The organism is Roseateles sp. P5_E4 (assembly GCF_054049255.1).
The window spans coordinates 108,936-164,274 of sequence record NZ_JBFUMS010000014.1; the positions used below are offsets into that span (position 1 = coordinate 108,936).

Genomic DNA, 55,339 nt, shown 5'->3' on the forward strand with positions numbered 1-55,339 from the left:
CGCGTCATCTTCATGCACCAGGGCCGCGTGCACGAGATCGGCCCGCCGGCCGCGCTCTTCGGGGCGCCGCAGACGCCGGAGCTCAAGCAGTTTCTGTCCTCATTGCACGACTAGGGCATCGAGCAGCGCGGCGGCGCCGGGCGTGAGTTCGCCGAAGCACAGCAGTAACTGGCGCACGGCCCAGGCATCACTCAGCCGGCGGACACGGACACGTGGACCAGCCAGCCGTGCCGCGGTCAGCGCCGGCACGACAGCCACACCGACGCCATCGGCGACGAGGCGCAGCATGGCGTCGAAGCCCTGCACCTGCACGCGGTGGTGCAGGCCACGGCCATGCTGCAGCGCGCGGGCCTGCAGGAAGCGGCTCAGGCCCGCCTCTGCCGGCAGCCCGACGAAAGGTTGGGCCAGCAACTCGGTGAAGGCGATGGCCCGTGCCCGGCCCTTCACCCATGCGGCGGGCAGCACGGCGACGAGCTCGTCCCGGCGAAAGGGGCGCGTCGCCAATCCTTCGGTATTGACGTAGTCGGCCACGATGCCGAGGTCCGCGCGCTCCTGGCGCATGGCGAACAGCACGTCTTGGCTGTCCAGTTCCCGCAGCTCCACGTCGATGTCCGCGTGGGCCGCGAGAAAGGGGCCGAGCAGCGGCGGCAGATGCTCGCTGATCGCCGCGGTATTGCACAGCAGCCGCACTGTGCTGCGCACGCCGTGGGCATGCGCGGCCATGCCGGCGTGCAAGGCCTCCATCTCGCGCTGCAGCCGACCCGCATGGCGCAGCAGCGTGCGGCCGGCGTCGGTCAGCGTGACGCCGGTCTTGGCGCGCTGCATCAGCACGGCGCCCACGACCCGCTCCAGCGCCTGCAGCCGTGTGCTCGCGGCCGCCAGGGACAGGTGCACGGCCCGTGCACCGGCCGTGATGGTGCGGCCTTCAGCCACGGCAGCGAACAGGCGCAGGTCGAAGGGGTCGATGCGGTAGTGGGGGTTGCGTGCGGTCATGGCTCATCCTTCGGCAATGCCTGAGGATAGGCGCGGCATTGCGCGATGGACGCAGGCCACCGCCGCCCGGACCATGCCGGCATGGATGACATCGACTGGCTTTCCGCCGGCCTGCTGGGCTGGGTGGCATTGACTTTTCTGCTCGCCGGCCTCGTCAAGGGCGTGTCGGGCATGGGCCTGCCCACGCTGGCGATGGCATTGCTGAGCCTGCACCTGCCGGCGGCACCGGCCGCCGCGCTGATGCTGCTGCCGGCGCTGTTGACCAATGTCGCCCAGTGCATGGGCTCGCACGCGGCCGGGCTGTGGCGGCGGCTCTGGCCGCTGTGGACCGGCTTGGTGCTGGGCACGTTGCTCGCCCCGGTGCCCAGCCTCGGCACGGGCCATGGCGGCGCGCGGCTGGCGCTGGGCGCCGTGCTGGTGGCCTATGGCGTGTTTGGCCTGTGCCGGCCGCGGCTGCCGGATCCGGGACGACATGCCGGCTGGCTGGGCGCGCTGGCCGGTTTGCTCGGCGGTGCGGTCAGCGCGGCCACCGGCGTCTTCGTGCTGCCCATGGTGCCTTTTCTGCAATCCCTGCAGTTGCGACGGGGCGCCTTGATCCAGGCTCTGGGCATCAGTTTCATGCTGGCCTCCCTCGCCCTGGCTGCACGGCTGGGCGGCCTGGATGCGGCAGCGCCGCCCGACCCCTGGGCCAGCGGCGTGGCGTTGGGCGCGGCGTTTGCCGGCATGGCGCTCGGCGCGCGCCTGCGCGAGCGCCTGCCGACCCTGATGTTCCAGAGGGCGCTGTACGCCATCTTCCTGCTGCTGGGCTTGCTGATGTTGCGGCGCTAGGAACGGCGATTGCCGCGGGACGGGCCGTCAACGCTGACGCATGAAAGGACCCCCATGAGCAAATCCCCTGGGCATCGGGACCATCCCGAACACACGGTTGCCGAAACCCGTCTCGCCCACCGGGTCACGGCACGCATCGACGGCCAGGTCGTCGCCGAATCGGATGACGTCATCCGTGTCGACGAGACCGGCGCGCCGCCGCGCTTGTACTTCCCGCGCGACAGCGTCAAGGTCGACAAGCTGGAACGAAGCGAAACCCAGACCCACTGCCCCTTCAAGGGCGATGCCGCCTACTACAGCGTCACCCAGAACGGTCGCAGCCTCAAGGACGCGATCTGGTCCTACGAGGCGCCCTATGACGAGCACGCCGCACTGAAGGGCCGCATGGCCTTCTATGACGAGAAGCATGCCGGCATCACCTTCAGAGAAGCTGGCTAAGCTTCGGTGCCATGAGCACATCAAACCCCACGCCGCCGGCCGCAGCCCTCATCGACGAACGCATCGAGAGACTGGGCGGCTGGCGCAGCGAGATGCTGGCCGCGCTGCGGGCGCTGATCCACGAGGCCGACCCCGACATCGTCGAGGAGTGGAAATGGAGCAATCCGGTCTGGTCGCATGACGGCATCGTCTGCACCGGCGAGGCCTACAAGAGCGCCGTGAAGATGACCTTTCCCAAGGGCGCTTCGCTGGCCGACCCGAAAGGTCTCTTCAACTCCAGCCTGGAAGGCAATGTGCGTCGCGCCATCGACTTCAAGGAAGGCGACAAGATCGACAAGGCGGCGCTGAAAGCCTTGATCAAGGCGGCTGTGAAAGCCAACCAGACGAAGGTCTAAGCCTTCATCGCGCTTTTGTAGATCGACTGGCGCGGCTGGGCCATCAACCGTCGCAGCATCGGCTCGAAGAACGCCAGCGGCAGCGCCTGGGCGTGCGGGTCGAAAGCCGGGTTGTCGTAGCGCTCGACGAACTCGGCCGTGCGCCCGAAATGCGGGTGGCCGCGGAACTGCTCGCGCATGTCGCGATCCAGGCCGATGTGGTGGAAGAAGTTGTGGCCCTGGAAGATGCCGTGCTGCTGCACCATCCACAGGTTCTCTTCCGTCACGAAGGGCTTGAGGATGGCGGCGGCGATGTCGGGGTGGTTGAACGAGCCCAGCGTGTCGCCGATGTCGTGCAGCAGCGCGCAGCAAACGTACTCCTCGTCGCGCCCGTCGCGATGGGCCAGCGTGGCGGTCTGCAGGCAGTGCGTCAGCCGGTCGACCGGGAAGCCGCCGAAGTCGCCGTCCAGCAGGCGCAGATGCTCGAGCACGCGGTCAGGCAGGCTGCGGGCCATCTTCATCGCCTCGGGCACGATGAGACCCCAGTCTTCGCGGCTGCTTTCGTCCATGCGGGTGAAGGTGGCGCGTGCGGTCATGACGGCTCCAAGCGGTGCGGCGATTCTGCGCGGCCGGCGCGGTGAGGGGCTGTCACCTGCGGCACTGTGCGGCAACCGCTATCCCGCCGCCACGATCACATGGGCCTGGATCTTGCCCGCCACCACGCCTTCGCCGTGGCGGCTGGAGATCGCCTCGGTGGCACGGTCGATGGCGAGCTGGAGCAGGCCGGCGTCGCGTGCCTCGATCTCGTTGCGCAGCGGTGTTCCCTGGCAATAGGCCGTGGCGGCGGCGCGAGCCGAGGATGCGTGACTCAGCTTCGCGCGCGTCTCGATCGTGATCTCGGTGAAGCCCGCGCGACTCAGGTCCGCGCGGATCAGCGCAACGTCGTGATAGCCGTGCGGTGTGCGGGCGAGAAAGCGCGGCGGGTCGTGCGCAAACACCGTGGCGACGGCGTGAGTGACCTCGTCGGCAAAGGCGTTCTCCTCGATGCGGTCCCAGACGGTGAAGACAAAGCGCCCGCCGGGGCTGAGCACGCGCCGTGCCTCCGCGTAGCCGGCGGCGCGATCAGGAAAGAACATCGCACCGAACTGGCAGCAGACGACGTCGAAGGCGCCGTCGTCGAAGGGCAGGGCCAGTGCATCCGCCTGCCGCCATTCGATGCGGCTGTCGGCGCCTTGCTGGCTGGCGGCGTAGTCGAGCATGGGCTGGTTCAGGTCGGTCACCACGTAGCGCGCGGCGGCGCCGAGTCTCGGCGCCAGCGCGCGGGTGACCGCACCGCTGCCGGCGGCCGTTTCGAGCACGGTGCGCGGCGAGCCGGCCGCGACCAGCGCCGCCGTGTCGGCGGCATAGCCGTCGAAGATCAGCGGGACCATCAAGGTGTCGTAGAGCCTCGGGATCGAGCCCGCGAACAGCTTGTCGCTCGTCTTGTCGCTGTCAGCCATGAGGTTCCCTTCGATGTTGCCGTCAAAGCGCCGCCGGCGTGGTGTCGCCAAAGCGCGTGGCGGGAAGTGCCAGACTGATGACGGCGCCCCCACCGGCGCGGTTGGCCGCCCAGACGCGGCCATCGTGAGCCTCGGCGATGCGCCGGCAGATCGCCAGGCCCAGGCCCGTGCCGCCGGCGGCGTTCTTGGTGGCGCTGGACTGCACGAAGGCCTCGAAGATGCTCTCCAGCTCGTCCGGCGGAATGCCGGGGCCGCGGTCGGCGACGTCGACGCGCACTTCGTCGGCCGCATCGTCCTGCCAGGCGGTCACCTCGATGTGGCCGCCCACGGGCGAGAAGCGGATGGCATTGGCGAGCAGGTTGCGCAGCAGTTGCTGCAGGCGTCGCGGGTCGGCCAGCACGACGAGGTCCTCGTCGCCCAGGGCCATGGCCAGGCTGAGCTGACGTGCGGCCAGCAGGGGCTCGAGTTCGCGGCCGACCTCGACGGCCAGTGGCCTCAGGTCCAGGCGCTCGGGATGCAGCGGTTCTGCGCCGCGCTCGATCTTGCTGAGGTCGAGCAGGTCGTTGACGAGGCTGAGCATGCGCTGGCCGGCGTGGTGCACGTCGCCGAAGAGCTCGGCCAGGCGGGGCTCGGCACGCGCGCGCCGCGCGCCGATCTCGGAGAAGCCGAGGATGGACTGCAGCGGTGTGCGCAGCTCGTGGCTGACGTTGGCGATGAAGTCGGACTTGGCCCGCGAAGCGTGCAGGGCGGCGTCGCGGGCGGCGCGCGTGGCGCGCTCGGCCTCGCGGAATTCGCTGATGTCCATGAAGCAGACGACGATGCCCATGGGTCGGCCGTGGGCGTCGGGAAAGGTGGACTTGCTGATGTAGAGGTCGCGCCGGCGGCCATCGCCGCCTTGCCAGACGGCCTCGTAGTTCATTTCGCCGCCGCGCGCCAGCAGCTCGGCGTCGCGGCTGTCGTGCAGGGCGGCCTCCTCGGGGCGCAGATAGCTGGCGGCCTTGCGGCCCAGCACCTCGCTGCGGCGCCGGCCGGTGAACTGCTCCCAGGCGCGGTTGACGTCGAGGTAGCGGTTGTCGCTGTCCAGCACCGACGTGGGCAGCGGGCTGCTGGACAGCAGCGAGCGCGCCAGGCCGAGCTGGGCGCGCAGTTCGGCCTGGGCGCGCATCAGGCCGCTGACGTCGGCCGCGCTGCCCACCCATTCGAGGACACCGGCCTGGCGGCGCAGCGGCACCAGGTGGATCTCGAAGCTGCGCGCCTTGCCGTCGGCCGCGATCCAGTCGGCGCGCAGTTCGTGCGGCCGGGCTTCGTGAACGTCGCCGGCCGCGAACAGTGTGGCCACGGCCGGCGAGCCGCCGAACAGCTCCTGCAGCGGCCGGCCCAGCACCTGGGCGACGGGATGGCCGCTGAGGCGGGCATAGCCTTCGTTGATGAAGGTCACCTGGCCGGCTGCGTTGGTGCGGAACAGCAGGTCCTGCACGCTGCCGAAGATGGCGCTGAGCTCGCGCTCACGCTCGGCGACCTGCCGCTGGGCCTCGTCGAGATCCAGCATGGAGCGCTCGCGCGCGTGCAGGGCCGCCGCGCCCACGGCCGACAGCACGAGCAACGCTGCGGCGATGCCGATGGCGGGCAGGCCGAGGTCCCATGCGGTGGACAGCCACTGGGTGCGCAACTCGTCCTGGGGTAGTTCAACGACGACGACGAGGGGGCGGGTGCGCAGCGCGCGAAAGGCACCGAGCTGGTCGGCATCGCGCAGGCCCGGGCCGTCCCAGCGGCCGTATTCGCTGCCGGTGCGCACGCGCGCCAGCGGGCCGGTGGGCAGTTGCAGCGAGGCCAGACGTTCACCTGCCAGGTGGTCGGCACCGGCGGTCACGGCGAGCAGCCGACCGTCCAGGTCGACGAGTGCCGCCGCGGCGCGAGCGTCGTTCAGCGTCAGTTCCTGGAAGTTGGCCAGTGCGTCGGGGTTGAGCAGGGCGGCGAGCAGGGCCGGCCGCCCGCCGGGGGGCCTGATGCCGCGCAGCAGCGGGATGAAGCCCACCCCCGGCGGCACGACGGTGGCCGTGCTGCCTGGTGCGACTCCGGCGAGGCTGGCCAGGCTGCGCGCGGCGACGAAGCCGCCGAGCGAGTCCTGGCCCAGGGCCGGCAGCGGGCCAAGCCTGGCCGTGGCGATCTGCGCACCGCGGTCGGCGGGGTCGGCGGCGGCCAGCACGTGGCCGGCCTCGTCGAGCAGGGCGACGCCGCGCAGGAAACCCAGGCTGGCCTGGGTCTGGCCGAGCAGGGCCTGCAGCACCTCGGGTGGGGCACCGCGCTCGGCCACGTCGGCCAGGCCGGCCAGGGCCAGCTGGGCGGCGTCCAGACTGCGGCTGGCGTGGTCCTCGAGCACGCGCGCGAGCAGCGCCTGGCGGGCGGCGGCCTCGGTCGTCTGCTCGCGCTTCTCGCGCCAGATGCTGTAGCCCGCGCCGGCGAGCAGCGTGGCCGCGAGCAGGACGCCGGCGCTGGCTGTGATGATGCTTGGGCGCCAGCGACTCCGGTGGGGCATGTCAGAGCTCCCCTGCGGGCCGAGCGCCTGGCCTGCCATGGGCCAGAGGCCCATGTCCTTCCGTAGGCACAAGCAGTCCGCAGGGACTGCTTGTGTCCGACTCCAGTTCCCAAGCCGGCCCGCGCAGGCGAAGTGCTTGGCGGTCGATCCGCCAAGCATCGCCGCCCCCTCGGGGGGCAGGCCAAGGTACGCCTTGGACCGGGGGCCTCATTTCTCGCGCACGATGGCGCTCAAGCCGTGGCGCTTGGCGGCGGCCTGCAGCCGGCCGTCGCGCTGGATACGCCCGACGAATTCATCCACAGCCGTCAGCCAGGCGGCGTCGCCGGGCTTGACGGCATAGGCATAGGGCAGCACGAAGAAGGGCGTGGGCGGCGCGACGAGGCGGGCCCAGTCGGCGTTGTCCAGCAGGCGGCGGCTGTAGGGGTAATCGGTCATGAAGGCATCCACGCGGCCGGCCTCGAGTTCGCGCTCGCGGGTGTCGGGTGGCCGCACGACGACGAGGTTAGCCTGTTTGAGGGCACCCGCCATGACGGGTTCCATGAAGGTGCCGGCCTGCACGGCGATGCGCACGCCGGGGCGGTCCAGGTCTTGCCAGCTCTTCACGACGCGGCTGCTGCGCGTCGTCACGGCGTAGATGTCGCTTTCCAGATAGGGCCGGCTGAAGCGCAGTGCTTGAGCGCGTTGTGGCGTCATGCCGACGGCGAACATCGCAACGTCGCAGCGGTCGCGCAGCAGGTCGTCGATGAGGGTCGCGAAAGAGGAGTCGACATAGACGGGCTTGACCTTGAGGTCGGCGGCGAAGGCGGCCGACAGGTCGATGTCGATGCCCGACAGCTGGCCGGTGCGCGGGTTGCGCAGCGAGATGCCGTAGTAGTCGGGCCAGATGCACACCCGCAACTCGCCGCTGTCCTGCACGCGCTGCGAAGGGGTTGTGTTGTTGGGGGCCGCTGAAACCGGTGCGGCGGCGACGGTGGCCAAAAAGCCGAGAAGGCCGAGCAGCGCGGCAGCCAGCCGCGTCATGCCCTCTCTCCGGCGCGCGTCGCGTTGACGCGGTCGCGCAGCGCGATCAGTTCGGGGGCATGGGCCAGAAAGGCGGCGACGATGGCCGGGTCGAAGGCGCTGCCGGCCTGCTCGGCCAGCATCGCCAGCGCGCGGTCGTCGGCGCGGGCCGGGCGGTAGCTGCGGGGCAGGGTCAGTGCGTCGAAATAGTCCACGACGGCAACGATACGCCCAGACAGCGGAATGGTCTCGCCACTGAGGCCTTCGGGATAACCGCTGCCGTCCCAGCGCTCGCGGTGGTACAGGGCGATTTCGGCCGCCAGGGCGAAAAGGGGCAGGCTTGAGCCGCTGAGCAGGGCCGCGCCACGGTGCGGCAGGGTGCGCCGGCGGTGGTGCTCTTCCTCGGCCGTCAGCGGCCAGGGCGGTACGGCGCTGGCAGGGCTGGCGTCGAGCTCGCCGATGTCGTGCAGGGGTGCGGCCAGGCGCAGTTGGCGGGCGCTGTCGGCGTCCATGCCCACATGCAGGGCCAGGGCTTGCGCCAGATGCCCGAGCCGCACGCGATGGGCGCTGCGGTCAAGGTCATGGCCCTCGTCGAGGGCAGGATGGGGCAGCGCCAGCGGGGGTGTGGATGGGGCGAAGGCGGCGGTAAACAACATGGCTAGCTCCGTATCGGTGCCGCATTCTCCGATGCGATCATTTTTATCAAATATTCCAGCTCGGCGATTGCCGGCAAATTCGGCAAAATATCGCAAGTGAACCGTACCCCCTCCACGCCCGACACCTGTTCGACCACCGAAGCCGCCCAACAGCTGGGCATGGCTGTGCGCTCCGTGCAGCTGATGGTCGACCGTGGCGAATTGCAGGCCTGGAAAACGCCAGGCGGCCACCGCCGCATCCTGCGCAGTTCGCTGGAGGCCTGGCTCGCCGCCCGCGCCGGCCGTGCGACGACAGCGCTGCCAGGCACTGGCGCCCGAGCGAACGGGCGCCCCTTGACCTTGCTGCTCATCGAGGATTCGGTGCACTTCCAGAACCTCATCAGCCTGGTCGTCAAGCGCGAGCTGCCCGAGGCCGAGCTGCACGTCGCCTCCGACGGCATCGCCGGCCTGGCCATGGCCGGCCGCCTGGAACCGGACGTGCTGCTCATCGACATCCTGCTGCCGGGCATCGACGGCGCGGCGCTGATCACCAGCCTGCGCTCTCACCCACAGTTCGCGCGCAGCCGCCTCATCGTTGTGACCGCGCTGGACGAGGCGCAGCGTGCGCCGTATGCCTTTGCGCTGGAGGGCGTGCCGCTGGTGCACAAGACGGCCCTGGTCACCGAGCTGCCACCGCTGCTGGCCGAGGCCGCAGCGGCCCAGCCGACCTGAGCGCGCGCATACCTATGCCCGCGCGCTTGCTGCTGATCGAGGATGACGTCTCGATTGCCCGCTTCGTCGAATTGGCTCTCGAGGAGCTGCCGGACCATGACCCGGCGGCGCCGGCGGTCGAGCTGAGCGTCGTACGCCGCCTGGCCGATGCCCGCGACGCGCTGGCTGGCGGCGGCTGGCAGCTCGTCGTCAGCGACCTGATGCTGCCCGACGGCTCCGCCGAAACCCTGCTCGCAGAGGGCCTGGCCCAGGCTGCCGGTGCGCCACCGTGGGTGATTTTCAGCGCTGGCGTTCACCCCGACCATCATGCGGCGCTGGCCGCCCGCGGCGTCGTGCGCACGTTGCGCAAACCCGTGCCGCTGACCGAGTTGCTGGACACGGTCAGCGAGCTGCTGCGGGGGCGCGCCCTGGCCACCGCACCGGTCGCGGCCTTGGCCACGGGCGTTGACCCGGTGCTGCAGCATTTCGGCGGCGATCGGGCCCTGTACGAGAGTTTTCGCGCCGGCTGCCTGGACCGCTTTGCGGATGATCTCGCGCAGGGCAATGCGGCCGTCGCCAGCGGCGATGCACCCGCACTGCGCCGCGTCGCTCATGGCCTGAAGGCCGTGCTGGAGCTGCTGGGCCATCCCGCCCTGGCCGCCCAGGCCCGCGCGCTGGAGATGGCGGCGGCGGACGGGGCGCCAGGCAGGCCCTTGCCCGACGGCTGGCTGCCGCTGTCGCGGGCGCTGGCCGAACTGCGTCGTCGCGCCTAGGCGATTTTCGCCGCGGCCGCCTTGCAATATTTGGCAAATCCAGCGCGACGCCACCCGTTCAGGGGCGGGTGCATTGATCATTCGTATTAATAGATTTGATAATCAGCGCAAAATCCCGAGTCATGTTCCTATGCCTGTCCCCTGCCGATGCCGTGTTGCCCGATCCAGGCGCTTGCAGCCTGCCATCTGCTTTTGAAGGGGCGGGCATGACGACAAGCCAGGTTCTCTACGTCGAGGACGATCCCGTCAACGTGATGCTGATGCAAGGCATCCTGGAGCTGCGCCCCGGCTGTAGCCTGCTGGTGGCGCGCAGCGGCGCGGATGCCCGACGCCTGGTGGCGCAGGATCGCGTCGATTTGCTGTTGTGCGATCTGCGCCTGCCCGATATTGGTGGCGACGAATTGCTGACCCAGCTGCGCGCTGCCGGCCTGCCCGACGGTGTGCCGGCCCTGCTGGTGACGGCCGAGTCCGAGTTCGTCGCTTCCCAGCTGGCGCGCCGCCATGGCTTTGACGGCTACTGGAACAAGCCTCTTGACCTAGCCGCCACGCTGCGCAGCCTTGAGCATTGGCTTCGCGGCCAATGAATTTGCGGGCCGAGCGCCGGATCGTCCCCTAGCCGGCCAGCCTCGGGCGAGAGGGGCTCCTCGCTACAAATCTTTGCGCATCGGCCATACGAGCTTGCGTGAATCGGGCGATTCTCTGGTTCAAGAAACCGGAGAGGTCCCCATGAAAAACCGCCGCTTTGTGCTGAGCAGTGCCGCCGCCCTGGCTGGCGGCGTCATGCTGGCAGCGCGCCGCAGCCAGGCGGCTGTTGCGGTTGCAGCTCCGGCCCTGAGCGCCGATGAGCGCGCCCTGCACGCGCTCAACCGCCTGGGCTACGGCCCGCGCCCGGCTGACGCCGCCGCCATCGCCGCGCAAGGCGCCGACAAATGGCTGGAGCGCTTCCTCAGCGAGCAACTGGAACCGCGCCGCCTGCCGCAGCCTGAAGGCCTGAGCGCCCGCCTGGCCAGCCTGGAGGTGCTCCAACTCGGCCAGGCCGAGCTGCTGGGTCGCTACCGCGAGGCGGTGAAGGCCGCCCGCGAGGCCCGGCGTGAGCAGGCCCAGGGCATGAAGACCGATGCCGATGCGATCAATGCCGTGCGCGACAAGATCCGCCCCCTCGTCGGCCAGGCCGCGACGGCCCGTCTGTCGCGTGCGCTGCTGAGCCCGGCCCAGCTCGAAGAGGTGCTGACCGAGTTCTGGTTCAACCACTTCAACGTCTTTGCGGGCAAGAACGCGGTCGGCGTGCTCGTGGCCGATTACGAGCAGCGCGCCATCCGGCCCCATGTGCTCGGGCGCTTCCGCGACATGCTCGGCGCAACCGCCAAGCACCCGGCCATGCTGATCTACCTCGACAACGCCCAGAGCGTCGTCGCCGGCTATGAGCCGCCGCAGCGCGCGCGCCGCTTCCTGGCCGAGCGGCCGGAGCTGAAGGCCCGGGTGCCCAGCGGCCTCAACGAGAACTACGCCCGCGAGCTGATGGAACTGCACACGCTGGGCGTGGACGGTGGCTACGCGCAGCGTGACGTGACCGAGTTGGCGCGCATGTTGACCAGCTGGGGCCTGGACACGCGCAAGGCGCTGGTCGGCGGCACGGGCGACCTGTTCGCCTTCGAGCCGCGCAAGCATGACAACGGCAGCAAGACCTGGCTGGGCCATAGCGTCAAGGGCGCCGGCCAGGCCGAGGGCGAGCACGCGCTGGACGTGCTGGCCACCCATCCCGCCACGGCCCGCCATCTGGCCACCAAGTTCGCCCAGGCCTTTGTGGCCGACGACCCGCCGGCCAGCCTGGTGCAAAAGCTCGCCGACAACTTCAAGGCCACGGGCGGCGACCTGCGCGAGTTCGCGCGCACCTTGATCCGCGCCGATGAGTTCTGGAGCCGCGAGGCCTACCAGGCCAAGTTCAAGACGCCCTACCAATACCTGCTGTCCAGCCTGCGCGCGCTGGACCTGCAGCCGGCCGACCCGCGCAATCTGCTCGCCGCGCTGGCGCAGGCGGGCCAGCCTCTTTACGGCGCACAAACGCCCGATGGCTACAAGAACACTGCGGCCGCCTGGCGCAACCCCGAGGCGCTGACGCAGCGCGTGCAACTGGCGACGACGCTGGGCCAGCGCAGTGGCATCAGCGCCGAGAAGCTGACCAGCACCCTGGGTGCGTCGGTCAGTGAACCCACGCGCCGCACGTTGGCGACCGAGCCTGTGGGCCAGCAGGTTGCCCTGCTGCTCGCCAGCCCCGATTTCATGAAGAGGTGACCGCCATGTTGCGTCGTCAATTGCTGCACTTCGGTGCCTTCACCCTCGGCGGCCTGCCTGTGTCTCTGGTGCACGCCCAGGGGGGCACCCAGAAGAAGCTCGTCGTCGTCATGCTGCGCGGCGCGGTGGACGGCCTGTCGGTCGTCGTGCCCTATGGCGAGCGCGAGTACGCCACCAGCCGCCCGCAGATTGCGCTCGCGGCACCGGGCGCGGAGGATGGCCTCATCAAGCTTGATTCGCTGTTCGGCCTGCATCCATCCTTGAGCCCGCTGAAGCGCCACTGGGACGGCGGCCAGCTCGCCTTCGTGCATGCCAGCGGCTCGCCCGACCCGACGCGCTCGCATTTCGACGCCCAGGACTACCTCGAGTCCGGTACGCCGGGTCGCAAGTCCACGCCCGATGGCTGGATGAACCGGCTGCTGACGGCCCTGCCGGGTGAGCCGGCGCCAACGCGCGCGATCAGCCAGGGCAGCACGCCGCCGCGCATCTTTGCCGGCACGGCCAGCGTCGCCAGCCTCGGCCTGGGGCCCAATGCGATGCAGCGCCGCGCCATCGACGACCCGCAGATGCAGGCAGGCCTCGCCAAGCTCTATGCCAACGACGCCCAGCTCAGCGGCACGCTGCGCGACACCACCCAGGGCCGCGGCGAGATGAGCCGCAGCATGGCGGCGGGCGAGGGAAAGTCCATGGATCCGAGCGCCGACGCCGGTGCGCCGTCCGCGCGCAGCTTCGCCGCTGATGCGCGGCGCCTGGGTACCTTGATCCGCAAGGACGCCCACACCCAGCTTGCCTTCACGGCGGTGGGCGGCTGGGACACCCATGTCAACCAAGGCGCCGCCCGCGGCCAGCTCGCCAACCGCCTGGCCAGCCTGGGCGAGGGCCTGGATGCGCTGAGCGTGGGCCTGGGCGACACCTACAGGGACACCGTCATCGTCGTCGTCAGCGAGTTCGGCCGCACGTTGCGCCAGAACGGCAACGGCGGCACCGACCATGGCCGCGGCAACGTCATCTGGCTGCTCGGCGGCCCGGTCGCCGGCGGGCAGATGCTGGGCGAATGGCCGGGCCTGGACGCCAGCGCCCTGGCCGACGGACGTGACCTGGCCGTGCGCACTGACTTCCGCCAGGTGCTGACGCCGTTGCTGCAGCGCCATCTCGGCCTGTCGGAAACCGCACTGGCAACAGTGTTTCCCCAAGCCCCGCAAACTTGGCGTTATGCGGACAAGCTGCTGCGTGCCTGAGGCGCCGGCAGCCGCGTTCTAACGGATGGGAGAACGACATGATGCGAAGTGCTTCCTCGTTGTTCGGGCTGTGCCTGTGGGGCGCGGTGCTGGCCTACTGCTTCCTTGTCGCGGTCGGCGCCTGAAAGCCGCCCGCCCCCCACGAACGAAGTCATCCCGCCGCGGCGCGGGGCGTTGAGGCTGGCAGCATCCCGCCACCTTCAGCGTCTCGCCCCATGCGCCACACCGCTCTCGCCCTGCTGATCCTTGCCTGCAATGCTCAGGCTGCCCCCCGTTGCGACGCCGTCAGCGTCGAGTATTCCGCGCCGCGTCTGGTGCCGCTGGCGGGTCATGTGTCGGTCAAGCGCCTGGTCGCACGGCCGGAGCGCGAGCTGGACGACAGCGACCCCGAGTACAAGCCGCGCTCACCCCACGACACGGCGGCCTTCCATCGTCTGGTGACCATCGACTCGACGAAGGAGGGCGTGCCCCGCGTCAACTCCATCGAGATCTACACGCTGCAGGGCCCCAAGCGCGCCTGGCGGCTGGACTTCGCCGAGCTGGCCCAGAACGTCGAGGTGCAGTGGCTGAACGAGGATCTGCTTTTCCTGCGCGCCTGGTGGGGCCGCATCGTTTCGACCGAGCTGCTGTTCGAAGTCAGCAGCGGGCGCTTCCTGTATGCCAAGGAGGCCAACTACGGCCTGATGATCCAGCCCTGCGAAGAGCTTCAGGCGAAGTAGCTGCGTTCAGCCGACGCGCTTGGCCGCCGCAAGTTCCTTGGTGGACAGCACCCGGGGCTTCGCAACGGGGGTGCCGGTCTGCGGATCGAAGAAGGGGCTGGCGCGGTAGGTCCCGCGCAGACGGCCCATGATGATCATGGCAAGGGTCTTGGCGATGCCGCTGAACATGCCCGCCGCTTTCGGCTTGCTGTCGCCCAGGGCGCCGTCGACGCCCACACGCATCGTGACCGGTCCGAACGACGCCGCGAGCGCGGCCTTGTCCTGACCGAGGCCCGTATGGATCAGGCCGACGAAATCGGCCTTCCGGTCTGCGAGAGTGTTGCCGATCGGCGTGCGGCAGCAGCTCGCGTACCAGCGCAGCATGCCTTTGTCGGTCAGGCGGATGCAGGTCAGCCGGTCCTGGCCCTGCGTGAACACGACGTGAGAGGCCGGGACCTGCACGATGTCGCTGCCGCCCTGGCTGTCCAGCGCGTCTTGCGCGCCCAGGTATCGGGCAAAGGCCTGGCAGTCGGAGCAATAGCAGACACAGCGATTGGACGGGCGTGTGGGCTGCAGCAGGCCGCGGAGCTGGCCGCAGCGGCACTGGATGGAGTAGGTGTCGGGCATGGGACGGTTGTACCAGCGGCCCCTGCCAGTTTTGTCATCAGCCGAAGTAGCCCAGGTTCTTCACGTTGAAGTTGGCCAGGTGGGGGAAAACCGCGCCCAGGTCGGCCGCGCCGACACCGAACCAGCTGGCCAGCGTCGCGCTCATCTGGTCGACCGACGTGGTCGGCAGCCAGCGGCCCTCGTCGGACATGTCGTCCGGCCCGGCGAGAACGAGTTGGGGCATGCGGCCGTAGAGCCCGCCCTTGACGGCGCCGCCGAGCACGAACTGGTGGTTGCCCCAGGCGTGGTCGGTGCCGCCGCCCGAAGCGGGTTGCAAGGTGCGCGCGAAATCGCTGGCGGTGAAGGTGGTCACCGCGTTGGCAACGCCGAGCTGCTGCATCGCGTCGTAGAAGGCCTTCAGCGCGGGGCCGAGGTCCGAGAACAGGGCCTGCTGCTGGTTGAGCTGGTCGTTGTGGGTGTCGAAGCCGCCCATGCTGACGAAGAAGAGCTGGCGCGAGACGCCCAGACCCGAGCGGCCCTCAATCATCTTGGCCACCGTCAGCAGCTGCTGGGCGATGTTGCTGCCCAGGCCGCTGAAGAGGCCGGCAATGCTGCCGGTGCCCGACAGCGCCGTGTTCAGGACATTGCTGGCCTTGAGGGCCTGATTGAGCACGCTGGCCGCGGCGCGTTCCTCGGCGTTGGCATAGGGCTGCTGTAGCAGGCCTTGATAGAGCTGGTAGAGCGGGCTGGCGCCGGGGTTGTTGCCAAAGCCCTTGATCGCGAAGCTGGTGCCGCTGCCGACCGTCAGGCCGGCGTGGGTCGCGCCGTTCATGAAGACGTTGTTGCCGCTGACCGACAGGGCCATGGGGACGACGCCATTGGCGGCCTGCAAATCGGCGATCCGGCCGCCCCAGCCGGTGACCGACGTGGCCGCATTGCCGCTGAAGGACTGGCCGCGCTGCCACTGGTCCTGCTGGTCGTCATGGGAGAAGAGATTGCTCGGCCGCTGGGCTCCTGAACCGTTGAACTCGGCCTTGGTCATGGGTTTCACCAGCGGCCCGACATTGGCCTGCACGGCCAGGTGGCCCTGATTCCAGATGTCGGCCAGCGGCGTCAGCGCCGGGTGCAGGCCGACGCCGCCGCCGTTCAGCGGTGCGAGGGCCGATTGCGGCAGCGTCAGCCCACCGGCGCCGGCCGTGCCGCGTGCCCGGGCGTAGGCCGCGTAGCCGGCGGTGTCCATCGGCACGACCATGTTGTTGCCGTCGTTGCCGCCGTAGAGGAAGACGCAGACGAGGGCGCGGTAGTCGCTGCCCAGCAGCGGCGCAGCGAGCGAGGGCAGGGCAGAGGCACCGGCGAAGGCGGCGGCGTGGGAGAGCAGATGGCGTCGGGACAGCATTTCAGTTCTCCACCAGGTATTCGGGGGACATCGCGGCGAGGAACAGTGCAGCTTTCGCGCGATCCAGCGGCTTGGTGGCCGGCGCGATCTGCGCTGCCTTCAGAAGTGCAGCTTGCAAGGCACTGCTGGCGCGCCCGGCGAAGAGCACGCGGTTGATCTCGGCGACGAGGCTGGTCGGCGTGGTGGCCAGAGCCTGCCAGCGGGTCAGGTCGATCTTGGTGCCGGTGGCGCCGGGCACGGAAGCGTCGGCCGCCACGCCCTTGCCGTTGAGCGCCGTCTGCAGCACGCCGCTCAACTTGAAGGCGGCGCTGGCGTTGAAGACGCCAAAGGCCGGGCCGTCCAGGGCCGGGTTGTCGGGCAGGTCGTAGTCGGGCGGGAAGAAGTTGAAGACGCTGGCCGGGCTGTAGACCGTCTGGCCCAGGCTCGCGGCCTGGCTGCGCAGCCAGACGCCATCGCTGACGCCGCCCATGCTGCGCAGCAGGTGGGTCAGCTGCAGGATGGGTTCGCGCAGCTTGCCGAAGTTGGCGGGCGCCTGTGGGGAGGCGGCCTCGGCATCGGTCAGGATGGCCGTCAGCACGGCCTTCATGTCGCCGCGCTTGCTGCGCAGGCCGTTGACGAGGACCCCGCCGTTGAAGGCCGTGGCCACGCGCTGCACATAGGCCGGGCTGGGGTTGGCCGTGACGAGCTGCTGGATCAACTGGCGGCCGATGAAGGGGCCGACATTGGGGTGGTTGAAGATGTTGTCGATGGCTGCGTCGAGGTCGGCCTGCGCCGTCTGGCCACCGGGCAGCACGGTGCCGCTCAGCAGCTTCTTCGTGCCCTTGTCGTGGTGGTCGTCGAAGGCGACCATGGGCGCGTCGTAATAGCTCGGGTTGCCGAACTTGTTCTTCGTCGCGCCCGGCCGCGGCGCATACGTCCAGCCGGTGAAGGCGTGGGCGAAGCCCTCGACCGTGTCCTGGTCGTAGCTGGGGATGGGCTGGCCCTTGGCATCGAGCTGCAGGCTGCCGTCGAGGTTGAGCTGGGACAGGCCGATGGAGAACAGCTGCAGCACCTCGCGGGCGTAGTTCTCGTTGGGCTCGATACCCTTGGTCGGGCTGGGCTTGTCGTTGTTGGCCATGTTCAGGAAGCGCCCCATGGCCGGGGACAGCGTCACCTCCTTGAGCACGTCGCGGAAGTTGCCGAAGGCGTTGCGCAAAAAGATGCGCTGGTAGTCGGCCATCGCATTGGGCAGCTTGATGACATTGCCCGACACGACCAGGATCTCCGACAGCGCCAGGGCCGTGCGCTGGCGCAGTTGGTCGGGCTGGTTGACGGCGTTGGCGAAGAACTGCACCTGCACCGGGAACAGCGTGTAGTTGTCGCGTTTGCAGGTTGCCGGCGCGCCCGTGGGGCAGCCCTTGCTCGAGTCGGGGTCGACATAGGGCACGCCGCTGAAGTCGGAGTTGGCGAGGTTGAACTGACCCGTCAGCCAGGCGGCGCGGCCGCGGGCCATCACATCGGTGACGCTGGGGTCCGTCGGCCCGAAGCTGGCCTGGCCGAGGAAGCGGCGCGCCTCCGACTCCGTCATGGTCGACGGCGGCAGATCGTTAGCCAGCGCGGGCCAGCTCAGGCTGGTCAGCGCGGCCAGCAGGCAAAGTCGGGCGAGAGTCATTTCAGTCTCCGAAGCGGCGCGATTGTTGGAGCCGGCCAGTCGTGTCGTCTCGCCACCAGTTGTGCGCTTTCGTAAGCAAACGCTGCTGCCCGTTGCGGACCTTGTACGGACTGTCCGCCACCTGTCCGCGGACACATGTCACGGTTGCAAGTCGTTGATTTTTCACGAGGCGCGTGCTGGCACATCCCTTGCGGAAGACAGGGCATGAACACCCGCTTTCGCGACACTTCGGAACAGGATCGCCCCCTCGCTCAAAAGTCCCGGCGCTGGCCGCTGCTGCTGGCCGGCGGCGCGGTCGTCGTGGCCGTGCTCGTGCTGGTGAGCGGCGGCCGAATCAAGCAGATGCTGTCCGCCGACTCAGCCGTCAGCATCGCCCGGCTGTCCGTGGCCACCGTCGACGTGGCACCGCTGACGCGCGACGTCGCCGGCGAAGGCCGTGTCGTCGCCGCGCAGAGCCCGACGCTGTTCGCGCCCGGCGCCGGCACCGTCACGCTCGCCGTGCAGGCCGGTGACCCGGTCAAGCGCAACCAGGTGCTGGCCCGCGTCGACTCACCCGAGCTGACCAACCGCCTCGCGCAGGAGCGCAGCAATGTCGATGCCTTGCGCGCCGACCTGGCCCGCGCCGAGGTCGAGGCCCGCCAACAGACGGCCGCGCTGCAAAGCGCCTTCGAGAACGCCCGCATCGACCAGCAGACCGCCCAGAACGACCTGGCCCGCCAGACCCAGGCCTTCGAGGCTGGCGCCACGGCGCGCATGCAGGTCGAGCGCGCCCAGGACGCTCTGGCCAAGGCCAAGCTCGCGCACGACCAGGCCCGCGACCTGCGCGGCCTCAAGACCGACAGCCTCAAGCTCGACGTTCAGGCCAAGCAAAGTGCCCTGGCGCGCCAGCAGTTGCTGGTGGCCGACCTGGAGCGCCAGGTGAGCGAGCTGCAGGTGCGGTCACCGGTGGATGGCCAGGTCGGCCAGCTCTTCATTCCCGACCGCACCAATGTCGCCCGCGACACCAAGCTGCTGTCGGTCATCGATCTGTCGGCGCTGGAAGTGCAGATGCAGGTCGCCGAGAGCTTTGCCCGCGAGCTGCAGCCCGGCATGCCCGGCGAGATCACCGGCAACGGGCAGCGCTGGGCCGGCCAGGTCAGCTCGGTGTCGCCCGAGGTCGTCAATGGCGAGGTCAGCGCACGGCTGCGCTTTGCCGGGCAACAGCCCGAGCAGCTGCGCCAGAACCAGCGCCTGTCGGTGCGAGTGCTGCTGGACAAGCGCGACAAGGTGCTGGGCGTGGCCCGCGGCAGCTTCGTCGACGAGAGCGGCGGCAGCTTTGCCTACGTGGTGCGGGGCGGCGTGGCCGAGAAGGTCGCCGTCAAACTGGGCGCGCGTTCGCTGGAACGGGTCGAGGTGATCTCGGGCCTCTCGGCCGGGGACCGCGTCGTCATCTCCGGGTCGGACAACTTCAAGGGCGCGGAGCGCGTCCTGATTGCGGATTGAGGGTTGGTCGTGATGTTTGATCAGGTTGGTGCTGCGACGAGTGCTGCTGATCGCTGCATTGCCGGGAGTCCGTCCCGGCAGCCGGGTAACTTTCTTCTGCGGGGCCAGAAGAAAGTCACCAAAGAAGAGGCCCTGAACCGCACACCAGCACCACGTGCACGAGCTGTGCCGTGCAACAGCCACTCGGTGATTGGGCAGACGCGACCCGCTGCGCTCTCGCTGCTGTCCTTATCAGCAGCGTCACCCATCGCCGTTTCAGCCCGCCTAACGCGCGGCTGCACGCCGGGCTCACGAGAAAACCAAATGCAGCGTCGCCCGAGCGACGCGGTATTCCCTGGTGAGCTCGGCGTGCAGCCGGCGTTAACCGGCGTGAAGGGGCGGTGGATGGTGCTCGTCATAGGGACAGCAGCGAGAGCGCAGCGGGTCGCGTCTGCCCGTAATGCAGGTGAGTGTTTTCGCGCGCCGCTCTCGGCGTCGTCGCGATCGTGTGCGGTTCAGCGCCTCTTCTTTGGTGACTTTCTTCTGGCGCCGCAGAAGAAAGTTACCCCGCCGCCGGGCGGGACTCCCGGCACCTTGCCACTAAGCAAGTGCCACTTAGACCACCACGCCCACTCCAAGTGAACAGGACAACCCCCATGCTCCAAATGGAAAAACTGCAGAAGGTCTACCGCACCGAAATGGTCGAGACCTATGCCTTGCGCGACTTCAACCTGACCGTCAACGAGGGCGAGTTCGTTGCCGTGACCGGGCCTTCGGGCTCGGGCAAGACGACCTTCCTGACCATCGCTGGCCTGCTGGAAGCCTTCAGCGGCGGCAGCTACAAGCTCGATGGCATCGACGTCAGCCGCATGGGCGACGCCGAGCGCTCGCGCATCCGCAACCAGAAGATCGGCTTCATCTTTCAGGCCTTCAACCTGATCCCCGACCTGAGCGTGCTGGACAACATCGAGGTGCCACTGCGCTACCGCGGCTTCGGCGGCGCCGAGCGCAAGAAGCGCGCTGCCGATGCACTGGCCCGCGTCGGCCTGTCGGCCCGCGGCCGCCACTACCCGGCCGAGCTCTCGGGCGGCCAGCAACAGCGCGTGGCCATCGCCCGGGCCCTGGCCGGCGAGCCGCGCCTGCTGCTGGCGGACGAACCCACCGGCAACCTCGACAGCGCGATGGCGCGCAGCGTCATGGAGCTGCTGGAAGAGCTGCACCGCGACGGCGCCACCATCGTCATGGTCACTCATGACCCGCAGCTGGCCGCACGTGCGCAGCGCAATGTCCACGTCATCGACGGCCAGGTTGTCGACCTCGCGGCCGAGTTGGCCGCTTGATCTCCATGCGTCGACTGACCTTTGTCCTCGTGCTGCTGGCGGCCACCACCGCGGCCCGCGCCGACGACCTGCTGCAGGTCTGGGCGCAGGCGCGCGCGGCCGACCCGCTGCTGCGCCAGGCCGCGGCCTTCAACGGCGCGCAGGAAGCGGCCTCACGCGAAGCCCGCGCGGCGCTGCTGCCGCAGTGGAACCTGCAGAGCAGCGAGCAGCGCGAGAACGGCAGTGGCGAGCGCTCGCGCACGACGACGAGCAGCATCAGCCAGCCCCTCTTCGACCTGGCCGCGCTGCGCGAATGGGACGCCAGCCGCAGTCAGGCCTCGGCCCAGTCTGCGCGCCTTGCCGCCGCCGAGCAGGCTGCGCGCTCCCGTGTGGCCGATGCCTATTTCGGCCTGCTGTCGGCCCAGGCCCAACTGGCCACGGCGCGCGCCAATGAAGAGGCCTTCGCCCGCCAGGTCAGCGAGGCCGACACGCGCTTCAAGGCTGGCCTGTCGGCGCAGGTCGAGGCCGACCAGTCGCGCGCCTACCGCGAACTGGCGCGCAGCAACACGCTGGCCGCCGAACTCAACCTGGCCGATGCCCGCGAGGCGCTGGCCCAGTTGACCGGTGTGCCCGTCACCACTCTGCAGCCGTTGCGCCGTGCGCTGGATGCGCAAGCCTTGCCGGACGACGCCGAAGCCTGGACCGCGCGTGCGCTGCAGGCCAACCCCGAGTTGCGCGCGCTGCAGCTGGACGTGCAGGCCAGCGAGCAGCGCATCTCGGCCGCGCGCGCCGGTCATCTGCCGACCTTGAGCGTGGGCGTGGACACGACCCAGCGCCGCAATGTCGGTGGAGGTAGCGGCGTGTCGGCCTTCGATGCCAGCCGCACGCCGACGCTGGTCGGCCTGCGCCTGACCGTGCCGCTGTTTGCCGGCGGCGCCGTGGCCGCTGCGGCCGACCGCGCCGGCTTTCAGCGGGATGCCGCCCGCGAGCAGCTCGAAGCCGGCCGCCGCGTCGTGCTGCGCGAGGTGAGGGCGCAGCACCTGGCCGTGGGCCAGGGCGCGGTGCAGCTGCGCTCCGCGCAGGTCGCCGTCGAGGCCGCCGAGCGCGCGCTCGAAGCCACGCGCACCGGGCTGACTCTGGGCACGCGCAGCACCACCGATCTGCTCCTCGCCATCCAGACCCTGGCCGGCGCGCAGAACGCGCAGACCCAGGCCCGCCACCGCCATGTGCTGGCCCTGCTCGCCCTGCACCAGGCGGCCGGCTCCCTCGGTGACGCCGAACTGGCCACCGTCAACGCTCTTCTGGAGAACCGCTGATGTTTCTTCACTACCTCGAACTCGCCTGGCGCAACACGCTTGCCGCCAAGGGCCTCTCCGCGTTGATGGTGATGGCGCTCGCCCTGGGCATCGGCGCCTGCATGACGACGTTGACCGTCTATCACGTGCTCTCCGGCGACCCCATTCCCGCCAAGAGCGCTCGCCTATTCAACGTGCAGCTCGACGCGTCGGACATCGTCAGCTGGAAGGCCGGTGAAGAGCCCAACTTCGACCTGAGCCGCTATGACGCGACGGCACTGCTGCGCGACAAGAAGGCGCTGCGCCAGGCGATGTCCAGCGGCTTCAACACCGCCGTGGGCCTGCCCGATGCGCAGACCAAGCCGATCTTCTCGAGCGTGCGCATGACGTCGGCCGACTTCTTCGCGATGTTCGACGCGCCGTGGCAATACGGCGGCGGCTGGAGCGCGGCCGACGACGAAGGCGAGGCGCGTGTCGCCGTCATCTCGGCGTCGCTGAACGAGAAGCTGTTCGGCGGCGGCAACAGCCTGGGCAAGGAAGTCATCGTGCGCGGCCAGCCGCTGCGCATCGTCGGCGTGCTCAAGCCCTGGAAGGTGCAGCCCCATTTCTGGGACCTGACCCTGGGCAGCTACACCGAGACCGAGGACTTCTACCTGCCGTTCTCGACGGCGATGCTGCTGAAGATGGGCCACTGGGGCAATATGAACTGCTGGGCCAAGGGCGCCAACGGCGGCACCTCGCTGGACCTGAACGCGAGCTGCTCGTGGATCCAGTACTGGGTCGAGTTCGCCAAGCCCGAGGAGGCCGCCGCCTACCGCGACTACCTCGTCGCCTACTCCGAGGCTCAGCGCAAGGCCGGCCGCTACGAGCGACCGACGAATGTGCGCCTGCGCAACGTGATGGACTGGCTGGGCGCGCAGAAGGTGCTGCCCGCCGACGTGCGCCTGCAGACCTGGCTGGCCTTTGGTTTCCTGGCCGTCTGCGTCGTCAACATGGTGGGCCTGTTGCTGGCCAAGACGCTGCGTCGCAGCGGCGAGATCGGCGTGCGCCGCGCACTCGGTGCGACGCGCGGCGACATCTTCAAGCAGTTCGTCGTCGAGGCCGGCCTGCTCGGCCTGGCCGGCGCGCTGCTGGGCCTGCTTTTCGCCCAGGGCGGGCTGTGGCTGGTGCGCCAGAGCCCGAACGACTACGCCAAGCTGGCCGAGCTCGACGCCAGCATGCTGGCCCTGACGCTGGGCCTGGCCCTGCTGGCCAGCCTGCTCGCCGGCCTGCTGCCGGCCTGGCGTGCCGCCCTCGTCACCCCCGCCGTCCAACTGAAGGTGCAGTGATGTCTGACTCCTCCACGCTGTCCATCGTCCCGCCAGCCCGCGCCACCGGCAACCCCCTCGGGGCGTTCGGCCGGGCCCTGAGCGATCTCGCGCCCATCCTGTCGACGCTGCGCCGCCACCGCATCGCGGCCGGCCTCATCGTGCTGGAGGTGGCGCTGACCTGCGCCATCGTCACCAATGCGCTGCACCTGATCCAGACCCGCGTCGAGGCGCTGAACACCGACAGCGGCATGGCCGAGACCGAGATCGGCGTGCTGACCCTGCGCGGCAGCAAGCCCCAGCCGCCCGAGCGCACCGCCGGCATCGTGTCCGAGGACCTCACGCGGCTGCGTGCGCTGCCAGGCATCAAGGCGGCCACGGTGCCCAACCAGATCGTCTACGGCAACAACAGCAACAACAGCGGCGTCTCGCTTGAGCCCGACAACAAGGGCCTGCGCATCAGCGCGGCGCAATACGCGGCCGATGAACAGATGATCCCGACCTTCGGGCTCAAGCTGCTGGAGGGCCGCAACTTCACGGCCGACGAGGTGCTCGACAACTTCCAGACCTTCAGCGTCTCCGATCCCAAGATCCCGCAGCTCATCATCAACAAGGTGATGGCCGACAAGCTCTTCCCCGGCCAGTCAGCGTTGGGCAAGCAGGTCTATATCTTCGGCCGCTCGCCGTCGACCATCATCGGCGTCGTCCAGACGCTGACGCACACGCAGCTGCACCGCGCCCGTGGCGACGGTGATGGTGCCGCCATGATCCTGCCGCTGCGCGGCGGCGGCTCGTACGTGATCCGCGCCGAGCCGGGCCAGCTGGACTCGCGCATCAAGGCCGCGGCCGCGGTGCTCGAAGAAGGCGACCAGGGCCGTGTCGTCACCCAGAGCCAGCGCCTGACCGAGATGCGTTCGTCCTTCTACGCCCAGGACCGCGCCATGGCCTGGCTGATGGGCGGTGTCTGCGTGTCGCTGCTGCTGGTGACGGCCATGGGCATCGTCGGCCTGGCGAGCTTCTGGGTGCAGCAGCGCACCCGCATGATCGGCACGCGCCGCGCTCTGGGCGCCACCCAGGGCCAGATCCTGCGCTACTTCCAGCTCGAGAACCTGCTGCTGACGACGACCGGCATCCTCATCGGCATGGCCGGTGCCTGGGCCCTGAGCCAGCTGCTGATGCAGAGCTACGAACTGCCGCGCCTGCCCTGGGGCTATCTGCCCGCTGGCGCACTGGCGCTGTGGGCCCTGGGCCAGCTGGCCGTGTGGGTGCCAGCCCGGCGCGCGGCGCGCCTGGCACCGGTGGCCGCCCTGAGGAGTTGAAGCCCGGGTTCAGGCCGCCTGCAGGCTGCGCAGTTCGGCCGCCCAGTCGGCCCAATGCTTGCGGACGGCGGCCCGCTGCTCGGCATCCAGGCTGTTGAGCAGCTTCAGCAGGCTGGCGACGATCTGCTCGCGATAGGGCTGCTCGGTGGGCTGGGTCTGTGAGTCCTGCATCAGCAGGGCGGTGCCCGCGGCCAGGTCCTGGTGCGCCCAGGCGCGCAGGGCCTGCACCAGCCGCACCTGGCGTGCGGCACGGGCCTGGGCCATGACGGGCAGGTCGAAATGCCAGCCGCGAGCGTCGGCTGCGGCCTGCTTGCGGGTCGAGCGGTCCAGGTCGCCCAGCCAGCGTTCGAGGTTGCTGGTGTAGCGCTTGGCGCGCTCGTCGGGCCCGCGCTTGCCCGATTGCTTCTCCCGCCACTCGGTCGTCTTCTCGGCCATCTTCTTTTCCAGGTGTTGCCACTGCTCGGGCCGCAGGCTGGCCAGCACCGGCGCGGCCAGCGGCGCGGCGTGCTGCAGGCAACGCTCAACGCTGGCGCGCGCGCCGCGCTCCAGGGCCAGCAGTTCGTCCTGGGTGACGCCGTCGTCCAGCGCCGCATGGGCCTGGCCCACCAGCGCAATCCATTGCGGCAGCTCCTCGCGGCGGTGCCAGGCCTGCCAGGCCTGCAGCTGCGTCTTGAGCTGGCCGCGCTGCGGGCTGTCCAGGTCGAGATAGTTGTCCGCCCAAAGCCCGGCCAGCAGTGGCAGCTGCCCATAGGCCAGCGTCAGGCTGGAGCAGCCGATCAGGCCCAGCAGGGCCGTCAGCGCGAAGAGGGTGGCAAAACGCTTCAGCAGTTGCATGGGGCCATCGTGACAAGGCAGGGCGGCGTTGTCACGCCTGGGGTCTTGCAGGTCAATTCATGCGCCGATAGGGCACGACGCCGCCCTGGCCAACCCGCACCAGGGCCAGGGCTTGCTGCACCTCCGGCAACCCACGTGCCCGGGCCTCCAGTTCAGTCGCCTGCTCGGCACGCCCGACGCAGCCCTCGAGGTAAACGACCCGGCCCTGCACGGTCAGCCACAGGCTGCTCGGATGCAGGGCGGCCGTGCCGTTCAGCTTGGCACGCAAGGCCCCGGCAATGGTCGCGTCATAGCGGAAGGCATTGGGTTCGCTGCATTCGCCCTTGAGCCAGCAGGTGGTGCCGCGCTCGGCGCGATGGTGAGCTTGCACGCGGGCCTCGGCGGCCGTGATGCGCGGGCCGCGGGGCTCCGGGCAATCGGCGATATCGGCCGACACGGCCTCGAAGGGGTCGTTGAAGCGGTTCAACACCAGCTCATCGCTGCCACCGGCGAGCAGCAGTGCGATGAGCAGGGCGGGCGGCGGCGTCATGAAGGCATTCTGGTGGGGCCGGGTATCGTGTGGTCCCGCGCAAACCCTCGCCTCAGTCGCCCCCCGTGTCCCACCAGGATCTGCCGCACACCCTCAAGCTGATGACGATCTGGCTGTTGATCGGCTTGGGCATTTTCCTGGGTTTCAAGCTGTGGGAGCACGAGCGCGAGGCCAGCCGCTTCCAGCTTGCCGGCGAGGTCATCGTGCTGACGCGCGGGGGCGACGGCCACTTCCACTGGCCCGGCCGGGTCGACGGCATCGAGGTGGATTTCCTCGTCGACACCGGCGCCACCACGACGGCCCTGCCGCAAGTGTTGGCGGAGCGCGCCGGCCTCAAGCCGCTGGGCGCCGTGCGCGCCCATACCGCGGCCGGCGCCACGCGCGGCTTTCTTGCGCGGGCCGACGTTGCGCTGGAAGGCGGCGTGCGCGCCGACAAGTTGATGGTGACTGTGCTGCCCGACCTGGGCGCGCCGCTGCTTGGCATGGACGTGCTCGGTCGCCTGCACTTCAGCCAGAAACCTGGTGAACTCCGTATCGAACCCCGCCCATGATCCGCGCCCTCCTTTTGGCCTTTCTCGTCGGCAGTGCCCATGCCGCCTGCCCGCCGGCGCCGGCCCTGCCGACTGCCGAGCAGGCCGCCACCTGGGCCGCCAAGGCGCCGGACCGTGGCCTGCTGTGGCGCGTCAGCCGTGGCGGCCACAGCAGCTATCTGTTCGGCAGCCTGCATGTCGGCAAGGCCGACTGGGCCTATGCAGGGCCGGCCCTGCGCGCGGCCTGGGCGCAGACCGAGGTGCTGGCCGTGGAGCTCGATCCCGCCGACGTCGGTGCCGTGCTGGCCGCCATGCCCAAAGCCGCACCCCTGCCGCCGGCTCTGGCCCAGCGCCTGGACACCCAGGCCCGCGCCGCCTGCCTGTCGCCTGGTGCCCTGAGCGCGCTGCCGGTCATGTTGCAGCTCAGCATGCTGTCGCTGATGGAGGCGCGCCGCGATGGCTTTGATGCCGGTTTTGGCCAGGACGTCATGCTGCTGGCGCGCGCCAGGAGCGAGGGCCGGCCGGTGCAGTCGCTGGAGAGCGTCGAGGAGCAGCTGCAGGCGCTGGAGCCTGCGGCGGCCGAGCTGCCCGCCATCGTCGACGGCACCCTGCGCCAGTTGCGCGGCGGCCAGATGCGCGAGCCGCTGCGCCGGCTCAGCAGCGCCTGGTCGCGCGGTGACCTGGGGACGTTGGCGAACTATCCGCGCTGGTGCGCCTGCGCCGACAGCCCGGCCGAACGCGCTTGGTTCAGGCGAGTCAACGACGATCGCAACGGCCCGCTGGCCGAGCGCATCGCGGCCTTGCATGGCGCCGGCCAGCGCCTGCTGGTGGCCGTGGGCGCGCTGCACATGAGCGGCCCGCGGGCCCTGCCCAAGCTGCTGGCCGAGCAGGGTTTTATTGTCGAAGCCCTGCTGCCCAGCAAGTAGGATGGAAGTGCCCTTACAGGAGACAAGACATGAGCGACAACAGCTTCACCAAGTTCGTGCCCGGTTTCGAGTTCCTGCAGGGCCTCGTCAAGAACGCGGGCTCGGCCCTGCCCGGCATCGGCCAATGGGTGGCGCCGACGCTCAACCCGGAGGAGCTCTCCAAGCGCATCGAGGAGCTGCGCACGGTGCAGTTCTGGCTGGAGCAGAACGCCCGCATGCTGGCCGCCACCATCCAGGCGCTGGAGGTGCAGCGCATGACGCTGTCGACGCTGAAGTCGATGAACGTGCCGCTGGCCGACTTGCGCGACAGCCTCAAGCTGCCCACCGGTGGCGACGGCACCTCCTGGCCCGGCATCCCACCCGAAATCCTGGCCGCCGCGGCGCCGGTGGCCCAGGCTGCGGCTCAGACGGTGACCAAGACGGCCAATACCGCTAGCAAGGTCGCCGCCAAGACCGTGAAGACGGCCGGCGATGCGGCCAAGGCCGTGGCCGACAACCCGGCCGCCGTCGTCGACCCGACGCAGTGGTGGACGGCGCTGAGCCAGCAGTTCACGCAGCTGGCCACCTCGGCCATGAAGGACACCGCGACCGATGCGGCCAAGAACCTCGCCGGCAACCTCGTCAAGCAGAGCTTCGACGCCGCCAGCGAAACGCTGAAGCGCGCGGCCAGCGTGCCCGGGGCGGTGGTGGGTGGCGTCGCCAAGGGCCTGGCGTCCGGCGCCGCGCCCAAGCCGGCCGCGAAGACCGCCGCCGCGAAGGCGGCCAAGCCACGCAGCAGCGCGCGCCGCAAGCCTTGAGGCGAAGGCGAACCGGCGCGACGGGAGGGTGATGAGGCGCCGGCCGCTGCTGGTCATGTTCGCGGCTGCCTGCGCCACCGAGGCGCCCGCGCGGCCCGCACCGCTGGTCTATCCCCAGCACGAACCCGGCCGCGTGCCGCAGTGGCACTACATGCAGGCCGTCATCAAGCTCGCCATCACGCGCAGCGGTGCCGACTATGAGTTGATGGAGTCGCCCGTGCCGATGACGCAAGCGCGCGTCGTGCGCGAACTGGCCGACCGCAGCGGGCGGATCGATCTGTGCTGGACCATGACCAGCATCGAGCGCGAGGCCCGGCTGCTGCCGGTGCGCGTTCCCATGGACCGCGGCCTCATCGGTTGCCGCGTTGCCTTCGTCCGCCCCGAGGACGTGGATCGCTGGCGCGACCTGCACGACCTCAACGAACTCTCCCGCTACGTCGCCGGCCAGGGCCAGGACTGGCCCGACACCGCCATCCTGCGTGCCAACGGCCTGCCGGTGCAGGGCATCAGCCGCTACGAGGCGCTGTTCGACATGCTGCGCATGCGCCGCATCGACTACTTCCCGCGCGCCGTCTTCGAGATCGACGACGAGGCGACCACGCCGGCGGCCCATGACCTCGTCATCGAGCCGCATGTGCTGCTGCGCTATCCGGCGGCTTCCTACCTCTTCGTGCGCCCGGATCGGCCACGACTGGCGGCCGAGTTGCAGCGCGGCATGGAGGCCGCGGCCAGCGACGGCAGCCTCGCGCGCCTCTTCCAGCAGTATTTCGGCGACCTGCTGCGCCGCCACCACCTGGCCCGCCGGCGCCAGCTGTTGCTGAAGAATCCGTTGCTGCCGCCCGAGACGCCCTTGCACAAGCCGGCCTACTGGCTCGTCATCGAAGGCTGAGATGAACTGCCCCTCGCCCAACCTCGCGTCGCTGAACGCGAGCGAGTCTGGTCGGTCTTGCAGACCGCGCCGCGTCTTGCGCCGCAGCTCTTCGGCAGGCACATGCCGCCCACTGGGCGCCATGTGTCCGGCCTCAGCCCCCGGGGGGACGGCGATGCTTGCCGGATTGACCGGCAAGCACATCGCCAGCGCGTGCCGGCTAGGGAGCGGCCCGGCGCTCGGCCCGCAACTTCAATGCATTGCGGGTGTCGCGAATTCGGAATGGGCAACTAAAGTGGGCCCGACATGAACGCCCCCGTCGACCTCGCCGCCCGCCGTGCCGCACTCATCGCGGCCCTGGCACCGTTGCTGCCGGCCCATGCCCTGCTGCACCAGGCCGAGCAGACCACGCCCTATGAATGCGATGGCCTGACCGCCTACCGCCAGCGCCCGCTGGCCGTGGCCCTGCCCGAGACCGAAGCCCAGGTGGCTGCCGTGCTGAAGGCCTGCCACCGTCTGGGTGTGCCGGTCGTCGCGCGCGGCGCGGGCACGGGCCTGTCGGGCGGCGCGATGCCGCACGAGGCCGGCCTGACGTTGGCCCTGGCCAAGTTCAACAAGATCCTTTCGCTGGATCCACTGTCACGCACGGCGCGCGTGCAATGCGGCGTGCGCAACCTCGCCATCAGCGAAGCCGCGGCGACTCACGGCCTGTATTACGCGCCCGACCCCAGCAGCCAGATCGCCTGCACGATTGGCGGCAACATCGCCGAGAACAGTGGCGGCGTGCACTGCCTGAAGTACGGCTTGACGCTGCACAACGTGCTGCGCCTGCGCGGCTTCACCTCCGAGGGCGAGCCCATCGAGTTCGGCAGCGAGGCCCTGGACGCGGCGGGGCTGGACCTGCTGGCCCTGGTGGTGGGCAGCGAGGGCATGCTGGCCGTCGTCACCGAAGTCACCGTCAAGCTGGTGCCCAAGCCGCAACTGGCGCGCTGCATCATGGCCAGCTTCGACGATGTGCGCAAAGCCGGCGACGCGGTCGCGGCCATCATTGCGGCCGGCATCATCCCGGCGGGCCTGGAGATGATGGACAAGCCCATGACGGCTGCCGTCGAGGACTTCGTGCATGCCGGCTATGACCTCGATGCCGAGGCCATCCTGCTGTGCGAAAGCGACGGCACGCCCGAGGAGGTGGCCGAGGAGGTCGCGAAGATGGAAGCCGTGCTGCAGGCCAGCGGCGCCACGCGCTGCCAGGTCAGCGCCGACGAGGCCCAACGGCTCAAGTTCTGGAGCGGCCGCAAGAACGCCTTCCCGGCGTCGGGCCGCATCAGCCCCGACTACATGTGCATGGACTCGACCATCCCGCGCAAGCACCTCGCCACCATCCTGCTCGACATCCAGCAGATGGAAAAGAAATACGGCCTGCGCTGCGCCAATGTCTTCCATGCCGGCGACGGCAACCTGCACCCGCTGATCCTGTTCGATGCCAACGACCCCGACCAGCTGCACCGCTGCGAAGCTTTCGGCGCCGAGATCCTGGAGCGCAGCGTCGCCCTGGGCGGCACGGTGACGGGCGAGCACGGTGTCGGCGTCGAGAAGCTCAACTCCATGTGCGTGCAGTTCAGCACCGAGGAGCGTGAGCAGATGCTGGCGTTGAAGCGCGCCTTTGACCCTGCCGGCACGCTGAACCCGGGCAAGCAGATCCCGTCCCTGAGCCGCTGCGCCGAATACGGCCGCATGCATGTGAAGCGCGGCCTGCTGGCCTTCCCGGAACTGGAGCGGTTTTGAGCTTTGCGGACCTGCAGACCCGATTGCGCGATGCCCGCGAGCCGCTGCGCATCCAGGGCCATGGCAGCAAGGATTTCTATGGCGAGGCGCCGCACGGCGAGCTGCTGTCCACCCTGGAGATGAATGGCATCACCGCCTACGAGCCCAGCGAGCTCTTCATCAGCGCGCTGGCCGGCACGCCGTTGGCCGATGTCGAGGCCATGCTGGCCCGCCAGCAGCAGCGCCTGGCTTTCGAGCCACCGCGCTTTGGTGGCAAAGGCACCGTGGGCGGCATGGTGGCTGCCGGCCTGTCAGGGCCGACGCGGGCGGCGCTGGGCTCGGTGCGTGACCATCTGCTGGGCGCCGTGATGATCAATGGCAAGGGCGAGCTGCTGAGCTTTGGCGGCACGGTCATGAAGAACGTCGCCGGCTTCGATGTCAGCCGCGCGCTGGCGGGGTCGCTGGGCGTGCTGGGGTTGATTACCGAGGTGACCTTGAAGGTGCTGCCCCTGCCGGCCGCCACGGCAACATTGCGCTTCGATTTCGACCAGTCCGCTGCCTTGATGGCGATCAACCGCTGGGGCGGTGAGCCCCTGCCCATCGAGGCCAGTGCCTGGTGGGACGGTGCCTTGCTCGTGCGACTGGCCGGCGCGAACGCGGCCGTTGAGGCCGCGGCACGCAAGTTGGGTGGTGATGTCATTCCGCGCGACATGGCCCAGCCCTTCTGGACCGGGCTGCGCGACCACAGCGACGAGTTCTTCATCGGCGCCGAGCGTGCGGTGGCGGGCGGCGCGCGGCTTTGGCGGCTGTCCCTGCCGAGTGCGACGCCCGAGCTCAAGTTGCATGGCGAGCAGCTCATCGAATGGGGCGGCGCGCAACGCTGGGTCGTCACGCCCATGCCGCCGGCCGGCGTGCGTGATGCCGCAGCAGCTGTGGGCGGGCATGCGACGCTGTTCCGCGCCCAGGACAAGGGCGTGGGCGTGTTCGCGCCGCTGAGCGCGCCGTTGGCGGCCATCCACAAGCGGCTCAAGGCCTCCTTCGACCCGCATGGCGTGTTCAACCCGGGGCGGCTCTACGCCGGGCTTTGATGATCCAGCCCATCCATGACGCCGCCCAGCGCGGCTACACCAACGCCCCCGACAGCTATCAGCGTGGTCGGCCGGAGTACCCGCAGGCCCTCGCCGCCTGGCTGGACGCGACGCTCGGCGTACGCAAGGGCGCGCGTGTCGTCGATCTGGGCGCGGGCACCGGCAAGTTCACCCAACTGCTGGCTCGCACCGGTGCGGCCGTGACGGCGGTGGAGCCGGTCGATGCGATGCGCGAGAAGCTGTTGCAGAGCCTGCCCGGCGTGCGGGCACTTGCCGGCACGGCCGAAGCCCTGCCGTTGGCCGATGGTGAGGCCAACGACCTGGTCTGCGCCCAGGCCTTTCACTGGTTTGCCAACGACCAGGCCCTGCGTGAGATGCACCGTGTGCTGCGGCCCGGCGGTCGGCTGGGGCTGGTCTGGAATGTGCGGGACGAATCCTGCGACTGGGTCGCGGCCATCACCGAGATCATCACGCCCTACGAAGGCGATGCGCCGCGCTACTACACCGGGCAGTGGAAGCGTCCCTTCGAGGGCCAGACCCTGTTCGCGCCGCTGCAGCTGACGGAGTTCCCGCACAGCCATGAGGGTTCGTTCGAGCAGGTCGTCATTGACCGCATCGCTTCGGTGAGCTTCATCGCTGCGTTGCCCCAGGCCCAGCGCGAGGTCGTGGAGGCGAAGTTGCGTGCGCTCCCGCAGCGCTTCGCCGCATTGCGCGAACCCGTGATCGCCTTCCCCTATGTGACGCAGGCCTGGTGCGCCGAGCGTCTTGCCAGCAACTGACGGCATGCAGACCACCCTCGCTCCCGAATTCGCCGGCACCCACGATGGCACTGAGGCCGAGGCCATCCTGCGGCGCTGCGTGCACTGCGGCTTCTGCACGGCCACCTGCCCGACCTACCAGCTGCTGGGCGACGAGCTCGACGGCCCGCGCGGCCGCATCTACCTGATCAAGCAGGTGCTCGAAGGCGCTGAACCCACGCGCGAGACGCAGCTGCATCTGGACCGCTGCCTGACCTGTCGCAACTGCGAGACGACCTGTCCGTCGGGCGTCGAATACGGCCGCCTGGTCGACATCGGCCGGCGCGTCGTCGACGCCAAGGTCGAACGCCCGGCTGGCGAGCGTCGCACGCGCTGGCTGTTGAAGGAAGGGCTGACCTCGTCGCTCTTCAAACCAGCGATGAAGCTGGGCCAGATGTTCCGGCCCCTGGTGCCGGCGTCACTGAAGGACAAGGTGCCGGCCAGGCCGCCGGCCACGGCGCATGACTGGCCGACGCGCCAGCTCAACCGCAAGGTCGCGCTGCTGCTGGGCTGCGTGCAGCCGGCCATGGCGCCCAACATCAACAGCGCGACGGCGCGGGTGCTGGACGCGGCCGGCATTCAGACCGTGGTGGCCGATGGCGCCGGCTGCTGTGGTGCCATTCGCGAGCACCTCGGTGATCACGAGGCAGCGCTCAACGACATGCGCCGCAATATCGACGCCTGGTGGCCGCTGGTCTCGGGCCTCGGCGAGCGCGTCGAGGCCCTGGTCATGAACGCCTCGGGCTGTGGCGTCATGGTCAAGGACTACGCCCATCTGCTGGCCCACGACCCCGCCTATGCCGACAAGGCCAGGCGCGTCAGCGAGATGACCAAGGACCTCAGCGAGCTGCTGCCCGAGCTGGTGCCCACGCTGAAGGCGCGGCTCAAGGCCAAACCCGGCTCGCTGGCCTACCACCCGCCCTGCACGCTGCAGCATGGCCAGAAGCTCAAGGGCGGCGTTGAAGGCGCGCTGCGCGACCTCGGCTTTCGCATAGCCTGCGCGCCGACTGACAGCCATCTCTGCTGCGGCTCGGCTGGTACCTATTCGGTGCTGCAGCCCGAGCTGTCCAAGCAGCTGCGCGACCGCAAGCTGGCGGCGCTCGCGCCGCTGCAGGCCGAGCAGATCGTGTCGGCCAATATCGGCTGCATCCAGCATCTGCAAAGCGGCACGACCCAGCCGGTGCGGCATTGGGTCGAGGTGCTGGATGACGCGCTGAGGGGGCTGAGCGGGTAAATGCTCGAGTGAGCTTGCTGTGGGTGCAGCGGGTCAGCCAATGACGGGTGTCACCCTGAGCGGTCGGCCAGCAGATGGTTTTGGCTTCCTGTAACGGTCGTTCTCATCCCCCGACGGCCGCTGGCTGGAGGAACGTTCGCAAATTGGATGCGTCCCGGCTGGGGAGGTCCACCGATAGCGGGCTAGGACAAGCTGCTCGGAGCCGTTGCTATCGCGGCCGTTCCTGTGACCTGCGCCTGCCGGCGCCATTCGCGCGGCGAGCAATTGAAGCGATCACGGAAGGCCCTGCTGAAATGTGCGGCATCGTTGAAGCCCCACCTGAAGGCGATCTCTGCCACCGACACCTTGGCCCGGCGAGAATCGAGCAACTCTCTGCTACAAGCCTCGAGCCTCCGACTCCAGAGGTACTGGGAAGGAGACAGTGGTTCGGTCTTGAACAGCCGGTGAAGATGCCCGACTGACATGGCAAGCTCTGCGGCGATCAACTCAATGCTCAGCGCTGGGTCATGAAGTCGGTCATCGATGCATTGCCTGATGCGCGCAACGTGATAAGCGCTCATCGAGGACAACTCGGCCTTCCTGCAGGCGGGCAGCGATTGCAAACCCGCCACGAGCACATTCACCACGCCGCTGGCCACGGCAGCCGCAGAAGCCGGCAGCAGGCTGTCCACCTCATCTCGCAAGGTGCTAATCATGTTGATTAGAAGGTGTCCGGCTCCGGTGCGGCCGGACACGGTTGTCGCCGTAAGCCCTTCCGTGTTGTGGACCAGGGAGCGAAGCAGATCACCACGCAGCTTCAGCACGATCTCCTCGAAGTCGTCTCCAAAGTGCAGCACATAGGGCCGTGTGCTGTCGTAGATCGCAAAATCCCCTGGGGACATCACCGCATCGCGCCCGTCCTGGGAAATGACGGCATGGCCTTGGGTTTGAAGGCTCACGATGAAGTAGTCGTCCGACGCCTTGGAGATGACATGCGGCGTTCGCATCACGCGCTGCGCGCCCGAAGTCACCACCGACAGGTCCAGCCCCGGCAGTTGATGGCTGAGGATCGAGCCTCTGAAGTCGTCGCTCTCTTTGGCGTCGCATTCAAGCTGCACGTACGTCGTGCAGATCATGTCGACCCAATATGCAAGGCGCTGGTCGGGTGCTACGGCATCTGTGGTCAGAACTTGACTCATCGCGATCCCAAGGAATTCAGGACGGGTTGTGGTTTAGGAGAGCGAAGCAGGTTGATTTCGATCAGATGCAATGCTCCTCCAAGCCCGCTTTGTCCTCAAGCAAGCTGTGTGCCGGAAAACACCTAGAAGCGCGGCAAAGTCAATAGTTCCGCGAGCTAGAAGCAAGACGCCAAACCGGGCGCGGGGCGTGCGCGTGCCCTAGGTGATGGCCCATGCGCCCGACAAAGCGCTCTTTCCTGCCTTGTTGTGAAGGCCAGACAAGAGGACCGCGAGTCGCGGACAAGACGCAATCGCTGTCGAGACCGAGCATAGGAATGCCCGATCAAGAAGTCTTCTTCATCGGAAATCGAATTGCAGACCAAATCCGAGGAGGAAACCATGCCAAGTCAAGCCCACCCCAAGCTCCGCGTAGCTGCCGTCCAGGCTTCGCCCGTGTTTCTGGACCTCGACGCGACGATCGACAAGACGATCAAGCTGATGAAGGAAGCCGCCGAGCAAGGCGCAAAGCTGGTGGCATTTCCGGAGACGTGGATCCCGGGCTACCCGTGGTGGATCTGGCTGAACTCGCCGGCCATGGGCATGCAATACGTGCAGCGCTACAACGACAATTCGCTGGTGGTCGGCTCGGCCGAATTCAAGCGCTTGGCCCAAGCCGCGGGCGATCTGGGCATCTGGATGTCGACCGGGTACAGCGAGCGCGCCGGGGGCAGCCTCTACATCGCGCAGGCCCTGTTCGACGATCAGGGTCGGGTGGTCAAGACCCGCCGCAAGCTCAAGCCCACGCATGTGGAACGCACCGTCTTCGGAGAGGGCGACGGCAGTGACCTCGCCGTGATGGAAACCACCATCGGCAATGTCGGCATGCTGGCCTGCTGGGAGCATCTGCAACCTCTCAGCAAGTACGCCATGTACGCGCAGAACGAGCAGATCCACGTCGGTGCGTGGCCGAGCTTCTCGGTCTATCGCGGTGCTGCGCACGCGCTCGGCGCCGAGGTCAACAACGCCGTCAGCCAGGTCTATGCGGTGGAAGGGCAGTGCTTCGTGGTGGCGCCTTGCGCGACGGTGTCCAAGGCCATGCACGAAATGCTGTGCACCGACCCCCTCCAAAAGCAGCTCTTGCTCGAAGGCGGCGGCTTCGCGCGCATCTACGGCCCGGATGGCTCGCCGATGGGGACCAACCTGCCCGAAACCGAAGAGGGCTTGGTAGTCGCCGACATCGATCTGGGAATGATCTCCCTGTCGAAGGCGGCAGCTGACCCGTCCGGACACTATTCGCGGCCCGACGTGACCCGCCTGCTGCTGGACAACACACCACGCGAGCGTGTGGTGCTGCAGCGGCGTGCGGCGGTTCAAGGGCTCGAATCGAACGAAGCCGATGTCGCAAAAACTGAGTTGGAACTCGTTGTCGGCTTGGCCCGCCAAGCTTGAGGAGCGATGCCATGACCCAATTCGCCTACACGCAAAAGGCCCTTGAACTGCAGAAGCGCTTTGACACCGAAGCGCTAGCCGCCGCCGAGTTGCAGGTAATTGTTCACGCCAGCTTGTCGCCGCCCGATCGCGCCTTCATCGCGCAGGCCGAGTTCTTCTGGCTGTCATCCGTTGACCCTCAGGGCTCCCCCACAGTCAGCTTCAAAGGTGGCGCGCCGGGCTTCGTGCACATGCCCGACGACAAGACCTTGCTGTTCCCTTGCTTCGATGGCAACGGCATGTTCTTTTCGATGGGCAACATCGCCTCCACGTCGAAGATCGGCATGCTGTTCATGAGCTTCGAAACGCCGAGCCGTCTTCGAGTTCAGGGCAATGCTCACCTCACCGACGATCCAGCCGTGGTGGGCCTGTGGCCTGGCGCGCAATTCGGCATCAGGGTCGAGATCACTGCACTGATCACGAACTGCCCTCGCTACATCCCGCGCATGCAGCGCGTGGAAGGGTCCCGCTACGTGCCAGACGCCAAGTCCGGCCACCAGCCGATCCCGGGTTGGAAGCGCATCGATGCCATACAAGGCGTGCTGCCTCAGCGCGATCAGGGCAAAGCCGACGACGTTGGCGGGCTGATCACCATGGACGAATGGGGTGCGATGGTGATGAAGGGTGACCCGCTCGCTTGAGGCCATCACCTCGACCACTTCACTCTTCCACATCTCCAAGCCCGCGCGCAGGTCCAGGACCGAGTTCGCGCTCATTCAATCCATCAACTCCAGTCCTGCAACTTCATGAAATCAGCTCAGCAAATTCTTCGCAAGGCTTTTCGCCTCCGCACGGCGAGCCTCACCGGTGCTTTGGGTTTGGCCCTTGCCGCTCCGGCACACGCGCTCGAAGTGACCGCAGGCGACTACGAAATCTACCCGGCTGGCGTCAACATTGGATTGCTCTACTACCAGCATGCCGAGCGCTCTGATCTGTATGCCACCGGCACCAAGATGTCGAACAATTTCAATCTCAAGTCTGACATTGGCCTGCTCCGCTACATCCGCCCCATCAAGCTCAATGACACCGCAACGCTCGACCTGAACGTCATTCTGCCGTTCGGTGAACTGAAGGGCAGCGGGGACGCGAGCGTCTTGGGCAAAGCAAGTGGCGTGGCCGATCTCATCGTGGGCGCTCCGGTCAAGTTCCTTCTTGACCCGACGACGAAGGATGCGTTCAGCGTCGGCACTTTCGTCTACCTGCCGACCGGCAACTATGACAATGCCAAGCCGCTCAACCTGGGCGAGAACCGCTGGAAGGCCTTGTTGCAGCTTGCGTACGTCGGGCACTTCGGGTCGACGTGGGCACTTGATGCCGTCGGCGATGTGCTGGTGCACGGCAAGAACGACAAGTTCGGTCCCACCAAGGCCACCCTGAAACAAGACCCGCGATTCGAAGTGCAGGGGCATTTGCGCTACATCCTGTCGCCGGCCACCGCGCTGTCTGCTGGGATTGGGCACTACTGGGGAGGTGAAACGGAAATCAACGGTGTCGCGCAGAGCGACAAGTTGAAGACAACCTACGCTCGCTTGACGGCGACACACTTCATCGACCAAACAACCCAGCTGCAAGCACAGTTGGGGCAGGACGTCTCGGTCGAGAGCGGTCCCAAAGAGAAGGCTCGCATCAACCTGCGATTCGCGAAGATCTTCTGATCAGACTCGCTCCACAAGGGGTGGCAACACGTCCTGGCCTTCCGACCCCCGTGCCCCGTGCTTCACGCGGGGCACAGTGCGTGTTCGGATGTGACCTGCACCTACATCAGACCGGTCTCTCATGAGTGCCGGCAAATGGCCGAAAGCCGCCCGACACGCATGTCTGCCGGTAAGGCGCACCGAGCCGACGCCCCGCCTTCGTCCTAGACGCGGAACGTCGACACCAGCTTCACCAACTCGTCCGCCTGCTGCTTCAGGCTCTCAGCCGCTGCTGCGCTTTCCTCGACGAGGGCGGCGTTCTGCTGCGTGGCCTGGTCCATCTGCGTGATGGCCTGGCCGACCTGGCTGACGCCGGTGCTCTGCTCGCGGCTGGCCGAGCTGATCTCGCGCACGATCTGCGCGACGCGGCCAATGGCAGTCACGACTTGCGCCATCGTCTCGCCGGCCTTGTTCACCAGCACGGCGCCCTGCTCGACGCGCTCGACGCTGTCGCCGATCAGGCCCTTGATCTCCTTGGCCGCGTCGGCGCTGCGCTGGGCCAGCATGCGCACCTCGCTGGCGACGACGGCAAAGCCGCGCCCCTGCTCGCCGGCCCGTGCGGCCTCGACCGCGGCGTTCAGCGCCAGGATGTTGGTCTGGAAGGCGATGGCGTCGATGGTGCCGATGATGTCGCCGATCTTGCGTGAACTCTCTTCGATGCCTTTCATGCGCTGCACCGCCTCGCCGACGACTTCGCCGCCCTGGCGCGCCACCTGGCTGGCGTCATGCGCGAGCTTGTCGGCCTCGCCGGCGTTGTCGGCATTGAGCTTCACGGTGGCCGACAGCTCCTCCATCGACGCCGCCGTCTCTTGAATGGCGCTGGCCTGCTGCTCGGTGCGTGCCGACAGGTCGTTGCTGCCATGCGAGATCTCGGTGCTGGCCGTCGCCACGCCGCTGGCGTTCTCGCGCACCGAGCCGACGAGATGGCGCAGCGCCTGCTGCATCTGCGCCAGCGCCTGAGTCAACTGCGCGGTCTCGTCGCTGCCCACGCTGCGGATGTCGCGCGACAGGTCGCCATGCCCCACCTCCTCGGCTTCGTGGATGGCCTCGCGCAGCGGGCCGACAACGGAGCGCGTGATCAGCCAGGCCGCCGCGATGCCTACGCTGAGGCAGGCGATGGCGATGACGAGCATGATCATCTGGGTGCGGCGCGCCTCCTCCATGACCTGCTGGGTCTCGAGGCGCACGCGCTCGCCCTGGAAGTCGGCCATGCGGCTGATGGCCGCGACATAGGCCTCGGAGGCCGGCCGCATCTTGCCTTCCAGCGTCTGCAGCGCAGCGTCGGCTTCGCCGGCCTTGAGCTGGGCGAAGACCTGGTTGCGGATGTCGACATAGGCCTTGCGGGCGTCGGCAATCTCCGTGAGCAGGGCCTTGTCGCGCTCGGTGTCCACCGCCTTGGTGAGGCTCTCCTGCAGTTCGGTGATCCTGGCACTCGTCGTCTTGATGATCGGCGAGAAGAACTCCGCCACGGGGCCCGAGCCTCCGGCGCGCGCGACGGCGTCGGTGCGCGTGACGTTGAGCTGGGTCGCCGTACGCCAGTCCTGGGCGAAGTCCTGGCGATGCTGCAGTTCCACCAGCAGGTCGATGTGAGGGCCGACGGCGCCGATCTGCCGGTAGCTCACGCCCAGGGCCACCGCCAGCAGCAGCAGCACGAGGCCGAAGCCCAGGCCCAGCCGGGTCCCGATTCGCATGGATTGCATGTTCATCACCGCCTCCAGGTTGATGGCGCGGCGGGCGGCTGTGATCGCGCACCCTGCCGGTGCGTTGACTCTACATGTTGACGGATGTGGCGGCGCAAAGGAAAACACCGCCTGGAGGGCGGTGTTGGTGAGGTGATGTCACCGTCCTTTGGTCTTTGCTCACATCGCTATGCGATATGAGCTTCGCCCACGTGTCGAACCGCGCTTGCGCGCGGCGGCCCTTACAGGCCGGCCGCAGCCCGCAGGGCAGCGGCTTTATCGACACGTTCCCAAGTGAACTCCGGCTCCTCACGGCCGAAGTGACCATAGGCCGCCGTCTTGGAATAGATCGGACGCAGCAGGTCCAGCATCTGGATGATGCCCTTGGGACGCAGGTCGAAGTGCTCGTTGACGAGCTTGGCGATCTGGTCGTCGGGGATGACGCCGGTGCCTTCGGTGTAGACGGTCACGTTCATCGGCCGGGCCACGCCGATGGCGTAGGCGACCTGGATCTGGCACTGGCGCGCCAGGCCGGCGGCGACGACGTTCTTGGCCACGTAGCGGGCGGCATAGGCGGCCGAGCGGTCGACCTTGGACGGGTCCTTGCCCGAGAAGGCGCCGCCACCGTGCGGGCAGGCGCCGCCGTAGGTGTCGACGATGATCTTGCGGCCGGTCAGGCCGCAGTCGCCCTGCGGGCCGCCGATGACGAAGCGGCCGGTCGGGTTGATCAGGTACTTGGTGTCGGCGCTGATCCATTCCTTGGGCAGCACGGGCTTGATCAGCTCTTCGCGGATGGCTTCGTAGAACTCGTCCGTCATGCGGTCGCCGAGCGAGTACTCGGGCGCGTGCTGGGTGGACAGCACGACGGTGTCGATGCTGTGCGGCTTGCCGTCCACATAGCGCATCGTGACCTGGCTCTTGGCGTCCGGGCGCAGGAAGGGCAGGCGGCCGTCCTTGCGCAGCTGGGCCTGGCGCTCGACGAGGCGGTGCGCGTAGTAGATCGGCGCGGGCATCAGCTCGGGCGTCTCGTCACAGGCGTAGCCGAACATCAGGCCCTGGTCGCCGGCACCGGTGTTGAGGTGATCGTCGGACGCATGATCGACGCCCTGGGCGATGTCGTTGGACTGCTTGTCGTAGGCGACCAGGACGGCGCAGCCCTTGTAGTCGATGCCGTACTCGGTGTTGTCGTAGCCGATGCGCTTGATGGTGTCGCGTGCGACCTGGATGTAGTCGACGTGGGCGTTGGTCGTGATCTCGCCGGCCAGCACGACCAGGCCGGTGTTGCACAGCGTCTCGGCGGCCACGCGGCTGCGCGGGTCCTGCTCGAAGATGGCGTCCAGGATGGCGTCCGAGATCTGGTCGGCCACCTTGTCGGGGTGTCCTTCCGAGACGGATTCAGACGTGAAGAGGAAATCGTTGGCCACTTTTAAACTCCGGTTGCTTCATTGGCGGCGTCGCCGTCGCTCCTGGAGGTGCGGCGAACGCTTTAGCGGGATTTGTGAATCGCCCCGCAAGTAGTTCAGTAACTCGGCGATCTGCGAAGTATAGGAAATATGGGTTGGGTCTTTCGCTTGCTGTCCCGGCTGCCCCTGGCGCTATTGCACGCTTTGGGGGCGCTGCTGGGTTGGGTTGTCTACTTCGCCTCGGGGACCTACCGGCGGCGTTTCCAAGCCAATGTGGCCCAGGCCGGCGTCGCCTGGAGCGAGGCGCGGCCCGCGATTGCGGCCGCCGGGCGCATGGCGGCGGAGCTGCCCTGGCTCTGGGTGGCTACCCGCGGCAAGCCGCTGGGCGACAAGCTGCAATGGGAGGGCGGCGAGCTGATCACGGCCGCCCTGGCCGAGAAACGCGGCCTGGTCATGCTGACGCCCCACATGGGCTGCTTCGAGATCTGCGCCCAGGCCATCGCCGAGCGCTTCACGACGCCCGAGTCACCCATCACCGTGCTGTACCGCCCGGCGCGGCAGGCCTCGCTACGCGAGGTGATGGCCGGCTCACGCGAGCGGCCCGGGCTGGCCACGGCGCCGGCGTCGCTGGCCGGCGTGCGCCAGATGATCCGCGCGCTGCGCAAAGGCGAGGTCATCGGCCTGCTGCCCGACCAGGTGCCACCCGATGGCCTGGGCGTGTGGGCGCCTTTCTTCGGCAAGCCGGCCTACACGATGACGCTGGCCGCCCGCCTGGTGCAGCAGACGGGCGCGTCCCTGCTGCTGATCTGGGGTGAGCGCCTGCCCGGCGGTGAGGGCTTCGTCGTGCACGTGCTGCCCGCGCCGGCCATCCCTGCCGAGGCGAGCAACGAGGCTGCCGCAGCGCTCGTCAACGGGGCCATGGAGAGCCTGATCCGCCGCGCGCCGGGGCAGTATCTGTGGGGCTACCACCGCTACAAGCAGCCGCGCGGCCTGGACATCGGCGCGGCACCTTAGGCCCTCAGCGTCGTTCCCGCCGCAGGCGGAGCAGCGCGATCAAGCCGAGCGACAACAGCAGCGCCGTCGCCGGCTCGGGCACGGCAGTCACCAGCAGGCTGGGGTCGCCACCGGTGATGGCCGTCAGGCGCAGCGTGTGCGAGGCGTCGGCCAGCACATCGGTCGTGTCGTAGGTCATCTGCACGCTGGCGCTGAGCTGGCTGATGAGGACGAAGCTCGCGCCGGGGTCCACCGTGATGCTGACCGAGAAATCACCGCCGAAGGCTTGCGGGTTGTAGAGCAGGCCCACACCGCTGTGGCTGCTGTAGCCGAAGTCGATCAGGCCGACCTCGAAGGACGGGTCCTGGCCGGTGTAGATGGCCGCTGATCCGAAGGCGCTGGCCCGGGTGCTGCTGAGCGTGCCGTCGACATGGAAGTCGAAGTGGTAGGTCGTCGTGCTGGCGCCGAGGTAGCGGTAGGTCTGCTGGGTGCGCGCGACGGCGCTGGCGGCATAGAGGTCGATGCCGATCTCCAGTTGCGCCGGGTCGGCGAGGATGACGACGGGCTCGTTGTCGGCCCGCGCATAGGCGCCCAGCAGCGGTGTGGCCAGGGCGCCCTGCAAGGCGGCGCTGGCGTGGTATTCGACGCCGCCGCCCAGGCTGTAGCCCGCCGTGTTGGGGTCGCCCACGGGCTGGCCGAGGTAGTCCACCTGGGCGGCCAGCGGGCCGCTCTGGCTTTGCACCGGGTTGCCGGTGAGGCCGAGCTGGAAATGCGGGCAGGTGCTGCAGCCGATCTGGAAATCGCCCCGGGCGGTGCCGCTGGCGGTGGCCAGGCCGGCCTGGCCCCAGGCGGCGCCACTGGCGAGCAGGGCGAGAGCGGTGAGCAGCGTGCGGATCTTCATGACAGGTCTCCCTTGCAAAGGCTGTGCGGGCCGGTGGCCCTGAATGCAAGGCTAGAGGGCGAGGCGCGTGAGCACCTCGGCGGCGTTACCCGGATTTGGGCGCGCACTACTCAGATTTCGCGCGCTGGATGGCGTCCTGGCGTGTCTTCACCCCGAGCTTCAGGAACACGGCGGCGACATGGTTCTCCACCGTGCGCTCGGAGCGGTGCAGCGTGGCTGCGATGGCGCGGTTGCTGTGGCCCTGCACGAGCAGCTCCAGGATCTCGCGTTCGCGTCCGGTCAGGCCCAGCGGGTCCTGCCGGGCATGGCCGTAGCGGCCACGCCCCACGCCGCTCACGCCCACGCGCCGCAGGCGCCGTCGCGCGTACTGCGCGGCCAGCCCGGCGCCCAGCCCTTGCAGCCGCTGCAGCCCATCGGCGATGGCGTCGGCATCGCCCCACAGCAGCGCCAGGGCCTGCTGGTAGGGGCAGCCCACCTCGCCCCAGGCCTGGCTGGCGGCGCGATGCCGGCCGCTAGCCTCCAGCGCGCAGGCCGCGGGCGCGTCGGCGGCGACGGCCTGCGGCTGGCCCAGGCGCGCAAGCCACACCTGGACCTGCGCCCGCCGCCACGGCCCCAGCCGCGTGGTCGCTCTGGCCAACGCTTCCTCCGCCAGCTGCCGCGCCCGCCCCGCCGGGCCCGACAAGGTCGAGAGTTCCACCTGCTGCACATCCACCGACATGAACCAGGGCCACACCGCCAGCTGCCGCCGTCCACTGGCCAGCTCCTGCCAGTAGGCCAGCGCACCCGGTTCCCCTCGGCGGGCCGCCTGCAGCGCAAGCAGATGGCCGACCTGCTCGCGTTGCAGCTCGTTCAGGTCAGGGCGGGCCTGGAGCTGGCGCAGGCCCGCCTCGCCGGCCGCCCAGTCGCCGCGCGCGATGTCGCCGCAAGCCTGGCGCACGCGCAGCGGCACGGCGAACAGGTCCAGGTCGCGCGCCTCGCAATACGCCAGCCCGGCCGTGCACAGGCGCTCCAGCTTGTCGTAGCGCGACGCGACCAGTGCGGCCGAGGCGAGGTTGGTCCAGGCGCGCGCGGCCAGTTCCTCCCGACCATCGGCCAGCGCCTGTTCGAGCGCGGCGTGCAGCTCGACCGTGCCCAGCCCCTCATCCGGCCCGCCCAGCCGCGCCGAGGCCAGCGTGATACGCGCGCCGAGGGCGCCCGCCGGGTCGCCGAGGCGGCCGAACAAGGCCAGGGCCTGGGCGGCGCCCGCCAGCGCCGCGCCGGTGTCGTCGTCCAGCAGATGCAGCTGGGCGTGGTTGGCCAGCGCGTGGGCCAGGGCCGGGCTGTCGGGGGCGTGCTCGTGCAGCAGGGCGATCGCGGCCTCGGCATGGGCCAGGCCGGCGCTGGCGCGGCCGCGCGTCCATTCGATGCGCGCCAGCAGGCTCAAGTGCTCGGCCCGGGCCAGCGGCCGCGCGCCGGCCAGGCTCAGCGCCAGGGCTGCGGCCTGCGCGGCCTCCTCGACCTGACCGGTCAGCAGGCATTCGATCGCCTGGGCGCGCGCCAGCGGCTCGACCTGCACGGCAGGCAGTTGTGCGGCGCGGCGCAGCGCCAGGCCGAACAGGGCCGCGGCCTGGCGGTGCGCGCCCGAGGCGGCCGCCAGTTCGGCGGCGCGCGGCGCCAGCCGGGCCACGGCATGGTCCAGGCCGGCGTGCTCGGCGTGATGCACCAGCCGCGCCGGTGCCGCGCCGCGCTCGCTCAAGGCGTCGAACACGGCGGCATGCAGGGCCGCGGCGCGGGGCCCCAGGGCTTCCAGCACGGTCAGCCGGGTCAGCTCGTGCGCAAAGCGCAGGCAATCGCCACCGGCCTGCAGCAGGTCACTGGTGACGACTTCGGCCAGCGCCTCGGGCTCCAGGCCGCAGGCATGGGCCAGCACGGCGGTCTCCAGCGGCGCGGGCGAGACGCTGGCCACATTGAGCAACTCGCGCGCCGGTGGCGACAGCCGCGCCACGCGCGCCAGCAGCGCGTCCCGCACYGACACCGGCAGGCCCTCGGCCAGCGGCGCGGCCAGCAGCTCCGTCACGAAGAAGGGATTGCCGCCGCTGGCCTCGAACAGGCCGGCGGCCGGGCGGCCGGCGCGGGCCGCCAGCGTGGACACGGCTGCGCGGCTCAGCGGCGCCAGGCTGAGGCTGCGCGCGCCCTGGCCGGCCAGGCCCGCGAGCGCCGCGCGCAGCGGGTGGGCCGGGCCCAGTTCACCGCCCCGCCAGCTCAGGCACAACAGCACCCGGGTGCCGGCGATGCGCCGGGCCAGGAAGCGCAGCAGGTCCAGCGTGGCGCCGTCGGCCCAGTGCAGGTCCTCGAACACCCAGACCCGCGGCCGGCGCGTCTGGCGTGCCACCTCCAGCAAGGCGGCAAACAGCTCGGCGGCCGGCGCACCGCGCCGCAGCAGTGCCGCGATCTCGCCGGGTAGTCGCGGCAGCATGTCCAGCAGCGGCCCCAGCGGCAGCGGCGTGATCAGCGGCTCGCAGGCGCCCCAGGCCCAGTCGATGGCGCTGCCGCCGGCGCGTTCCGCGGCACGCAGCAGCCGCGTCTTGCCCATGCCGGCATCGCCTTCGAGCAGCACGCAGCGGCCCTGGCCCTGCGTCGGGTCGGCCAAGGCGGCCAGGTCGGCGCGCAGGCCGGCCAGCGCGGCATCGCGCTCCAGCAGCGGCGGCTCGGGCAGTGGCATGGCGCCAAGCTTGCGCCGATTTGGCGGTCGCCCGCCTCCTCAAGATGCAGGGTCAGCCGTTCTTGACTGGCAGGCTCAGCCGCGCCTCCAGGCCGCCGCCGTCGCGCGGCAGCAGCTCCAGCGTTGCGCCCAGTGCCTGCGCGAGGCGCTGCGCAATCGCCAGGCCCAGGCCGGTGCCGCCGCTGGCGCGGTTGCGCGAGGCCTCCAGGCGCACAAAGGGCTGCAGCGCGGCCTGGCGCTGGTCGGCCGGGATGCCGGGGCCGCGGTCCAGCACGGCGATGCGCAGCTGGCTGTTGTCCAGCGTGACGACCACCTCCGCCGCGCCGGCGAACTTGACCGCGTTGTCGATGAGGTTGCCGACAACGCGGCGCAGCGCGCGTGGCCGCGTCGTCACCGGCGCAAGGGAAGAGGGCGCTTCAAGGCTGACTTGCTGGCCCGCGTCCTGGCCGTCGCAGACCAGGCCGTCCAGCAGCGCGACGAGGTCCACCGCCTGCGGCGCTTCCTCGGCCGCATGCGCACTGGCCGCGTAGTGCAGGCCCTCGGCAACCAGGCCGCGCATCTCGTCGATGTCGGCCAGCAGCTTGTCGCGCGTGTCGGTCTCGGCCAGCAGTTCGCTGCGCAGGCGCATGCGCGTCAGCGGCGTCTGCAGATCGTGTGTGACGGCGGCGAGGATTTCGGAGCGCTCGCGCAGGTGCTCCGCAATTCGGGCCTGCATGGCGTTGAAGGCACGCGCTGCGGAGGCCACTTCATGCGGGCCGTCCTCGGCCAACGGCTGGGCAGCCAGGTCGGCGCCGAGGCCATCGGCGGCATCGGCCAGGCGGCGCAGGGGCCGCGTCGCCAGCCTGACAGCCGCCGCGCCGCACAGCGCCAGCACGGCGATCTGCGCGACCAGCAGGGCCAGCGTTGCGCCGGACAGCTTCAGCCGTGGCGGCTGGGCGCGCAGCGTCAGCGCGCTGCCGTCGGCCAGCGTCAGCGCGAAGACCAGTTCGCCATCCGGCCTTGCACCCGCCGTGCCGATTCGCGCCGAACCCAGCTCCGCGGCCAGCGTTTGCGTGAGAGACAGCGCCAGCTCGTTAGCTGCCAGAGCGTCCTGCGGCGCGCCGAGTTCGTAGCGGTAGTTGGGCCGCGCCAGTCTCGGCAACCAGGCGGCACGCTCGGCCTCGGGCAAGCGGTCCAGCACGGCGACGGCCGTGGCCACATCGCGGCCGAGGTAGGCGTTGAGCATGCGGCCCATCACCTCGCCGCGCTCGGCCAGCCAGGCCAGGCTGGCCAGGCCATAAGCCAGCAGCAGGCCGGCGATCAGCAGGCCGGCGATGCGGCTGGCCAAACTCACTCCACGGCCTCGACATCCGCGCAGAACACATAGCCCTCATTGCGCACCGTCTTCAACAGCCGGGCCTCCTTGGCATCGTCGCGCAGGCGGCGGCGTAGGCGGCTGACGAGCAGGTCGATGGAGCGATCAAAGGGGTCGGCGTCGCGCCCTTGCGTGAGGTTGAGCAGCTGGTCGCGGCTGAGGATGCGCTGCGGATGGTCGAGCAGCGTGCGCAGCAGCCGGTATTCGCCGCCGGTCAGCGGCACCAGCGTGCCGGCGCCGTCCAGCAGATGGCGGGCCGTCGTGTCCAGCACCCAGTCGTTGAAGGCGAGGCGCCTGGCCTGGCGCTGCGGGCTTGTGCGCGGTGGCAGCTGGCGGGTACGGCGCAGCACGGCGCGGATGCGGGCGAGCAGCTCGCGCGTCGCGAACGGCTTGGCGAGGTAGTCGTCGGCGCCCATCTCCAGGCCGAGCACGCGGTCGGCCTCGTCGCCGCGCGCCGTCAGCATCAGCACGGGCAGGGGCTCGACCTCGCGTGCGCGGAGGTCGCGACACAGCGACAGGCCGTCCTCGCCGGGCAGCATCAGGTCGAGCACGACGAGGTCGATTGGCTCGGCGGCCAACACGGCGCGCATCTCCCGGCCCTGCGTCGCCGTGCTGACGCGATAGCCCGCGGCGCGCAGGTAGTCGGCCAGCAGCGTGAGCAGCTGGCGGTCGTCGTCGACAAGCAGCAGATGGTCGGGGCGCGGGTCCATGGCGGCCACGATAGCGGACGGGACCCGCTGTTTTGTATCGCTCTTTGTCTGTGCGGCCGGCGCGTGTCCACCGGCGACACATCGACATCGCGGCGATACCGCTGCGACCTGCAATGGCACCTCCTTCACTACTGACGAGGTGCTCATGCGAAACCTTCTGCTGATCCTCCTGCTCGCGGCCGGTGCGGCCCGTGCCGATGCCGACCCGCGTGGCCTGTGGCTGACGGCCAGCGGCAACCTGGAAGTGCGCGTCGCGCCCTGCGGCGCGGCCCTGTGCGGCAAGGTGGCGCGCGTCATCGCCAACCAGTCGATGAGCCGGCCCGGCGAGGCGATGGCGGCCGATGCCCAGCCCGCCCAGGAGGGCATGGACGTCCTCAGCGATTTCCTGCCCTCCGAACGCGAGACCCAGCCCGATGGCCGCAGCGCCGTCACCGAATGGCGCGGCCGCATCTTCAACCGCGAGAACGGCAAGACCTACGACTGCCTGATGTCGCTCGGCCCGACCGGCGAGCTGAAGCTGCGCGCCTATGTCGGCCTGCCACTGTTCGGCAGGACCCAGGCCTGGCAGCACGTGCCGGGAGCGTCGCAATGAGCGCCGTGCTGCCCGTGGCGGCTGCGTTCGGTGCCGGCCTGGCGACCGTGGCCAGCCCCTGTGTGCTGCCGCTGTTGCCGGCGCTGCTCGGTAGCAGCCTGGGGCCTGCCGACCGGTGGCGGCCGCTGCTGATCGTGCTGGGCTTTGTCGCGTCCTTCAGCGCACTGGCCCTGGCCTTTGGCGCCTCGGCCAGCGTGCTGGGCCTGTCGGCCGGTGCCTTGCGCGATATCGCGGCCGTGCTGCTGCTGGGTTTCGGCCTGCTGCTGGTCTGGCCGGCGGGTTGGGAGCGGTTGTCGCGCCCGCTGGGCCGTGTGGCCGACTGGGCCCAGCGCTTCGGTCATGGTGGCGGGCGGCTTGGCGCCCTGGCACTCGGCGCCAGCCTGGGCGCGCTGTGGACGCCCTGCGCTGGCCCGGCCCTGGCCAGCATCCTGGCCTTGGTCGCCAGCGCCGGTGATTCGCAGCAGGCGGCGGCCCTGCTCATTGCCTACGCCGTCGGCGCCGGCGGGCCGATGCTGGCCGTGGCCTATGGCGGCCAGCGCATCGCGCAGGGCCTGCGCGCCTGGTCGGGCCGGTTGCGCCGGGGGTTGGGCCTGCTCGTCATGCTGATGGCGGGGGCCAGCCTCGCCAATGTCAGCTCCACCTGGGTCGCGGCTCTGGCCGGGCCGGCCGGGTCGGCCCAGGGCCAGGTGATTGGCAAGCCCGCGCCCGAGATCGCCACCACGGGCGCCTGGATCAACAGCCCGCCGCTGACACTGCAGGCCCTGCGCGGCAAGCCCGTGCTCGTCGACTTCTGGACCTGGGACTGTGTGAACTGCTTGCGCAGCGTGCCGGTCATCGAACGCCTGCACCAGCGCTATGCGGCGCGCGGCCTGGTCGTCATCGGTGTGCACACGCCCGAGTTCGCCCATGAGCGGCCGCTGGACAGCGTGCAGGCGGCGGTGCGGCGGCTGGGCCTGCATTACCCGGTGGTGCAGGACAACGATTACCGCGTCTGGAAGGCCTTTGAGAACCGCTACTGGCCGGCCGCCTGGCTCATCGATGCCAAGGGCCGTGTCGTCTATCGCCACGAGGGGGAAGGGGGCGAGGCGGAGCTTGGAGCTGCCATAGAGAAGGCCTTGCGATAATCCCCTCATGAGATTGCGCTTCACCAAGATGCACGGCGCCGGCAATGACTTCGTCGTCATCGACGCAACGAAGCAGCCCTTCGCGCTGACCCCCGAGCAGATGCGCCTGCTCGGCGACCGGCGCTTTGGCGTCGGCTGCGACCAGATCCTCGTCATCGAACCCAGCCAGGACGCCGGCGCGGACTTCCGCTACCGCATCTTCAACAACACCGGCAACGAGGTGGAGCATTGCGGCAACGGCTCGCGCTGCTTCGTGCGCTACGTCGTCGATGTCGGGCTGACGGACAAGCGTGAGATCCGCGTCGACACGATGAACCGCCGCCTGCTGCTGAAGCTGCAGGACGATGGCCGTGTCACGGTGGACATGGGCGCGCCGGTGTTCGAGCACGCCGCCCTGCCATTCGATGCGAGCGGGCTCAAGCCCCATCTCGTGAACGGCTTCGAGCTCTGGCCCGTCGAGGGCGTGGAACTGGCCGTGCTGTCGATGGGCAACCCGCATGCGGTGCAGCGCGTTGACGATGTCGAGACGGCGCCGGTGCTGACCCAGGGCCCGCTGATCGAACACCATGCGCGCTTTGCCAAACGCGTCAACGCCGGCTTCATGCAGATCCTGAGCCGCGACCGCATCAAGCTGCGCGTTTTCGAGCGCGACGCTGGCGAGACGCTGGCCTGTGGCACGGGCGCCTGCGCGGCCGTCGTCGCCGGCATCAGCGCCGGCTGGCTGGACGAGGCCGTGGAAGTGCAGACGCGCGGCGGCCTGCTGCGCATCGAATGGGCGGGTGGACAGAACCCGGTGCTGATGACCGGCCCCGCAGTGAAAGTTTTTGACGGAGAGATCACGCTGTGAGTTCCAACCCGGCCGCTGACGCGGTGCAAGGCATCACCGAAACCGACATCGCCAACTACCTGGCGTCCACTCCCGGTTTCTTCGAACGCCACGCGGCGATGCTCGCCAGCGTGCAGCTGCAGCACCCGCATGGCGCACGCGCCGTGTCGCTGCAGGAGCGCCAGGCCGAGATGCTGCGCGACAAGATCAAGGGCCTGGAAATGCGCATCATCGACATGATCCGCAACGGCCAGGACAACGTCACCATCGCCGACCGCCTGCACCGCTGGACGCTGGCCGTCATGCGCGCGGTGGGCACGCCGGAGCTGCCCCATGTGCTGCTGGCCGAGCTGCGCCACCAGTTCATGATCCCGCAAGCCGGCCTGCGCTTGTGGGGCGTCGCTCCCGAGCATGAGGCCTCGGAGTTTGCCGCCTCGGTCAGCCCCGACGTGCGCAGCTTCGCCTCCAGCCTGAGCCAGCCCTATTGCGGCGTGAACTCCGGCTTCGAGGCGGCACGCTGGCTGGGCCTCAGCGAGAGCGGCGGCACGGCGACCTCGCTGGCCCTGATCCCGCTGCACCAGCCCAGCGCCAACGAGGACAAGCCCTTCGGCCTGCTGGTGCTGGGCTCGCCCGATCCGACGCGCTACACGGCCGAGATGGGCACCGACTTCCTGACCCGCGTCGGCGAGATCGCCAGTGCCGGGCTGGCGGGCTTGCTCGCTGCATGATGGAGTTGGCGCAGGACTTCACGGAGTTCTTGCAGCACGCCCGCGTGCAGCAGCGCCTGAGTCCGCGCACGCTGCGTATCTACACCGATGGCCTCGAACGCCTGCAGGCCATGTTGGTCGAAGCTGCGATCGACGCACGCAATCTGAACATCGCCCAGGCGCGCCGTCTCGCGGCCCTGTTGCATCGTGAAGGCCTGGCGCCGAAGTCCATCGCGCTGGTGCTGTCGGTCTGGCGCAGCGCCTACCGCTGGCTGGGCCTGCAGGGCCGCGTCACGCTCAATCCCTTCGACGGCCTGCGCGCGCCCAAGGCGCCCAAGCCTCTACCCAAGGCGCTGGGTGTAGACGACGCGGTGCAGCTCGCCGCCTACGCGCCCGTGGTGGCGGCCGACCCGGTGCTGGAGGCCCGCGACCGTGCCATGGTGGAACTGCTCTACGGCGCCGGCCTGCGGGCGTCCGAGCTGACAGGGCTGGATGCCCAGGCCAGCGGCCAAGCCGCTGGCTGGGTCGACCTGCAAGCCAATGAAGTGCATGTGCTGGGCAAGGGCGGCAAGCGCCGCAGCACGCCGCTGGGCCGTGCAGCGGCCGAGGCACTGCGCACCTGGCTGGCGGTGCGGCCCCAGGTCGTGGCGGCTGGCGAGGCGGCGCTCTTCGTCGGCTCTCGGGGCAAACGCATCGCCGGCTCGACGCTGCGCGCCATGCTGAGCGCACGCGCCGTCGCGGCCGGCAGCCCGGCCCACGTTCATCCGCACATGCTGCGTCACAGCTTTGCCTCGCACTTGCTGCAGTCCAGCGGTGACCTGCGCGCCGTGCAGGAGCTGCTGGGCCACGCCCACATCACGACGACCCAGGTCTACACCCAGCTGGACCATCAGCACCTGGCGCGCATCTATGACGCCGCGCACCCCCGAGCCAAGAAATGAGATTCCAAATCACGGCTTTGGCCGCGCTGGCGGCCTTGTTGCCCGCAACGACCTGGGCCATCCCTGACGACGTGCCGTTCGCACGCGTCGACACCCTGCGCCCTGCCGCCATCGAGAGCAACTGGACCCGCATGAAGCTGCCCGACGGTGGCCGCACGGCCTTTGCGTCGATCAGCTACATGATGGCCCTGGACGACGACTGGGGCTTCGGCCCCGGCGTGTATGGTGCGGCCAAGGGCAACTACGGCGGCATCTTCACCGTTGGCTTCACGGGGCAGCGGCGCTGGCGGCTGAGCAGCAACACCCACCTGGCGGCCAGCCTGTATGTCGGCGCGGGCGGCGGCCTGTCCAGCGACCAGCTGCGCTTCGGCGGCGGCCTGATGCTCAGGCCCGAGCTGTCGCTGCGCACCGAGGCCGGCGCCTGGTACACGGGCATTGGCATTTCGCAGATCCGCTTCCCGAGCGGCAACGTGAAGAGCGGCGTGGGCCTGAGCTTCTCGCTTGGCCGCTCGATGGGCTTTGCGAGCTTCTCGCCCGACGATGCCGGCCGCCCGGGCCGCGCCAGCCAACGTACCGGCCTGCAGTTCGACGAGATTTCGCTGACCGGTGGCTACGAGTCGCCGCGCTCGGTCAGCGTCGATCGCAACGGTGAACGGCGCACGCGGCGCGTCGGCAAGGCCGGCGCGGAGCTGCGTCAGTACATCGTCGACGGCAGCTGGTGGGGCATCGAAGCCGCAGGCGCAGCCCAGGGCGGCGCCGATGGCTACATGGAAGTGCTGGGCCAGATCGGCCAGGACTGGGCCGTCGGCTCGCCGCGCCTGCGCGCGGGCGGACAGGTGGGCGCGGGCCTGGCCGGCGGCGGCAACCTGGACACCGGCAGTGGCCTGTTGCTGCGCGGTGGCCCGACGCTGCGCTGGATCACGCCCTGGGGCCCCAGCCTGCGCCTGGATGCGGGCTTGAGCCATGCCCCCCGCGGCAACTACAGCGCCCGCTTCGTGCGCGCTGTCATCTCGATGCCGCTGGACCGCGCACCCGTGGCCCTCGCCGACGACAGCGGCGGCATCGTGCGCGCGCAGCAGCTTGGCGCCAGCGTCATGCACCTGCCGCGCGTGCGCTTCAAGGACGGGCGCCGCGAAGGCGTCAGCCACCTGGCCGTCACCATGTCGCGTGAGTTCACCTCCAGCTTGTACGGCACGGCGCAGGCGGGAAGCGCGGCGGCCGGCCACGCAGGCGCCTACTCCTTCGGCCTGATCGGCCTGGGCGTGCAGAGCGCGCCGCTGTGGAGGGGGATGCGGGTGGGCGCGGAATGGCTGGTGGGTGCGGCTGGCGGTGGTGGCGTGCAGGTGGGCGGCGGCGCCGTGACGCAGGCCGAGCTGTGGGCGCAATGGCGCGTTGGCGAACGGCTGCGGCTGCGCACCGGCCTGGGCGAGTTCCGCACCATGCGCGGCAGCAGCCAGTCCACGCCCGTGGTCCATGTCGGCCTGAACTACGCCTTCGGGACGTTGCAGCGATGAACAGTTGCCCCCACGCGCCCACACGTGTGGCCGCTGCCCCCCGAGGGGGCGCTTTTCATCTTGGGACGGCCCGGCGATGAAAAAGATCACCCTGCGCGCCGGCAAGGAGCGCTCGCTGCTGAAGCGCCACCCCTGGGTGTTCGAGAGCTCCATCGCGCGCGGCGGCGCCGACGCTGGCGAGACCGTGCGCGTCGAGTCGGCCGACGGCGCCTTCCTGTGCTGGGCGGCCTTCAGCCCGCAGTCGCAGATCCGCCTGCGCGCCTGGAGCTTCGACGAGGCCGAGCGCATCGATGCGGCCTTTTTCAAGCGGCGCATCGAGCAGGCTGTGGCGATGCGGGCACGGCTGGCCATCGCCTCCGACGCCTGGCGCCTGGTGCATGGCGAGGCCGATGGCCTGCCTGGCCTCGTTGTGGATCGCTACGGCGACACGCTGGTGGCCCAGTTCGGCAGCACCGGCGTCGAGCGCTGGAAGGCCGTCATTGCCGACGCGCTGCTGGCAGCGACCGGCCTGACACGCCTCTATGAGCGCTCCGACGCCCAGGCCCGCGAGTGGGAGGGCCTGCCCGTGCAGACGGGATGGCTCCGTGGCGATGGCGAAACGGCGCTGACCATCCGCGAGCACGACTGGCGGTTGACGCTGGATGTGGCCGAAGGCCACAAGACCGGCTACTACCTCGACCAGCGCGACAGCCGCCGCCGCTTTGCCGACGCGGTGAGGCAATACGGCTGCAAGAGCGTGCTGAACTGCTTCAGCTACACGGGCGGCTTTTCGGTCGCGGCGCTGGCCGGTGGGGCAAGCGAGGTGGTCAGCGTCGACTCCTCCGGCCCGGCGCTGGAACGCGCCAAGGCCCATGTCGAGCTGAACGGCTTCGACGCGAGCCGCCACCAGGCCTGGGATGCCGACGTCAACGCCACGCTGCGGCGCTGCCTGGCCGAAGGCCGGCGCTTCGACGCCATCGTGCTCGACCCGCCGAAGTTCGCGCCCACGGTTGCCCACGCCGAGCGTGCCGCGCGCGCCTACAAGGACATCAACCGCCTGGCCTTCATGCTGCTGAGTGAAGGCGGCCTGCTCTACACCTTCTCCTGCTCGGGCGGCATCTCGCCCGACCTCTTCCACAAGATCGTGGCCGGCGCCGGGCTGGACGCGGGCGTGGACGGCTACATCGTCGAACGCCTGTCGGCCGCGGCCGACCACCCGCAGACGGTGTGTTTCCCGGAAGGGGACTATCTGAAGGGCCTGGGGCTGCTGAAGCGCTGAGCTCGGGCAAAGAAAAAGCGGCCTCGCGAGGCCGCTTTGCGTTGAGCGCGCAGCTTCAGTCGCGCTTGCGGCGGCGCACCAGGCCGATGGCAGCCAGGCCGCCGATCAGCAGGGCGTACTGGCTCGGCTCCGGCACGGCGGTGGCCAGGTCCCAGCCGATGGCGTCGAAGGCCATCAGGTCGCTGGCCGTGGCGTCATACGACTGGCCAGTGCCAACGAAGGGCCGCATCAGCGTGAAGGCGCCGATGCCGAAATGGCTGGCCTGCTGACCGTTGCCGTGTTCGACACCGGTCGAGAAGGGCTGGATGGATGTCAGGCCACCGTCCACGGAGAAATAGGGCGAGCCGCCGAGGGTCACGTCCCGCTTGCCCGCTGCGGTGTAGCGGAACATGTCCAGCGGCGTGTACCACGGGTCGCTCTCGAACTCGCCCAGGACGCCAGACAAACCGCATTGCGCGGCATGGCTGACACAGCCGTCAATGGCATCCGCGCCCGACACGAAGCCGAGGGCGTGCCCGATCTCGTGCTCCGCCACGGTGATGAAGTCAATCTTGTCGCCCGG

Annotated in this window: 53 protein-coding genes (2 of these 53 only partly in view); 34 read left to right on the plus strand and 19 right to left on the minus strand. The window is 69.3% G+C overall.

Annotated features, from left to right (window positions below; all coding sequences use genetic code 11):
* Positions 1–114, plus strand: the final stretch of a protein-coding gene (locus tag ACXJLH_RS24335; protein WP_056205419.1) for an amino acid ABC transporter ATP-binding protein. The gene continues 669 nt to the left of window position 1, outside the view; 114 of the gene's 783 nt are visible here — the last part of the coding sequence; its start codon lies beyond the left edge, outside the window; its stop codon occupies positions 112–114.
* Here ACXJLH_RS24335 and ACXJLH_RS24340 read toward each other — a convergent pair.
* Complete coding sequence (locus ACXJLH_RS24340; protein ID WP_457350481.1) at positions 100–993, minus strand: LysR family transcriptional regulator; 894 nt, start codon at positions 991–993, stop codon at positions 100–102. The two genes, ACXJLH_RS24335 and ACXJLH_RS24340, sit on opposite strands and share 15 nt — an antisense overlap.
* A gap of 45 nt (positions 994–1,038) precedes the next feature.
* Between ACXJLH_RS24340 and ACXJLH_RS24345 the strand changes: the two genes are divergently transcribed.
* Genes ACXJLH_RS24345 through ACXJLH_RS24355 form a run of 3 tightly spaced genes read left to right on the plus strand, consistent with a single transcriptional unit; the run spans position 1,039 to position 2,654 of the window.
* Complete coding sequence (locus tag ACXJLH_RS24345) at positions 1,039–1,821, plus strand: sulfite exporter TauE/SafE family protein (RefSeq protein ID WP_457446827.1); 783 nt, start codon at positions 1,039–1,041, stop codon at positions 1,819–1,821.
* Positions 1,822–1,875: 54 nt separating this feature from the next.
* Entirely contained in the window at positions 1,876–2,259 is a 384-nt protein-coding gene (locus tag ACXJLH_RS24350) for a DUF427 domain-containing protein (protein WP_457446829.1), read from the plus strand.
* A gap of 11 nt (positions 2,260–2,270) precedes the next feature.
* The gene (locus tag ACXJLH_RS24355) at positions 2,271–2,654 is read left to right on the plus strand and encodes a DUF1801 domain-containing protein (protein ID WP_457446831.1); all 384 of its coding nucleotides are present in this window, start codon (positions 2,271–2,273) and stop codon (positions 2,652–2,654) included.
* On the opposite strand, the gene ACXJLH_RS24360 is transcribed toward ACXJLH_RS24355, so the two are convergent.
* From ACXJLH_RS24360 to ACXJLH_RS24380, 5 genes are all read right to left on the minus strand, one after another.
* Positions 2,651–3,229 carry an HD domain-containing protein gene (locus ACXJLH_RS24360; protein ID WP_457446833.1) on the minus strand — a complete coding sequence of 193 codons (579 nt, stop codon included), beginning with the start codon at positions 3,227–3,229 and terminating at the stop codon, positions 2,651–2,653. The genes ACXJLH_RS24355 and ACXJLH_RS24360 overlap by 4 nt on opposite strands.
* 78 nt (positions 3,230–3,307) lie before the next feature.
* Entirely contained in the window at positions 3,308–4,132 is an 825-nt protein-coding gene (locus ACXJLH_RS24365) for a class I SAM-dependent methyltransferase (protein WP_457446835.1), read from the minus strand.
* Between the two features lie 22 nt (positions 4,133–4,154).
* Complete coding sequence (locus ACXJLH_RS24370) at positions 4,155–6,668, minus strand: ATP-binding protein (RefSeq protein WP_457446837.1); 2,514 nt, start codon at positions 6,666–6,668, stop codon at positions 4,155–4,157.
* Positions 6,669–6,875: 207 nt separating this feature from the next.
* On the minus strand, positions 6,876–7,688 hold the full coding sequence (locus ACXJLH_RS24375) for an ABC transporter substrate-binding protein (RefSeq protein ID WP_457320363.1): 813 nt from the start codon (positions 7,686–7,688) through the stop codon (positions 6,876–6,878).
* A complete protein-coding gene (locus ACXJLH_RS24380; protein WP_457446839.1) occupies positions 7,685–8,323 on the minus strand; it encodes an HD-GYP domain-containing protein in 639 nt (212 codons plus the stop codon). The genes ACXJLH_RS24375 and ACXJLH_RS24380 overlap by 4 nt, the downstream gene beginning before the upstream one ends.
* 159 nt (positions 8,324–8,482) lie before the next feature.
* Here ACXJLH_RS24380 and ACXJLH_RS24385 point away from each other — a divergent pair, with 159 nt between their 5' ends.
* The 6 genes from ACXJLH_RS24385 (at position 8,483) to ACXJLH_RS24410 (ending at position 14,035) form a co-directional block, all read left to right on the plus strand.
* Positions 8,483–9,034 carry a response regulator gene (locus ACXJLH_RS24385; RefSeq protein ID WP_457446900.1) on the plus strand — a complete coding sequence of 184 codons (552 nt, stop codon included), beginning with the start codon at positions 8,483–8,485 and terminating at the stop codon, positions 9,032–9,034.
* A gap of 14 nt (positions 9,035–9,048) precedes the next feature.
* Positions 9,049–9,786, plus strand: a complete 738-nt coding sequence (locus ACXJLH_RS24390; protein ID WP_056205403.1) for an Hpt domain-containing protein — start codon at positions 9,049–9,051, stop codon at positions 9,784–9,786.
* 206 nt (positions 9,787–9,992) lie between these two features.
* Complete coding sequence (locus tag ACXJLH_RS24395; protein WP_056205400.1) at positions 9,993–10,370, plus strand: response regulator; 378 nt, start codon at positions 9,993–9,995, stop codon at positions 10,368–10,370.
* 142 nt (positions 10,371–10,512) lie between these two features.
* Positions 10,513–12,078, plus strand: a complete 1,566-nt coding sequence (locus ACXJLH_RS24400) for a DUF1800 domain-containing protein (protein ID WP_457446841.1) — start codon at positions 10,513–10,515, stop codon at positions 12,076–12,078.
* A gap of 5 nt (positions 12,079–12,083) precedes the next feature.
* A complete protein-coding gene (locus ACXJLH_RS24405; RefSeq protein ID WP_457446842.1) occupies positions 12,084–13,316 on the plus strand; it encodes a DUF1501 domain-containing protein in 1,233 nt (410 codons plus the stop codon).
* A 215-nt stretch (positions 13,317–13,531) separates the two neighbouring features.
* Entirely contained in the window at positions 13,532–14,035 is a 504-nt protein-coding gene (locus tag ACXJLH_RS24410; RefSeq protein ID WP_457446844.1) for a hypothetical protein, read from the plus strand.
* 6 nt (positions 14,036–14,041) lie between these two features.
* Here ACXJLH_RS24410 and ACXJLH_RS24415 read toward each other — a convergent pair whose 3' ends face one another.
* Genes ACXJLH_RS24415 through ACXJLH_RS24425 form a run of 3 tightly spaced genes read right to left on the minus strand, consistent with a single transcriptional unit; the run spans position 14,042 to position 17,667 of the window.
* Positions 14,042–14,641: a DUF6151 family protein gene (locus ACXJLH_RS24415; RefSeq protein WP_457446846.1), complete on the minus strand. Its 600-nt coding sequence runs from the start codon at positions 14,639–14,641 to the stop codon at positions 14,042–14,044.
* Between the two features lie 37 nt (positions 14,642–14,678).
* Positions 14,679–16,016 (minus strand): DUF1501 domain-containing protein, encoded by a 1,338-nt coding sequence (locus ACXJLH_RS24420; protein WP_457446848.1) that lies wholly within the window; start codon positions 16,014–16,016, stop codon positions 14,679–14,681.
* 1 nt (position 16,017) lies between these two features.
* Positions 16,018–17,667 carry a DUF1800 domain-containing protein gene (locus tag ACXJLH_RS24425; protein WP_457446850.1) on the minus strand — a complete coding sequence of 550 codons (1,650 nt, stop codon included), beginning with the start codon at positions 17,665–17,667 and terminating at the stop codon, positions 16,018–16,020.
* A 204-nt stretch (positions 17,668–17,871) separates the two neighbouring features.
* Between ACXJLH_RS24425 and ACXJLH_RS24430 the strand changes: the two genes are divergently transcribed.
* From ACXJLH_RS24430 to ACXJLH_RS24450, 5 genes are all read left to right on the plus strand, one after another.
* The gene (locus ACXJLH_RS24430) at positions 17,872–19,149 is read left to right on the plus strand and encodes an efflux RND transporter periplasmic adaptor subunit (RefSeq protein WP_457350454.1); all 1,278 of its coding nucleotides are present in this window, start codon (positions 17,872–17,874) and stop codon (positions 19,147–19,149) included.
* A gap of 635 nt (positions 19,150–19,784) precedes the next feature.
* A complete protein-coding gene (locus tag ACXJLH_RS24435; protein ID WP_056205385.1) occupies positions 19,785–20,468 on the plus strand; it encodes an ABC transporter ATP-binding protein in 684 nt (227 codons plus the stop codon).
* Between the two features lie 5 nt (positions 20,469–20,473).
* Positions 20,474–21,763: a TolC family outer membrane protein gene (locus tag ACXJLH_RS24440; protein WP_457446852.1), complete on the plus strand. Its 1,290-nt coding sequence runs from the start codon at positions 20,474–20,476 to the stop codon at positions 21,761–21,763.
* Positions 21,763–23,070: an ABC transporter permease gene (locus tag ACXJLH_RS24445; protein WP_056205381.1), complete on the plus strand. Its 1,308-nt coding sequence runs from the start codon at positions 21,763–21,765 to the stop codon at positions 23,068–23,070. Before ACXJLH_RS24440 ends, ACXJLH_RS24445 begins: the two co-directional genes overlap by 1 nt.
* Complete coding sequence (locus ACXJLH_RS24450) at positions 23,070–24,368, plus strand: ABC transporter permease (RefSeq protein WP_457446854.1); 1,299 nt, start codon at positions 23,070–23,072, stop codon at positions 24,366–24,368. The genes ACXJLH_RS24445 and ACXJLH_RS24450 overlap by 1 nt, the downstream gene beginning before the upstream one ends.
* A gap of 9 nt (positions 24,369–24,377) precedes the next feature.
* On the opposite strand, the gene ACXJLH_RS24455 is transcribed toward ACXJLH_RS24450, so the two are convergent.
* Together ACXJLH_RS24455 and ACXJLH_RS24460 are read right to left on the minus strand one after the other, a co-directional pair.
* Positions 24,378–25,202 carry a DUF6279 family lipoprotein gene (locus ACXJLH_RS24455; protein WP_457446856.1) on the minus strand — a complete coding sequence of 275 codons (825 nt, stop codon included), beginning with the start codon at positions 25,200–25,202 and terminating at the stop codon, positions 24,378–24,380.
* A 52-nt stretch (positions 25,203–25,254) separates the two neighbouring features.
* Positions 25,255–25,731 (minus strand): BON domain-containing protein, encoded by a 477-nt coding sequence (locus ACXJLH_RS24460; protein ID WP_457446858.1) that lies wholly within the window; start codon positions 25,729–25,731, stop codon positions 25,255–25,257.
* Between the two features lie 65 nt (positions 25,732–25,796).
* On the opposite strand from ACXJLH_RS24460, the gene ACXJLH_RS24465 reads away from it, so the two are divergent.
* The 8 genes from ACXJLH_RS24465 to glcF all read left to right on the plus strand — a co-directional run bounded on the left by ACXJLH_RS24465 (position 25,797) and on the right by glcF (position 33,735).
* Positions 25,797–26,282: a retropepsin-like aspartic protease family protein gene (locus ACXJLH_RS24465; RefSeq protein ID WP_157282209.1), complete on the plus strand. Its 486-nt coding sequence runs from the start codon at positions 25,797–25,799 to the stop codon at positions 26,280–26,282.
* A complete protein-coding gene (locus ACXJLH_RS24470) occupies positions 26,279–27,187 on the plus strand; it encodes a TraB/GumN family protein (RefSeq protein WP_457446860.1) in 909 nt (302 codons plus the stop codon). Before ACXJLH_RS24465 ends, ACXJLH_RS24470 begins: the two co-directional genes overlap by 4 nt.
* 29 nt (positions 27,188–27,216) lie before the next feature.
* A complete protein-coding gene (locus ACXJLH_RS24475; RefSeq protein WP_056205372.1) occupies positions 27,217–27,984 on the plus strand; it encodes a PhaM family polyhydroxyalkanoate granule multifunctional regulatory protein in 768 nt (255 codons plus the stop codon).
* Between the two features lie 31 nt (positions 27,985–28,015).
* On the plus strand, positions 28,016–28,873 hold the full coding sequence (locus ACXJLH_RS24480) for a substrate-binding periplasmic protein (protein WP_457446861.1): 858 nt from the start codon (positions 28,016–28,018) through the stop codon (positions 28,871–28,873).
* A 285-nt stretch (positions 28,874–29,158) separates the two neighbouring features.
* Positions 29,159–30,637 carry an FAD-linked oxidase C-terminal domain-containing protein gene (locus ACXJLH_RS24485; RefSeq protein ID WP_457446862.1) on the plus strand — a complete coding sequence of 493 codons (1,479 nt, stop codon included), beginning with the start codon at positions 29,159–29,161 and terminating at the stop codon, positions 30,635–30,637.
* Complete coding sequence (glcE, locus tag ACXJLH_RS24490; protein ID WP_457446864.1) at positions 30,634–31,704, plus strand: glycolate oxidase subunit GlcE; 1,071 nt, start codon at positions 30,634–30,636, stop codon at positions 31,702–31,704. The genes ACXJLH_RS24485 and glcE overlap by 4 nt, the downstream gene beginning before the upstream one ends.
* Positions 31,705–31,706: 2 nt before the next feature.
* Positions 31,707–32,483, plus strand: a complete 777-nt coding sequence (locus ACXJLH_RS24495) for a class I SAM-dependent methyltransferase (RefSeq protein ID WP_457446902.1) — start codon at positions 31,707–31,709, stop codon at positions 32,481–32,483.
* A gap of 4 nt (positions 32,484–32,487) precedes the next feature.
* Complete coding sequence (glcF, locus tag ACXJLH_RS24500; RefSeq protein ID WP_457446865.1) at positions 32,488–33,735, plus strand: glycolate oxidase subunit GlcF; 1,248 nt, start codon at positions 32,488–32,490, stop codon at positions 33,733–33,735.
* 182 nt (positions 33,736–33,917) lie between these two features.
* Here the strand turns inward: glcF and ACXJLH_RS24505 are convergent, their stop codons facing one another.
* The gene (locus ACXJLH_RS24505; RefSeq protein WP_457350433.1) at positions 33,918–34,913 is read right to left on the minus strand and encodes an AraC-like ligand-binding domain-containing protein; all 996 of its coding nucleotides are present in this window, start codon (positions 34,911–34,913) and stop codon (positions 33,918–33,920) included.
* A 378-nt stretch (positions 34,914–35,291) separates the two neighbouring features.
* Between ACXJLH_RS24505 and ACXJLH_RS24510 the strand changes: the two genes are divergently transcribed.
* The 3 genes from ACXJLH_RS24510 to ACXJLH_RS24520 all read left to right on the plus strand — a co-directional run bounded on the left by ACXJLH_RS24510 (position 35,292) and on the right by ACXJLH_RS24520 (position 38,035).
* Positions 35,292–36,341 (plus strand): carbon-nitrogen hydrolase family protein, encoded by a 1,050-nt coding sequence (locus tag ACXJLH_RS24510; RefSeq protein WP_457446904.1) that lies wholly within the window; start codon positions 35,292–35,294, stop codon positions 36,339–36,341.
* 11 nt (positions 36,342–36,352) lie between these two features.
* Entirely contained in the window at positions 36,353–37,021 is a 669-nt protein-coding gene (locus ACXJLH_RS24515) for a pyridoxamine 5'-phosphate oxidase family protein (protein WP_457446867.1), read from the plus strand.
* Positions 37,022–37,126: 105 nt separating this feature from the next.
* A complete protein-coding gene (locus tag ACXJLH_RS24520) occupies positions 37,127–38,035 on the plus strand; it encodes a transporter (RefSeq protein ID WP_457446869.1) in 909 nt (302 codons plus the stop codon).
* 203 nt (positions 38,036–38,238) lie between these two features.
* Here ACXJLH_RS24520 and ACXJLH_RS24525 read toward each other — a convergent pair whose 3' ends face one another.
* Positions 38,239–39,780 (minus strand): methyl-accepting chemotaxis protein, encoded by a 1,542-nt coding sequence (locus tag ACXJLH_RS24525; protein WP_457350427.1) that lies wholly within the window; start codon positions 39,778–39,780, stop codon positions 38,239–38,241.
* A gap of 215 nt (positions 39,781–39,995) precedes the next feature.
* A complete protein-coding gene (gene metK, locus ACXJLH_RS24530; protein WP_457350425.1) occupies positions 39,996–41,177 on the minus strand; it encodes a methionine adenosyltransferase in 1,182 nt (393 codons plus the stop codon).
* Between the two features lie 129 nt (positions 41,178–41,306).
* Between metK and ACXJLH_RS24535 the strand changes: the two genes are divergently transcribed.
* Positions 41,307–42,170 (plus strand): lysophospholipid acyltransferase family protein, encoded by an 864-nt coding sequence (locus tag ACXJLH_RS24535; protein WP_056205353.1) that lies wholly within the window; start codon positions 41,307–41,309, stop codon positions 42,168–42,170.
* A 4-nt stretch (positions 42,171–42,174) separates the two neighbouring features.
* Here ACXJLH_RS24535 and ACXJLH_RS24540 read toward each other — a convergent pair whose 3' ends face one another.
* The 4 genes from ACXJLH_RS24540 to ACXJLH_RS24555 all read right to left on the minus strand — a co-directional run bounded on the left by ACXJLH_RS24540 (position 42,175) and on the right by ACXJLH_RS24555 (position 47,815).
* Positions 42,175–43,050, minus strand: coding sequence for a PEP-CTERM sorting domain-containing protein (locus ACXJLH_RS24540; protein WP_457446871.1), 876 nt, complete (start codon positions 43,048–43,050; stop codon positions 42,175–42,177).
* Positions 43,051–43,156: 106 nt separating this feature from the next.
* A complete protein-coding gene (locus ACXJLH_RS24545) occupies positions 43,157–45,751 on the minus strand; it encodes an ATP-binding protein (protein ID WP_457446873.1) in 2,595 nt (864 codons plus the stop codon).
* A gap of 52 nt (positions 45,752–45,803) precedes the next feature.
* Positions 45,804–47,084 (minus strand): ATP-binding protein, encoded by a 1,281-nt coding sequence (locus ACXJLH_RS24550; RefSeq protein ID WP_457446875.1) that lies wholly within the window; start codon positions 47,082–47,084, stop codon positions 45,804–45,806.
* Positions 47,081–47,815, minus strand: coding sequence for a response regulator (locus ACXJLH_RS24555; protein WP_457446876.1), 735 nt, complete (start codon positions 47,813–47,815; stop codon positions 47,081–47,083). Before ACXJLH_RS24555 ends, ACXJLH_RS24550 begins: the two co-directional genes overlap by 4 nt.
* Positions 47,816–47,960: 145 nt before the next feature.
* On the opposite strand from ACXJLH_RS24555, the gene ACXJLH_RS24560 reads away from it, so the two are divergent.
* The 7 genes from ACXJLH_RS24560 (at position 47,961) to ACXJLH_RS24590 (ending at position 54,777) form a co-directional block, all read left to right on the plus strand.
* The gene (locus tag ACXJLH_RS24560; RefSeq protein ID WP_457446878.1) at positions 47,961–48,407 is read left to right on the plus strand and encodes a DUF2147 domain-containing protein; all 447 of its coding nucleotides are present in this window, start codon (positions 47,961–47,963) and stop codon (positions 48,405–48,407) included.
* Positions 48,404–49,531, plus strand: coding sequence for a cytochrome c biogenesis protein/redoxin (locus ACXJLH_RS24565; RefSeq protein ID WP_457446880.1), 1,128 nt, complete (start codon positions 48,404–48,406; stop codon positions 49,529–49,531). Before ACXJLH_RS24560 ends, ACXJLH_RS24565 begins: the two co-directional genes overlap by 4 nt.
* A 7-nt stretch (positions 49,532–49,538) precedes the next feature.
* A complete protein-coding gene (gene dapF / locus ACXJLH_RS24570) occupies positions 49,539–50,378 on the plus strand; it encodes a diaminopimelate epimerase (RefSeq protein ID WP_457446882.1) in 840 nt (279 codons plus the stop codon).
* A complete protein-coding gene (locus ACXJLH_RS24575) occupies positions 50,375–51,085 on the plus strand; it encodes a DUF484 family protein (protein ID WP_056205335.1) in 711 nt (236 codons plus the stop codon). Before dapF ends, ACXJLH_RS24575 begins: the two co-directional genes overlap by 4 nt.
* A complete protein-coding gene (locus tag ACXJLH_RS24580) occupies positions 51,082–52,005 on the plus strand; it encodes a tyrosine recombinase XerC (protein ID WP_457446884.1) in 924 nt (307 codons plus the stop codon). Before ACXJLH_RS24575 ends, ACXJLH_RS24580 begins: the two co-directional genes overlap by 4 nt.
* Positions 52,002–53,519, plus strand: a complete 1,518-nt coding sequence (locus ACXJLH_RS24585) for a hypothetical protein (RefSeq protein WP_457446886.1) — start codon at positions 52,002–52,004, stop codon at positions 53,517–53,519. The genes ACXJLH_RS24580 and ACXJLH_RS24585 overlap by 4 nt, the downstream gene beginning before the upstream one ends.
* Positions 53,520–53,595: 76 nt before the next feature.
* Complete coding sequence (locus ACXJLH_RS24590) at positions 53,596–54,777, plus strand: class I SAM-dependent rRNA methyltransferase (protein ID WP_457446888.1); 1,182 nt, start codon at positions 53,596–53,598, stop codon at positions 54,775–54,777.
* Positions 54,778–54,832: 55 nt separating this feature from the next.
* Here ACXJLH_RS24590 and ACXJLH_RS24595 read toward each other — a convergent pair whose 3' ends face one another.
* Positions 54,833–55,339, minus strand: partial view of an NF038122 family metalloprotease gene (locus tag ACXJLH_RS24595; RefSeq protein WP_457446890.1) — the 3' portion only. Its footprint extends 438 nt past the window's final position; only the last 507 of its 945 coding nucleotides appear in the window; the start codon falls outside the window, past its right edge; its stop codon occupies positions 54,833–54,835.

Bases quoted from the DNA above. Each gene is read 5' to 3' on its own strand.
- ACXJLH_RS24510 (WP_457446904.1), top strand. From the start codon at position 35,292: ATGCCAAGTCAAGCCCACCCCAAGCTCCGCGTAGCTGCCGTCCAGGCT.
- ACXJLH_RS24360 (WP_457446833.1), bottom strand. From the start codon at position 3,229: ATGACCGCACGCGCCACCTTCACCCGCATGGACGAAAGCAGCCGCGAA.
- ACXJLH_RS24415 (WP_457446846.1), bottom strand. From the start codon at position 14,641: ATGCCCGACACCTACTCCATCCAGTGCCGCTGCGGCCAGCTCCGCGGC.
- ACXJLH_RS24515 (WP_457446867.1), top strand. From the start codon at position 36,353: ATGACCCAATTCGCCTACACGCAAAAGGCCCTTGAACTGCAGAAGCGC.
- ACXJLH_RS24420 (WP_457446848.1), bottom strand. From the start codon at position 16,016: ATGCTGTCCCGACGCCATCTGCTCTCCCACGCCGCCGCCTTCGCCGGT.
- dapF (WP_457446882.1), top strand. From the start codon at position 49,539: ATGAGATTGCGCTTCACCAAGATGCACGGCGCCGGCAATGACTTCGTC.
- ACXJLH_RS24535 (WP_056205353.1), top strand. From the start codon at position 41,307: ATGGGTTGGGTCTTTCGCTTGCTGTCCCGGCTGCCCCTGGCGCTATTG.
- glcF (WP_457446865.1), top strand. From the start codon at position 32,488: ATGCAGACCACCCTCGCTCCCGAATTCGCCGGCACCCACGATGGCACT.
- ACXJLH_RS24430 (WP_457350454.1), top strand. From the start codon at position 17,872: ATGAACACCCGCTTTCGCGACACTTCGGAACAGGATCGCCCCCTCGCT.
- ACXJLH_RS24555 (WP_457446876.1), bottom strand. From the start codon at position 47,815: ATGGACCCGCGCCCCGACCATCTGCTGCTTGTCGACGACGACCGCCAG.
- ACXJLH_RS24365 (WP_457446835.1), bottom strand. From the start codon at position 4,132: ATGGCTGACAGCGACAAGACGAGCGACAAGCTGTTCGCGGGCTCGATC.
- ACXJLH_RS24385 (WP_457446900.1), top strand. From the start codon at position 8,483: ATGGCTGTGCGCTCCGTGCAGCTGATGGTCGACCGTGGCGAATTGCAG.
- ACXJLH_RS24485 (WP_457446862.1), top strand. From the start codon at position 29,159: ATGAACGCCCCCGTCGACCTCGCCGCCCGCCGTGCCGCACTCATCGCG.
- ACXJLH_RS24355 (WP_457446831.1), top strand. From the start codon at position 2,271: ATGAGCACATCAAACCCCACGCCGCCGGCCGCAGCCCTCATCGACGAA.
- ACXJLH_RS24505 (WP_457350433.1), bottom strand. From the start codon at position 34,913: ATGAGTCAAGTTCTGACCACAGATGCCGTAGCACCCGACCAGCGCCTT.
- ACXJLH_RS24440 (WP_457446852.1), top strand. From the start codon at position 20,474: ATGCGTCGACTGACCTTTGTCCTCGTGCTGCTGGCGGCCACCACCGCG.
- ACXJLH_RS24370 (WP_457446837.1), bottom strand. From the start codon at position 6,668: ATGCCCCACCGGAGTCGCTGGCGCCCAAGCATCATCACAGCCAGCGCC.
- ACXJLH_RS24540 (WP_457446871.1), bottom strand. From the start codon at position 43,050: ATGAAGATCCGCACGCTGCTCACCGCTCTCGCCCTGCTCGCCAGTGGC.
- ACXJLH_RS24475 (WP_056205372.1), top strand. From the start codon at position 27,217: ATGAGCGACAACAGCTTCACCAAGTTCGTGCCCGGTTTCGAGTTCCTG.
- ACXJLH_RS24580 (WP_457446884.1), top strand. From the start codon at position 51,082: ATGATGGAGTTGGCGCAGGACTTCACGGAGTTCTTGCAGCACGCCCGC.
- ACXJLH_RS24450 (WP_457446854.1), top strand. From the start codon at position 23,070: ATGTCTGACTCCTCCACGCTGTCCATCGTCCCGCCAGCCCGCGCCACC.
- ACXJLH_RS24340 (WP_457350481.1), bottom strand. From the start codon at position 993: ATGACCGCACGCAACCCCCACTACCGCATCGACCCCTTCGACCTGCGC.
- ACXJLH_RS24460 (WP_457446858.1), bottom strand. From the start codon at position 25,731: ATGACGCCGCCGCCCGCCCTGCTCATCGCACTGCTGCTCGCCGGTGGC.
- ACXJLH_RS24480 (WP_457446861.1), top strand. From the start codon at position 28,016: ATGAGGCGCCGGCCGCTGCTGGTCATGTTCGCGGCTGCCTGCGCCACC.
- ACXJLH_RS24585 (WP_457446886.1), top strand. From the start codon at position 52,002: ATGAGATTCCAAATCACGGCTTTGGCCGCGCTGGCGGCCTTGTTGCCC.
- ACXJLH_RS24565 (WP_457446880.1), top strand. From the start codon at position 48,404: ATGAGCGCCGTGCTGCCCGTGGCGGCTGCGTTCGGTGCCGGCCTGGCG.
- ACXJLH_RS24395 (WP_056205400.1), top strand. From the start codon at position 9,993: ATGACGACAAGCCAGGTTCTCTACGTCGAGGACGATCCCGTCAACGTG.
- ACXJLH_RS24390 (WP_056205403.1), top strand. From the start codon at position 9,049: ATGCCCGCGCGCTTGCTGCTGATCGAGGATGACGTCTCGATTGCCCGC.
- ACXJLH_RS24410 (WP_457446844.1), top strand. From the start codon at position 13,532: ATGCGCCACACCGCTCTCGCCCTGCTGATCCTTGCCTGCAATGCTCAG.
- ACXJLH_RS24435 (WP_056205385.1), top strand. From the start codon at position 19,785: ATGCTCCAAATGGAAAAACTGCAGAAGGTCTACCGCACCGAAATGGTC.
- ACXJLH_RS24350 (WP_457446829.1), top strand. From the start codon at position 1,876: ATGAGCAAATCCCCTGGGCATCGGGACCATCCCGAACACACGGTTGCC.
- ACXJLH_RS24470 (WP_457446860.1), top strand. From the start codon at position 26,279: ATGATCCGCGCCCTCCTTTTGGCCTTTCTCGTCGGCAGTGCCCATGCC.
- ACXJLH_RS24405 (WP_457446842.1), top strand. From the start codon at position 12,084: ATGTTGCGTCGTCAATTGCTGCACTTCGGTGCCTTCACCCTCGGCGGC.
- ACXJLH_RS24560 (WP_457446878.1), top strand. From the start codon at position 47,961: ATGCGAAACCTTCTGCTGATCCTCCTGCTCGCGGCCGGTGCGGCCCGT.
- ACXJLH_RS24455 (WP_457446856.1), bottom strand. From the start codon at position 25,202: ATGCAACTGCTGAAGCGTTTTGCCACCCTCTTCGCGCTGACGGCCCTG.
- ACXJLH_RS24525 (WP_457350427.1), bottom strand. From the start codon at position 39,780: ATGAACATGCAATCCATGCGAATCGGGACCCGGCTGGGCCTGGGCTTC.
- ACXJLH_RS24590 (WP_457446888.1), top strand. From the start codon at position 53,596: ATGAAAAAGATCACCCTGCGCGCCGGCAAGGAGCGCTCGCTGCTGAAG.
- ACXJLH_RS24345 (WP_457446827.1), top strand. From the start codon at position 1,039: ATGGACGCAGGCCACCGCCGCCCGGACCATGCCGGCATGGATGACATC.
- ACXJLH_RS24380 (WP_457446839.1), bottom strand. From the start codon at position 8,323: ATGTTGTTTACCGCCGCCTTCGCCCCATCCACACCCCCGCTGGCGCTG.
- ACXJLH_RS24520 (WP_457446869.1), top strand. From the start codon at position 37,127: ATGAAATCAGCTCAGCAAATTCTTCGCAAGGCTTTTCGCCTCCGCACG.
- ACXJLH_RS24425 (WP_457446850.1), bottom strand. From the start codon at position 17,667: ATGACTCTCGCCCGACTTTGCCTGCTGGCCGCGCTGACCAGCCTGAGC.
- ACXJLH_RS24375 (WP_457320363.1), bottom strand. From the start codon at position 7,688: ATGACGCGGCTGGCTGCCGCGCTGCTCGGCCTTCTCGGCTTTTTGGCC.
- ACXJLH_RS24400 (WP_457446841.1), top strand. From the start codon at position 10,513: ATGAAAAACCGCCGCTTTGTGCTGAGCAGTGCCGCCGCCCTGGCTGGC.
- ACXJLH_RS24445 (WP_056205381.1), top strand. From the start codon at position 21,763: ATGTTTCTTCACTACCTCGAACTCGCCTGGCGCAACACGCTTGCCGCC.